The sequence below is a fragment of the Blautia sp. HCN-1074 genome (assembly GCF_037890165.1).
In the GTDB taxonomy this organism is placed as follows: Bacteria; Bacillota; Clostridia; order Lachnospirales; family Lachnospiraceae; genus Blautia_A.
This window is the reverse complement of the sequence record NZ_JBBKBP010000032.1, coordinates 1-49,294: the sequence shown is the minus strand read 5'-3', so window position 1 is coordinate 49,294 and position 49,294 is coordinate 1. Positions and strand designations below refer to the sequence as shown.

46 protein-coding genes and 1 pseudogene are annotated in these 49,294 nt (G+C 41.3%); 38 read left to right on the top strand and 9 right to left on the bottom strand.

The features are described from left to right. The 23 genes from WKT11_RS18375 to WKT11_RS18265 all read left to right on the top strand — a co-directional run. A partial coding sequence (locus WKT11_RS18375; protein WP_340285486.1) for a sensor histidine kinase occupies window positions 1-1,058 on the top strand: 1,058 nt, incomplete at its 5' end. A 1,012-nt stretch (window positions 1,059-2,070) separates the two neighbouring features. Next, entirely contained in the window at window positions 2,071-2,736 is a 666-nt protein-coding gene (locus WKT11_RS18370; RefSeq protein ID WP_025580146.1) for an energy-coupled thiamine transporter ThiT, read from the top strand. Between the two features lie 264 nt (window positions 2,737-3,000). Further along, entirely contained in the window at window positions 3,001-3,462 is a 462-nt protein-coding gene (locus WKT11_RS18365) for an NUDIX hydrolase (RefSeq protein WP_117846376.1), read from the top strand. Beyond that, on the top strand, window positions 3,456-4,208 hold the full coding sequence (locus WKT11_RS18360; protein WP_445291956.1) for an RNA-guided endonuclease InsQ/TnpB family protein: 753 nt from the start codon (window positions 3,456-3,458) through the stop codon (window positions 4,206-4,208). Before WKT11_RS18365 ends, WKT11_RS18360 begins: the two co-directional genes overlap by 7 nt. A gap of 540 nt (window positions 4,209-4,748) precedes the next feature. Continuing rightward, window positions 4,749-5,681 carry a calcium/sodium antiporter gene (locus WKT11_RS18355; protein WP_117844307.1) on the top strand — a complete coding sequence of 311 codons (933 nt, stop codon included), beginning with the start codon at window positions 4,749-4,751 and terminating at the stop codon, window positions 5,679-5,681. Between the two features lie 131 nt (window positions 5,682-5,812). Then, entirely contained in the window at window positions 5,813-6,433 is a 621-nt protein-coding gene (locus tag WKT11_RS18350) for a DUF3786 domain-containing protein (RefSeq protein ID WP_117844308.1), read from the top strand. A 162-nt stretch (window positions 6,434-6,595) separates the two neighbouring features. Next, the gene (locus WKT11_RS18345) at window positions 6,596-7,204 is read left to right on the top strand and encodes a hypothetical protein (protein ID WP_117674932.1); all 609 of its coding nucleotides are present in this window, start codon (window positions 6,596-6,598) and stop codon (window positions 7,202-7,204) included. A 460-nt stretch (window positions 7,205-7,664) separates the two neighbouring features. Beyond that, complete coding sequence (locus WKT11_RS18340; protein WP_117674931.1) at window positions 7,665-8,288, top strand: DUF6088 family protein; 624 nt, start codon at window positions 7,665-7,667, stop codon at window positions 8,286-8,288. Next, entirely contained in the window at window positions 8,275-9,201 is a 927-nt protein-coding gene (locus WKT11_RS18335; RefSeq protein ID WP_117674930.1) for a nucleotidyl transferase AbiEii/AbiGii toxin family protein, read from the top strand. The genes WKT11_RS18340 and WKT11_RS18335 overlap by 14 nt, the downstream gene beginning before the upstream one ends. Before the next feature lie 409 nt (window positions 9,202-9,610). Beyond that, window positions 9,611-9,907, top strand: a complete 297-nt coding sequence (locus tag WKT11_RS18330; RefSeq protein WP_117674929.1) for a hypothetical protein — start codon at window positions 9,611-9,613, stop codon at window positions 9,905-9,907. 21 nt (window positions 9,908-9,928) lie between these two features. After that, window positions 9,929-10,438, top strand: coding sequence for an RNA polymerase sigma factor (locus tag WKT11_RS18325; RefSeq protein ID WP_117674928.1), 510 nt, complete (start codon window positions 9,929-9,931; stop codon window positions 10,436-10,438). A gap of 1 nt (window position 10,439) precedes the next feature. Next, window positions 10,440-11,093: a zf-HC2 domain-containing protein gene (locus WKT11_RS18320; RefSeq protein WP_117674927.1), complete on the top strand. Its 654-nt coding sequence runs from the start codon at window positions 10,440-10,442 to the stop codon at window positions 11,091-11,093. 188 nt (window positions 11,094-11,281) lie between these two features. Beyond that, on the top strand, window positions 11,282-12,136 hold the full coding sequence (locus WKT11_RS18315) for a YitT family protein (RefSeq protein ID WP_117674926.1): 855 nt from the start codon (window positions 11,282-11,284) through the stop codon (window positions 12,134-12,136). A 90-nt stretch (window positions 12,137-12,226) separates the two neighbouring features. Further along, window positions 12,227-13,540, top strand: a complete 1,314-nt coding sequence (locus WKT11_RS18310) for a Na+/H+ antiporter NhaC family protein (protein WP_117674925.1) — start codon at window positions 12,227-12,229, stop codon at window positions 13,538-13,540. A gap of 153 nt (window positions 13,541-13,693) precedes the next feature. Continuing rightward, on the top strand, window positions 13,694-14,335 hold the full coding sequence (locus tag WKT11_RS18305; protein WP_118136117.1) for a MerR family transcriptional regulator: 642 nt from the start codon (window positions 13,694-13,696) through the stop codon (window positions 14,333-14,335). Continuing rightward, complete coding sequence (locus tag WKT11_RS18300; RefSeq protein WP_008705112.1) at window positions 14,316-14,627, top strand: YbjQ family protein; 312 nt, start codon at window positions 14,316-14,318, stop codon at window positions 14,625-14,627. The genes WKT11_RS18305 and WKT11_RS18300 overlap by 20 nt, the downstream gene beginning before the upstream one ends. 369 nt (window positions 14,628-14,996) lie before the next feature. After that, entirely contained in the window at window positions 14,997-15,239 is a 243-nt protein-coding gene (locus WKT11_RS18295; protein ID WP_117674923.1) for a MerR family transcriptional regulator, read from the top strand. Between the two features lie 58 nt (window positions 15,240-15,297). After that, window positions 15,298-15,624 (top strand): LPS biosynthesis protein, encoded by a 327-nt coding sequence (locus WKT11_RS18290; protein ID WP_117674922.1) that lies wholly within the window; start codon window positions 15,298-15,300, stop codon window positions 15,622-15,624. A 315-nt stretch (window positions 15,625-15,939) separates the two neighbouring features. Then, the gene (locus WKT11_RS18285; RefSeq protein ID WP_117674921.1) at window positions 15,940-17,343 is read left to right on the top strand and encodes a family 43 glycosylhydrolase; all 1,404 of its coding nucleotides are present in this window, start codon (window positions 15,940-15,942) and stop codon (window positions 17,341-17,343) included. Between the two features lie 74 nt (window positions 17,344-17,417). Next, window positions 17,418-18,767, top strand: coding sequence for an MFS transporter (locus tag WKT11_RS18280; RefSeq protein ID WP_117674920.1), 1,350 nt, complete (start codon window positions 17,418-17,420; stop codon window positions 18,765-18,767). 188 nt (window positions 18,768-18,955) lie between these two features. After that, on the top strand, window positions 18,956-19,876 hold the full coding sequence (locus tag WKT11_RS18275) for a helix-turn-helix domain-containing protein (RefSeq protein ID WP_117674919.1): 921 nt from the start codon (window positions 18,956-18,958) through the stop codon (window positions 19,874-19,876). A 110-nt stretch (window positions 19,877-19,986) separates the two neighbouring features. Next, a complete protein-coding gene (locus WKT11_RS18270; RefSeq protein ID WP_117674918.1) occupies window positions 19,987-22,065 on the top strand; it encodes a beta-glucosidase in 2,079 nt (692 codons plus the stop codon). Window positions 22,066-22,084: 19 nt separating this feature from the next. After that, the gene (locus WKT11_RS18265) at window positions 22,085-22,507 is read left to right on the top strand and encodes an SseB family protein (protein WP_117674917.1); all 423 of its coding nucleotides are present in this window, start codon (window positions 22,085-22,087) and stop codon (window positions 22,505-22,507) included. 108 nt (window positions 22,508-22,615) lie between these two features. On the opposite strand, the gene WKT11_RS18260 is transcribed toward WKT11_RS18265, so the two are convergent. Further along, entirely contained in the window at window positions 22,616-23,983 is a 1,368-nt protein-coding gene (locus WKT11_RS18260; RefSeq protein ID WP_340285465.1) for an MATE family efflux transporter, read from the bottom strand. 208 nt (window positions 23,984-24,191) lie between these two features. Between WKT11_RS18260 and WKT11_RS18255 the strand changes: the two genes are divergently transcribed. Beyond that, on the top strand, window positions 24,192-24,650 hold the full coding sequence (locus tag WKT11_RS18255) for a ferritin-like domain-containing protein (protein ID WP_019163044.1): 459 nt from the start codon (window positions 24,192-24,194) through the stop codon (window positions 24,648-24,650). Between the two features lie 13 nt (window positions 24,651-24,663). Here the strand turns inward: WKT11_RS18255 and WKT11_RS18250 are convergent, their stop codons facing one another. Next, window positions 24,664-25,908, bottom strand: a complete 1,245-nt coding sequence (locus WKT11_RS18250) for an AraC family transcriptional regulator (protein WP_118516482.1) — start codon at window positions 25,906-25,908, stop codon at window positions 24,664-24,666. 231 nt (window positions 25,909-26,139) lie between these two features. On the opposite strand from WKT11_RS18250, the gene WKT11_RS18245 reads away from it, so the two are divergent. From WKT11_RS18245 to WKT11_RS18230, 4 genes are all read left to right on the top strand, one after another. Continuing rightward, window positions 26,140-27,306, top strand: coding sequence for a glycoside hydrolase family 5 protein (locus WKT11_RS18245; protein WP_118247486.1), 1,167 nt, complete (start codon window positions 26,140-26,142; stop codon window positions 27,304-27,306). An 80-nt stretch (window positions 27,307-27,386) separates the two neighbouring features. Beyond that, the gene (locus WKT11_RS18240) at window positions 27,387-28,772 is read left to right on the top strand and encodes an MFS transporter (protein ID WP_118411092.1); all 1,386 of its coding nucleotides are present in this window, start codon (window positions 27,387-27,389) and stop codon (window positions 28,770-28,772) included. A 299-nt stretch (window positions 28,773-29,071) separates the two neighbouring features. Then, the gene (locus tag WKT11_RS18235; protein ID WP_118247483.1) at window positions 29,072-30,721 is read left to right on the top strand and encodes a glycoside hydrolase family 32 protein; all 1,650 of its coding nucleotides are present in this window, start codon (window positions 29,072-29,074) and stop codon (window positions 30,719-30,721) included. A gap of 96 nt (window positions 30,722-30,817) precedes the next feature. Then, a complete protein-coding gene (locus tag WKT11_RS18230) occupies window positions 30,818-32,185 on the top strand; it encodes an MATE family efflux transporter (protein ID WP_182439589.1) in 1,368 nt (455 codons plus the stop codon). Between the two features lie 237 nt (window positions 32,186-32,422). Here the strand turns inward: WKT11_RS18230 and WKT11_RS18225 are convergent, their stop codons facing one another. Continuing rightward, window positions 32,423-34,453: a right-handed parallel beta-helix repeat-containing protein gene (locus WKT11_RS18225; protein ID WP_118247482.1), complete on the bottom strand. Its 2,031-nt coding sequence runs from the start codon at window positions 34,451-34,453 to the stop codon at window positions 32,423-32,425. 418 nt (window positions 34,454-34,871) lie between these two features. On the opposite strand from WKT11_RS18225, the gene ureA reads away from it, so the two are divergent. The 8 genes from ureA (at window position 34,872) to WKT11_RS18185 (ending at window position 40,918) form a co-directional block, all read left to right on the top strand. Next, window positions 34,872-35,174 (top strand): urease subunit gamma, encoded by a 303-nt coding sequence (gene ureA, locus WKT11_RS18220; RefSeq protein WP_008705098.1) that lies wholly within the window; start codon window positions 34,872-34,874, stop codon window positions 35,172-35,174. Window positions 35,175-35,188: 14 nt separating this feature from the next. Beyond that, the gene (ureB, locus tag WKT11_RS18215) at window positions 35,189-35,548 is read left to right on the top strand and encodes an urease subunit beta (RefSeq protein ID WP_019163039.1); all 360 of its coding nucleotides are present in this window, start codon (window positions 35,189-35,191) and stop codon (window positions 35,546-35,548) included. Between the two features lie 12 nt (window positions 35,549-35,560). Beyond that, window positions 35,561-37,282, top strand: a complete 1,722-nt coding sequence (ureB, locus tag WKT11_RS18210) for an urease subunit beta (protein ID WP_117674910.1) — start codon at window positions 35,561-35,563, stop codon at window positions 37,280-37,282. A 258-nt stretch (window positions 37,283-37,540) separates the two neighbouring features. Continuing rightward, window positions 37,541-38,047: an AmiS/UreI family transporter gene (locus WKT11_RS18205; RefSeq protein WP_008705095.1), complete on the top strand. Its 507-nt coding sequence runs from the start codon at window positions 37,541-37,543 to the stop codon at window positions 38,045-38,047. Between the two features lie 49 nt (window positions 38,048-38,096). Next, window positions 38,097-38,573 carry an urease accessory protein UreE gene (locus WKT11_RS18200; protein WP_118247479.1) on the top strand — a complete coding sequence of 159 codons (477 nt, stop codon included), beginning with the start codon at window positions 38,097-38,099 and terminating at the stop codon, window positions 38,571-38,573. An 18-nt stretch (window positions 38,574-38,591) separates the two neighbouring features. After that, entirely contained in the window at window positions 38,592-39,284 is a 693-nt protein-coding gene (locus WKT11_RS18195) for an urease accessory protein UreF (RefSeq protein WP_008705090.1), read from the top strand. A gap of 152 nt (window positions 39,285-39,436) precedes the next feature. Next, entirely contained in the window at window positions 39,437-40,045 is a 609-nt protein-coding gene (gene ureG / locus WKT11_RS18190) for an urease accessory protein UreG (protein ID WP_008705089.1), read from the top strand. Window positions 40,046-40,057: 12 nt separating this feature from the next. Beyond that, window positions 40,058-40,918: an urease accessory protein UreD gene (locus WKT11_RS18185; protein WP_243009869.1), complete on the top strand. Its 861-nt coding sequence runs from the start codon at window positions 40,058-40,060 to the stop codon at window positions 40,916-40,918. A gap of 79 nt (window positions 40,919-40,997) precedes the next feature. Here the strand turns inward: WKT11_RS18185 and WKT11_RS18180 are convergent, their stop codons facing one another. The 6 genes and pseudogenes from WKT11_RS18180 to tnpA form a co-directional block, all read right to left on the bottom strand. Further along, entirely contained in the window at window positions 40,998-43,643 is a 2,646-nt protein-coding gene (locus tag WKT11_RS18180; RefSeq protein WP_117844350.1) for an ABC transporter permease, read from the bottom strand. A gap of 15 nt (window positions 43,644-43,658) precedes the next feature. Further along, complete coding sequence (locus WKT11_RS18175; protein ID WP_006858253.1) at window positions 43,659-44,330, bottom strand: ABC transporter ATP-binding protein; 672 nt, start codon at window positions 44,328-44,330, stop codon at window positions 43,659-43,661. Window positions 44,331-44,465: 135 nt separating this feature from the next. Further along, entirely contained in the window at window positions 44,466-45,275 is an 810-nt protein-coding gene (locus WKT11_RS18170) for a sensor histidine kinase (protein ID WP_243023313.1), read from the bottom strand. Between the two features lie 82 nt (window positions 45,276-45,357). After that, window positions 45,358-46,035 carry a response regulator transcription factor gene (locus tag WKT11_RS18165; RefSeq protein WP_117674903.1) on the bottom strand — a complete coding sequence of 226 codons (678 nt, stop codon included), beginning with the start codon at window positions 46,033-46,035 and terminating at the stop codon, window positions 45,358-45,360. A 205-nt stretch (window positions 46,036-46,240) separates the two neighbouring features. Beyond that, window positions 46,241-46,600: an arsenate reductase family protein gene (locus tag WKT11_RS18160; protein ID WP_173745025.1), complete on the bottom strand. Its 360-nt coding sequence runs from the start codon at window positions 46,598-46,600 to the stop codon at window positions 46,241-46,243. Between the two features lie 332 nt (window positions 46,601-46,932). Beyond that, window positions 46,933-47,337: pseudogene (tnpA, locus tag WKT11_RS18155) on the bottom strand (IS200/IS605 family transposase). An 84-nt stretch (window positions 47,338-47,421) separates the two neighbouring features. On the opposite strand from tnpA, the gene WKT11_RS18150 reads away from it, so the two are divergent. Continuing rightward, window positions 47,422-48,561 carry an RNA-guided endonuclease TnpB family protein gene (locus WKT11_RS18150; protein ID WP_117674901.1) on the top strand — a complete coding sequence of 380 codons (1,140 nt, stop codon included), beginning with the start codon at window positions 47,422-47,424 and terminating at the stop codon, window positions 48,559-48,561. A gap of 253 nt (window positions 48,562-48,814) precedes the next feature. Further along, complete coding sequence (locus WKT11_RS18145; protein ID WP_173697194.1) at window positions 48,815-49,249, top strand: hypothetical protein; 435 nt, start codon at window positions 48,815-48,817, stop codon at window positions 49,247-49,249. The last annotated feature ends 45 nt before the right edge of the window (window positions 49,250-49,294 follow it).

Genomic DNA, 49,294 nt, shown 5'->3' with positions numbered 1-49,294 from the left:
TAGAGCTGAGAGCTGAGAATGCAATTAAAAACGTTTTTACTTTGAATTCAGACGAATATTTGAATTACGAATCTGAAAATGATACGGGCTCTTTATATTATGCCTCACTTGTATATATGGGGGCAGATTCAGAAAACAGGGATGACATATATCAGATTCTGACACCCAAAGAGAAGAAACTTATTGACTGGTATGAAACACACCCGTCTGATGAAATGCAAAGGGCAAAAATTAACGAAGCAACTTATTATATGAAAGCCAGAACAGAGTATTACGAAGACAGCAATGAGAGATTACTTGCTTATGTGGATGTTACCGGCGAACCAGAACTCGTAAAAGAAATCAGTTTTGGTGTTTTGCTGGATGCTTTTGTCATTGCCGCTCTCGGTGCTGCCATTGGATATTTTCTCGGGAAAAAACTCGAACAAAATGACAAAGCTCAGAAGACCTTTTTTGAAAATACATCTCACGAATTAAAAACCCCGCTTATGGCAATTTGCGGATATGCGGAGGAGATCGAAATGGGAGTCATTACCGATTATTCTCAAGCGGGCAGAATGATAGTGTCTCAGACGGAGCGTATGAGTAAACTTATTGAGGATATCCTGTATTTATCAAAAATGGAAAGCGGTACGGAACCATTAAAGTGTGAACCAATAGAAATGGCATCACTGGTTCAAGATATTTTGATGCCGCTTGAAGGAATTGTGAACAGGCGAAACCTTTCAGTATCGTTAGAATTGGACGAAGGATATGTCAACGGAGACCCGGAGAAGCTGGAACACGCTGTTGCTAACCTGATAACTAATTCCGTAAAATATGCGTGTAGTCAAATCGAAATATCGTGGAAAAATCAAGTCCTTTCCATCTGGAACGATGGAGGAGAACTTAGCACAGAGGATTTTTCCCATATGTTTGAACGTTTTCATACGGGACAAAACGGAAACAGCGGAATAGGGCTTGCCCTCTCAAAAGAAATCGTTGAAATGCACGGATGGAAACTTAGTGCGAAAAATGACAGGCATGGCATATGTTTATCAATGGTATGCCACAGTTAATTTAGGAACAATCAGGTTTACAGCTTCCAGTTTGTTGAGATGTTGCAAAATTTGGAATCAGGAGAGAATAAGAATGATTAACAATTTAATGTACATAGAATTAAAAATGGGATATTCTGATGATGATCCGGCATGGATTGGATATGTCAAAACTTCAAAAAGTAGAATAAAAATTTTTTGACATTTCTGCACATGCGTGCTAATATGATTATAGAAAAAGAGTGCTACCGATAGACGGTTAGTCCGATATATGTTTTGACAAAAATTGCCGCTTAGTTTACCAGACCAGGGCGGCTATTTTTGTGGTTTAGTATTATCCTTGCCAAAGGTATATCCAAGACCAAAGCAGGTTAAGCCGAAGCTCACTACTGCTATAAAATCAACAATACTCATGGCTTAGCCCTCCTTTCCAGTGGATTCCCTTTCGGGTTTCTATGTAATCAGAGGGGTGCTGAGTGCCGGTGGCACTCGTTAAGCACCGACCGTAACGGAGTGTAGACCACAGTCCCTCTGTTGAAGGACTAACCGCCTACCGTTATGGTAGCACCCATGTTTCGATTATAACAGTCAGGACAGGAAGCCGCAACCGGAAAGTTGCCAGTGCATAAAAATGGAGATGTGATACCATTTTGATACTAAAAAGTAAAGAGAATAAAAATATAACTTGGAAAATCTGCAATACAGGACAATATGGACACGAAAATCACAGAAAATAAAGAGATTTTAAGAACCTCACAAACGTGAAGGTGGACGTACTGTTGGATCAGGACGTGTTGCTACAGTTATCGAATAATTTTAGAATAACATCTTAATATAAATATAGAGTACCGCAAGGTACATTGTGTCCAAACGTAAGATACCCCGGAACCGTAAGGTTTTCGGGGTTTTTCTGTTGAGCTGAGAGTGAAATTATTTGCGGATTTTTAATAAGAAAGCAGGAACAATTGACGAAGAATGATAAAATCCTTATAATAAATTATACAAAAATTAATAACAAGAGGGAGGTCATTTCATGTTTGGTTTTATGGTAACTGCTGATGGTGGACTTACAACTGCCGGATATGTGATTACAGTTATTGCCGGAATCATTTTGTTTTTCCTGGCGATTTATTTTGCAGGGAAGAATTCAGACAAGAAAAAGCTTACCACAAGACAACTGGTATTCTGTGCCGTAGCTATTGCACTTGCTTTTATTACGTCTTATCTGAAAATCTTCAAACTGCCGTGGGGAGGAAGCGTCACTCTTTGCAGTATGCTTTTTATTGTTCTGATTGCAAACTGGTATGGGGTTGGAACAGGTATTATGGCTGGGTTTGCTTACGGAATCCTGCAGTTTATCCAGGAGCCTTATATACTTTCATTTTTTCAGGTATGCTGTGATTACATACTTGCATTTGCAGCACTTGGCCTGGCAGGATTATTTGCAAAACAGAGTCATGGACTTCTGAAAGGATACATAATAGCTGTAATTGCCAGAGGAGCTTTTCACTCTCTGGGCGGTTATCTTTATTGGATGAGCTATATGCCGGACAATTTCCCGAAATCTCTGACAGCCGTATATCCGATCTTATACAATTACAGCTATCTGCTGGCAGAGGGCATTATCACGGTGATCATCATTTCAGTGCCTGCAGTGTCAAAAGCACTGACCCAGGTAAAGCGTGCCGCACTGCAGTAGTTTGTTTTGTCTGGCAACAGGGATGTGTCGTTGCCCGGTACTCAGAACATTTGGTATAGTAATTTTGTTTAACAAGATATAACAAGGATTCTCCCACCTCTATAGGGTGGTGAGATGAATTGCAAACAAGAAAATGAACGGCAGTGGCGGGCGGAGAGAAATCGGTATCCCCCACTGACATGAGGCAAATCACAGTCAGCATGTTGCTGACATGTCAGACTCTGTGAAATTACCGACTGTGAGTTGAAACAAGGAAGTGTAAGAATGACAATAACGACTTTATGCTATATAGAAAATAATGGCAAATATCTGATGCTTCACAGGGTAAAAAAGCATAATGACATCAATGAGGGAAAGTGGATTGGAGTTGGCGGGCATGCAGAGGGCCAGGAATCCCCGGAGGAATGTCTTTTGCGTGAGGTGGAAGAAGAAACAGGATTAACGCTGACGTCATATAAACTTCGAGGTCTGGTTACATTTATAAGCGATAAATGTGAACCGGAGCTTATGTGTGTGTTTACGGCCAACGAATATATCGGTGAATTAACAGAATGCAATGAAGGAGAACTTTACTGGATAGATAAAGCTGTTGTGCCGACACTTCCCACATGGGAAGGTGACAGAGTTTTTCTGGATTTGCTTCTTTCAGGAGATGAGCGATTTTTTTCTTTAAAATTGCAGTATGAAGGGGAGAAACTCGTAGATAAACAAGTAAATTTATATTAACTCAGATAGAGAAGACGATCGGCTGCAGTCGTTTTCTCTATAACCGGATGCTTGCGGATAAGATCCGTCATTATCAGGAAGAAAAAAAGATGCTGAAAAATACGCCGGCCGGATATAAAAAAGAATATCCATGGCTGAAAGAGGTAGATTCTCTTTATTTTGCCAGCCTGCTGTTCGACTGTGAAAACCAAACAGCGGAGAAAAGACAGGCGGAAAAATTCCTGGGGATGGATTTTGCCATGCATGGGATGTGTGTATTTTCTACCGGTGAAAGAGCCGGATATCCCATGTTCTACCGGAATGCAGAGAAAAAGCTTGCCCGGGAACAGAGAAAACTTTCCAGATGTGAAAAGGGCAGCCGTAACTATCAGAAACAGAAGAAAAAGGTTGCTTTATATCATGAAAAGATAAAGAACCAGAGGAAGGATTTCCAGCATAAGCTCAGCCACAGCCTTGCAGAAGACTATGACGCAGTATGTGTGGAGGATCTGAACCTGAAGGGGATAGCCGGAGGTCTGCATTTCGGAAAAGGGATACAGGATAACGGATACGGTCAGTTCCTTTCCATGCTTGGATATAAGCTGGAAGAACGTGGAAAATATTTGATAAAAGTAGATAGATATTTTGCATCCAGTAAGATATGCAGCGCATGCGGACATAAGAAGAAAGAGCTGGCATTATCAGAACGGATATACCTATGCGAATGTGGCGGTCAATATTCTGAAAGAAGGAAAAAGAATATATAAAAAATGTGCATAATAGCACAGAAAAGATCCGTAACCGGATAAAAAAAGAACCGCGGGACACGCGGGGATAGCCTGTTTTAGCTTTGCCCTGAAGGGCAATTGAGCAGGAAGCTCCCACTTCAAAATCTGTAAGATTTAAGTGGCGAGAGCATGTCACATACTGCAGATTTCTGATGCAGATTCTGACACAGAGAGGAGGCTACATTACTGTTCACTCTGTTCGTAGTAACGAGGCTTCTTTTTATATTGTGGATTATGGAGAATCTAATGGAGAATCTTATGATAAAAATAATTGATTTTTAAGAGACAGTCTGTTAGAATATACCCGTGAAAAGGGAGTAGCTTGCCGAGTGGATTCGGTTCACTTCTTCGTCAGGACAGTTATTGAAACATATAACTCGGAAAGTGATGAAATTGCGAGACTTTTACTGTGAATGCAGTAGGAGTCTCTTTTTTTATACCTACTGCAAAATAAATGTATTCCCGGAATCTTTTTATATTTGATTTTGTGAGTACGTAATAAAAGAAAGAGAGGTAGAAATGATGTTTTTACAGGTTATTATTTTGCTGGCAGGTTTTTTGTTTCTGGTGAAAGGTGCAGACTGGTTTGTGGAGGGTGCAGCCAGTATTGCGAAAAAGCTGGGAATTCCACAGTTGATCATTGGATTAACCATTGTAGCAATGGGAACCAGCATGCCGGAGGCAGCAGTCAGTATTACTGCTGCAATAAATAAGAATGCAGGTATTACCATTGGAAATGTAGTCGGAAGTAATATCCTGAATATTTTCATCATCCTGGGAATCACAGCAGTAATTACGAATGTAGCGATTCAAAAATCCACGCTTCTTTACGAAATTCCGTTTATGACAGTGATAACAATTATTTTGCTGATCTTTGGTATCACAGGTTCAGAGGTGACTTTTATTGAAGGTGTGATTTTCTGGATACTGTTTCTGATATATCTGGGATATCTGTTTGTGATGGCAAAGAAAGGGAACAATCAGGAAGAAGCAGAAGCAAAGGATAATCCGGTATGGAAATGTATGCTCCTGATGGTAATCGGTGGAATTCTGGTCGTAAAGGGCAGTGATTTTGCAGTCAGCGGAGCAACGGAGATTGCCCGTTATTTTGGCATGAGTGAGCGATTTATCGGGCTGACAATTGTTGCACTGGGAACATCTCTTCCGGAACTTGTCACATCAGTAACAGCAGCCAGAAGAGGAAATGCAGGAATTGCCATTGGAAATATAGTCGGAAGCAATATTTTTAATATTTTGTTTGTTATCGGTACAACGGCACTCATCTGTACTGTGCCGTTTGAGAGTAAATTTATTATTGATACTGTAATTGCAGTTCTGTGTGGAGCAATACTCTGGATTGGTACATTCAGACATAAAGAATTAAGAAAACCCTGTGGTGTGGTTATGCTGTTGTGTTATGTCGCATACTTCCTGTATTTATGTCTGGTATAACGAATAATTGCTTTTTGCAACCCCCGCAGGGGATTTATCTGACGCAGGACTTCACGCTATGATGGACTGGATTGTTTGCAGTAATTTATGGAATTGCTATAGTTAGAATAAGAAATGGAATAAAGTATATTATGGATAATTATGAAAAACAGGTATATATAGGAAGAGAGTTGTTTTTAAAATATGATCAGGATAAGCTGATAAAAAAATATGGTTTAAAACATGATGAAGAATACCTGTATTTGAAATATATCGGAACAGAATATCGGATCAATCGCAGAAACGGTGCTATTGAATATGCCACAGGCGAAGAATGGACGGACTGCAGAGAATATACAGTTGTTATGACAATCTATGATTTTCTCTGCTGTTCCGGGCAGGAGATACTGCCTCCTCTTACCGGGCAGTGGCAGCCTGTGGGCAGGTTTGTAACTGCCGGGAGCAGTCCGTCAACAGATCCTTTTGTGGAAAAGTATGCAAGAGCATTTTCAGGCAAAGTGGAAGAGGTAAAGCAGGCCTGTACCTGTCTGGGCGGAAAGCAGAGGGAGCGTCTGGCAGGGGCAGATCTGACATTTGAAATGCCTGTTCTTCCGCATTTCTCTGTGTTGCTTCAGTTCTGGGATGGAGATGAAGAATTCCCGCCAAAGATCTTATTGTTGTGGGATAAAGTATCGTTATCATATCTTCATTTTGAGACGACATATTATCTTCAGGGGGATCTTCTGAAGGCTATACTGCAGACAATCGGCTGAATACACTGCAGCCGATCCTTCGGAGGGGATATATGGAATCGGATAAATATGTCCCTCAGGACATTTTAAATACTACGGATTTCTGAGATGTAAAATTATAAGAAGCAGTGTAATAAGGAGGCAGCTTTACAATACGAATTTCTGAAAAACTTTCCAAAACGAATGAAAAATGTAGGCCTGTACGGTGTTCTTATCCAAAACAGTATTCAGAAGACATCCTGGAAACAGTTTGGCTTTCTGAAATTTGATGAACAGATGAATCTTATTTTTGCAGTAATGCTTTATATTATGGAGCAGTCTCTGCGGGAAGAGAACTGTACCATGGATGATATCGAAGCCCAGAGGGAATATCCGATTACATGGAAAGAGGTTTCCAGAAACTCAGGCGGAGAGGGATTTCTGTCTGCATTTGTAATCCTGTCCAGCCTTCTGTATTATATGAGACGGGATGATACGGACATTTTTGCAGATAAAAATGAGGGAAAGGTTCTGATCATGGACAATCCGTTTGCGCAGACCAATGCCTCCCATCTGCTGATCCCACTGATGGATATGGCAAAAAAGAGCAACACACAGCTTATCTGCCTTACCGGTCTGGGCGGAGAGTCCATCTATAATCGTTTTGACAATATATATGTGCTGAATCTGATCGCTGCAAGTCTGAGAGGCGGCACCCAGTACCTGAAAGCCGAATACAAAAGAGGAAAAGAACCAGATGAACTTGTCACTGCGAGAATTGAAGTGGGGGATCAGATGGAGCTGTTGTTTTAAGAAAAATTACAGCAATCATTCTGTGTATCATATTATTATCGTTGCAGGTTGTGATTGCGAGTACTGAAGATATAAGAAAGAATATTACGGTATCACATGAGTCGGTTTGTGTGATGCCGTATTTAACCGAATCAAGTAAGTCCCCTGTTTCAATTGCGAAAAGCAATAAGCAGTGGGTGGGGACTTGCTTGTATCAGGAGGAGTGCAAGCTCCTTCTGATAAACTGCGGAGCAGTTATTCGGTTATGAGCAAGTAGCGAAGCGGATTGCGAATATCCGCTTGACTTTGTTTAGAGCGTGTTTGAAAAAGAATGAAAGATTCTTTTATGTTTTATTCCGCTCTGGATATACTAACAATAGCTATTAAAATAACATTGACAGAGCTTAAGAATAAGAATAAAATATAATTAACAAAAATAACCTAATTGATTACAAATGTTTAGACAAAAGGAGAGATGGTTATGCTATATGAATTTTTGAAAAACAATTATAAGGAAGCAGAGCCTATATTCTTTTCTGATATAGTGATTAAGGGGATTACAAAATCTGCAGTAAACCAACAGTTAAAAAAGTTATGCAATGAAGGAAAACTGCAAAAATATGAGAACGGCATTTATTATTTGCCTAAGAAATCACGATTAAAAACAAATGTAGGCGTAAATGCAGATACGGTTGCCAGGTACAAATATGTTTCCAGAGGCGGGAAAGTAGATGGTTTTTATTCAGGTAATACATTTGCCAATCAGTTGGGAATTTCAACGCAGGTTCCCAATAAAGTTGAGATTGTCAGCAACAATATGGCTGCAAAAGTAAGAGAAGTTCCAATTGGAAAGAGAACATTCATTATAAGAAAACCAGTAGTTCCGGTAAATGAAGAAAATGTTTATGTGCTGCAGTTACTTGATTTATTAAAGAATCTGGATGTGTATCTGGATGAAAGCTATGATGTGGCTCATGATAAAGTATCTCAATTTGTGCGGATACATGGCATCACAAAAAAAGACGTGGATAGTTATATAAGAGAGTTTCCGATTGCGATATTTAAATATTATTATGAATTGAGGTTGGACGATGTATTTGCATAAAGATGATAAGGAATTGTTGAGGGATATTATTGTAACGGTATCAGAGCGAACGGGCATAGATGAAAGTATCGTGGAAAAAGATTACTATGTGACAATGATATTAAAAGAACTGGTACAGAGAAATCCTGATGTGGTGTTTAAGGGTGGAACATCCCTTTCCAAGGCTTATCATGTTATAGACCGTTTTTCAGAGGATATTGATATTACATTTGAAGAGCATTTGGGAGAAGCCAGAAGAAAGAAAATCAAATATCAGTTACTACAACCAATTAGCGAAGATTTAGATTTAGCAATTGATAATTGGAAGTTTATTGAAAGTGATAAGGACTATAATCACTATGATTTCTTATATGATTCAGTTTGCTCAGAAGATAAAAGAGGCCTGCGACCATATGTGAAGCTGGAGACAGCGTTGATGTCATATTCTTATCCAACAGAAGAAAGGGAAATTACAAGTATAATATTTGATTGTCTTGCAACAGAAGAATCAGAGATTTTGAGAGACTATGAGTTAAAACCATTTAAAATGAAGACACAGGCACTATCCAGAACAATTATAGATAAAATTTTTGCTGTATGTGATTATTATATGGTAGGAAGAGCAACGAGAAATTCCAGACATTTATATGACATCTTTAAGCTGAAAAATTATATTTCAATAGATGATGATTTCAAAAGGCTCTTTGCAGATATTAGAAAGCACAGATCAGGCATGGATATTAAAATAACCCCGTCTGCCAGGGAGGATGTTGATTTGCTGGCTGTAGCAGAAGAACTTATACGAGAAGATTTTTATGCTGATGATTATGCTGATTCAACTATGAAATTGATTTCTGACAATATTTCCTATGAAACGGTAAAGCTGAACTATATCGATTTGGTCAGAAATATATTACGAAATCCACTGATATAAAAACCATACTTGCTATAGATCAGGTGCTTGGAATATCATAAGAACTACATGAGTATAAACCTTTAATTTATGGAATTGCTATAAGTGCTTCGCAACTTAAAATGCGAATCGTTAGTTTGGGGAGATAAGAAATTTATCTCCCTGTTTTTCTAATGTACGTTCGGAATCTTTTTGTAATTGATTGTACACATCTATAACTTCTATACCTATATCGGGTAATTTATCAGAAATAGGTTACAAGCAAGTCCCCATCCACTGCGTATTGTTTTCTGCAACCTTCACAGGAGACTTACTTGCTTCGATTAAAAAATCAAAATATAAATTTTCCTGTAACGTTTCTTCTGTCTGTGACTTAGTTATATAGAAAGACATCAGATAAAATAATGATACAGCAGACAGGAGGATTATTATGAAACGATATTTAGGAATATTCATTCTGACAGTTGTGGTTGGTTTATCAGGTTGTGCATCCGATACAGACAGTGATACCCAGGTGAGCAGCCGTGCATATTCAATGCAGATGCAACAAAATCAGAACCGTGTTCAGACATTCAATGGAAGAAGACAGATCAGGTCGTCAGATGGATCTATGTGGACACCGCCGGCAGGGTCATATCAGGATAAAGATGGTTATATTCTGGATAAGGATGGCACCACGATCGGTCAGACAGGACCATTAAAAATCCCGAAAGATGCAGTAGGATAATAAAAAATATAAGGGGCAGGAATGGAGAAATCAGAAATCGAAACAATCTATAGGAAGTATTTCCATGATGTCTTTCTCTATATCCGGGCACTTTCCGAAAATGAAAGTCTGGCAGAGGAAATCACCCAGGAAACATTCCTGAAGGCAATGAATAATATTGAGAAATTTGACGGCCGGAAGGATATCCGCGCATGGTTATTTGTAATTGCGAAGAATACATATTTCCGCTATTGCAGACGAAACAAAATCTACGTGGGTGAAGAATTTTCAGAAATAATGCAGGATTCCATGCAGGATACATCCCCGGCAGTACTGGATCAGATCGTGCAGGATGAGACAGTTCGGAATCTCAAACGATATGCAGAACTGATACCGGAACCCTACAGGGAAGTATTTCATCTGCGGATATATGGTGAACTCTCCTTTGAGCAGATCGGAAAATGCTATCAGAAAAGTGCCGGGTGGGCAAGAGTAACCTACCACCGTGCACGCCAGATGATAAGAGCACAGATAAGTCAGGAGGAAAAGTAACATGGAAAAAATAAACTGCAACGTGATACAGGATATTCTGCCATTGTACATTGAAGATGCAGTAAGCGAAGATACAAAAGAACTTGTAGAAGAACATCTGCAAAACTGTGAAATCTGCCAGCGGGTATACCATGAGACAAAGGCAGACCTTGAAAATGATATGAAAATCTATGCGCAGACAAAAGAAAACAGCAATGAAGCAAATGACCTGAAGAATTTCAGAAAATTTTTAAAGAAAAAAAAGACAAAAACAATCCTGCTTTCCATAGCAGCAACCATAGTTTGCTTTTTGGCAGTGTTTACCTTTATGAATAAACATGTCACATATATCAACTACAAAGATGCCGGGATTACTATTGTTGAGGATAATAAAGATGAAGTAACATATAGAATGAATATAAAAGGAAATTATCGCTGGAAAACATCTTTGGACAGAGAAACAGGTGTAATGACTATCCATTTTGAACAGAGCTTGTGGGAAAAATATGTAAGCTGTATTTTTTATCCATATGATCAATTTCATGAGATTCTGAAGAAAGATGAGATAAAAGAAGTATATGTAGATAAGGATGGAACTACAACAACAATCTGGGAAGCACCGGAGGAAGAACAGAAGGCCTATTTATCTGAGAAACATACAGAACCGTTAGGATAAAATATTAGAACATTTTTCAAATATGTTCGAATATATGAAAGCGAATTTTATAGCAGTCCTATAGGTTATAAGGATTTACAAAGGGGGTGTCATGGAAGACAGCCTCTTTTTGTAATTGCCAATGGACATTCTCTTTCTATATGTTACAATAGAACAAGAATATGGAAAGAAAGACAGGAAATCTAACTATGAAAAAACAACTAAATTATGCAGATATCATAAAGGAAGCACTGATCCTGACAGGTGCGGTAGCGATCATTGCGGCAGCAGTTTATTTCTTTCTGGTGCCGAGCCATGCCTCTGTAAGCAGTATCTCCGGTCTTGGTATCGTGCTATCAAACTTTGTACCCTTACCACTGTCTGTGATCACCATGATTTTGAATGTGGTACTTCTGATCATTGGTTTCTTTACCTGCGGACGCGAATTTGGCGTAAAAACAGTTTACACCAGCATCGTTTTGCCCTTATTTCTCGGATTATTTGAGAAATTATTTCCGGATTTTGGCTCTATGACCAACAGTCAGGAACTGGATGTGCTGTGCTATATCCTGGTAGTCAGTGTAGGATTGAGCATTCTTTTTAACAGAAATGCATCCTCCGGCGGACTGGATATTGTGGCAAAGATCATGAACAAATATCTCCACATGGAACTGGGAAAAGCAATGTCTCTTTCCGGTATGTGTGTGGCTCTTTCCGCAGCGCTGGTATATGATAAAAAGACAGTGGTGCTGAGTATACTGGGAACATACTTTAATGGTATGGTTCTGGATCACTTTATCTTTGACCATAATATCAAGAGGCGTGTCTGCGTTATCACTCAGAAAGAGGAAGAACTGCGCAAGTTCATTATTGAAGATCTGCACAGCGGAGCAACAATCTATGAAGCAACAGGTGCCTATAATATGAAGAAACGCAATGAGATCATTACGATCGTAGACAAAACAGAATATCAGAAGCTGATGGCTTACATCAATCGTGAAGATCCAAAAGCCTTTGTGACAGTTTACAATGTATCGGATATGCGCTATCAGCCAAAGCTGTGATAAATACTATGGCAGGAAAACTGAGTGTATGATAAAATAGCAGAGTGATTATATAACCATAAAGAGATTATGGTAGAAAGAGGATAAAAGATGAAAAAAGGAAAAGGAATTGCCCTGCTTCCCATTGGTGTATTTCTTGTATTATACCTTGGACTGGGCATTTTGTTTGAGTATGTGATGGAAATCCCCATGGGATTTTATAATGTGCCTATTGTAGTAGCATTTCTGGCTGCGATCCTGGTTGCCTGTCTGCAGAACAGAGCACTGGATTTTGATAAGAAACTGGAGATCATGGCACAGGGAGTAGGGGATAAAAATATCATCACCATGCTTTTGATCTTCCTTGCAGCAGGTTCCTTTGTAGGGGTTGTGGGAAGAAGCAGTGCTGAGAGTGTTGCATATTGTATGCTGAGTCTGATACCTGCCAGATTTTCAGTTTCTGTGCTGTTTGTAGTTGCCTGTTTTGTGTCTGTGGCTATGGGAACCTCTGTGGGAACCATTACCCTTCTGACACCCATCGCAGCTGCAGTTTCCACAGCATCAGGATTTGATCTGGCATTTTGCGTGGCTTCTGTTATGGGCGGAGCCATGTTTGGAGACAATCTTTCTTTTATTTCAGATACGACGATTGCTGCATGTAATGGTCAGGGATGTGAGATGAAAGACAAATTCAGGGAGAACTTCTGGATCGCTCTTCCGGCAGCCGGCGCCACACTGATTTTAATCCTGATCCTGTCATTTCAGACAGAAATTCAGGGTCGTGTGCTCCAGCCCTATCATCTGACACAGGTAATACCGTATGTGCTGGTGTTGATCGGAGGAATTGTTGGAATCAATGTATTTGTGGTATTGCTGACAGGAATTGTATCCGGAGCATTTATCATGCTGATCGGAGGACATATCACACCTGTAGAGATCCTGAAAAATATGGGATCCGGTGTATCCGGAATGTTTGAGACCTGTATGGTGGCAATTCTGGTAGCAGCCATGTGTGCGCTGATCCGTGAATATGGTGGATTCGATGCGCTTCTTGGCTGGATACATAAAATTTTCCGCGGAAAGAAAGGCGGACAGCTTGGAATGGGACTTCTGGTAGGAACTATGGATATTGCTACTGCCAATAATACAGTGGCGATCGTCATGGCTAACCCTATCGCAAAGGAAATGGCAGAGGAGTATGGAATTACACCGAGAAAGACAGCTTCCCTACTGGACACTTTTTCCTGTGTTTTCCAGGGAGTGATTCCCTATGGTGCACAGATGCTGGTTGCAATCTCAGCAGTGAATGAACTGGGTGGTGAGATTTCTGCATTTCAGATCATGCCGAAATTATTTTATCCTATGTTATTGCTGCTCAGTTCTCTGATCACAATTATGAGGGGTTCAGACCGTACAGGAGCTTAAAAGATTCCCCCTGCCGGAAGCTATATTTTTTTCAATTTCTTTCAAAAAATACTTGACCTTCCTCCTTGTGGAAGCAGTATAAAGAAAGCACAGACAGGGCAGTAGAGTAGCGGATAGGCTGTATCTGCTGTCAGGAAAGCAAGAGGTAACAGAATGAAGATCAAACAGGTGGAAGAGCTGGTAGGCATCACCAGAAAGAATATCCGTTTTTATGAAGAGCAGGGTCTCCTGAATGTGGAGCGTGCAGAGAACGGATACCGGGAATATCATACGGCAGACATTGCCAGACTTCAGGAAATCAAATTATTCCGGAAGATGGATATTTCCATAGAAGAGATGAGAGCTCTTTTTGAAAAGAGGAAAAGCCTGCAGTTCTGTCTGGAACAGCACCTGAGAGAACTGGAACGCCGCAGGGAGGGCCTTGTGAAAATGCAGGAAATGTGTGAGCGCCTGATTACAGAGCATCAGTCCCTGGATACCTTAAATGCCGAGAACTGTCTGGAAGAAATCGAGCAGATGGAGAAAGAGGGTGCAAGGTTTATGGATATAAAGAAAACTGATATCCGTAAGAAAAGAAGGACAGGAGCGATCATTGGAGCAGTAGTCATGATCTTGCTTATGGGATTTGTGATAGGGCTTATGCTGTGGGCAAATACACAAGATCCCATACCGACCGGACTGCTGATATTCCTGATCGCCATACCGGTTGTGATCATCGGTGGAATCCTGGCAGCACTTGCAGGACGCATGAAAGAGATTGAAGGAGGAGAAGAGGATGAAGCTTCTAAGTATTGAATATATTCCGGGTGTAGAGTTTGAGGCACTGGGAATTGTAAAGGGAACAGTTGTACAGACAAAAAATGTAGGAAAAGATTTCATGGCAGGGATGAAGACTCTGGTAGGCGGAGAAATCACAGGATATACGGAAATGCTCAATGAGGCAAGACAGATTGCCACCAAGCGTATGGTAGATGAAGCCAAAGAGATGAATGCGGATGCTGTGATCGGTGTAAAATACGGCTCCTCCCAGGTAATGTCAGGGGCAGCAGAAGTTATTGCGTATGGTACTGCTGTTAAATACAAATAATAATCAGATAGATTTATGTGTTGCAGGAATGTCATTTTACACATTTAAGGCGTAAAGCAAACAGTAACAAGGAGCATAATCTGGCGCAGGTGGATGAGAGAATCCACTTGCGCTATTTTATTTTACAAGGTATATTTATCTTATAGCAATCCTCTAAAATAATGCATCTTAATCCAGCCCATCAGAGTGTGAAATCCTGCGTCAGATATCTTTGCCGTGCGTCAGCACGCCTGCAGATATCTTCCTTGTCTTTCGCACTCTGTTGAACTGTCTTAAATGCATTATTTACGAGGATTGCTATAGAAATATTTGTCTGTGTCTACAGCAGAGATGACGATTTATATGTAAAAAATAAAAAGGGGATAGAACATGTATTATACAGTTGGAGAAACAGCCTGCCGCCTGGGTGTTGCGGCATCTACACTTCGCTATTATGATAAAGAAGGACTTCTTCCCTTTGTGGAACGTTCCAGTGGGGGAATCCGTATGTTTAAAGAAAGCGATTTCGAATGGCTTTCCATCATTGAGTGTCTGAAAAAGGCAGATATTCCGGAAAAATTTCGAAATGTACGGGATAAGGCTAAAGGTGTTCAGTATATAGAAGAACAATAATAACCGTTGTGATAATGAAAGTAATCAATATTGTGTAGTCTGGAAGGAGCGTTACGGAATGAAGATAGAAGGAAATCAGAAAGAGCTAGATGCAATGGCAGAATTCCACAAGGGAAATAGAACAGAAGGTCTGAGGCTTCAGGAAGAATTTGCAGCGGAATTTCGTGAAGAATATAAGGATAAAGACCATTGTTCCTGTCAGAAAGCCTGCCGCTATCATGGAAATTGCAAAGAATGTGTGGCAATTCACAGAGCTCACCAGGAACATGTCCCTAATTGCATGCGTCCGCTGATCAATAAGAAATTGAAACTGCTGTCGGAACTGACAGAGCATACACTTGCAAATGAAATAGAAGCGCCACATGAGATTCTGAGAAAAAAATAAAAAATGACTTTTAGAGATAATCCAGTAAAGGGTTGTCTCTTTTTTTATTTTGATCAAAAGGGAAAATTTTTGTTTAAATTGCTATAAATATCAAAATGAAAATAGAAACTTAAAAATGTGTAATATATACAAAAATATAGTTGAAAAATTGTATATAAATTACAATATGCACATAAAACTGTCCTTTTTTGACAGTGAAAAAGGATAAAAATGACAGAACAGATTTAAGATTTCAGGATAGAATGAGATTGTAAAAAAGAACTGAGAACTGAAATCTCATAAAACGTATAAAAACTATCAGGAGGAGATAAGAGTATGAAAACACAGTGCCATAATCCGTATCTTCCGCTTTATGAGCACATCCCGGATGGCGAACCACATGTATTTGAAGACAGATTATATGTGTTTGGAAGTCATGATCTTGAGAATGGAAATGAATTCTGTGAACTTGATTATGTGGCATGGTCAGCACCAACTGATGATTTATCAGACTGGCGATATGAGGGTGTGATCTATCGCAAAGATCAGGATCCGTATAATACAGATTTTCTTCCTATGTATGCTCCGGATGTGGTAAGAGGACGAGACGGAAGATATTATCTGTACTATTGTGTGAAATTTCAGGATGCCATTCATGTGGCAGTGAGTGATGATCCGGCGGGAAAATATGAGTTTTACGGAAGAGTCCATTATAAGGATGGAAGAGTGATGTCCGATAACCAGACGTATGATCCATCTGTCATCTGCTCAGGAGAGGGAAATTTCCTATACTTTGGATTTGCACCATGCATGATCAATATTCCAAGGTATAAAGATCAGGATCTGCAAGGTGGCAGTGTTCTTCAATTAGAAGATGACATGCTGACTGTAAAAGAGGGACCAGTGGTAATTCTTCCAAGTCTGAAATATGGAAAAGGAACATCTTTTGAAGGAAACGAATACTTCGAGGGACCTTCCATTCGTAAGATAAATGGAAAATACTATCTGATTTATTCATCTGTCAATACGCATCAGCTTTGCTATGCAGTCAGCGATAAACCAATGGAAGGATTCACTTTTGGTGGAGTGATCATAAGCAATGGTGATGTGGGATACTGTGGACGAAAAGAAGAAGAAAAACTGATGTCAGTAGGCAATAATCATGGCGGTCTCGTAGAAGTCAATGGACAGTGGTACATTTTTTATCACAGACATACTTATTTAAATCAATATAATCGCCAGGGTTGCGCAGAGCGTATTTTCTTTGATAAAAATGGAAAAATTCCTCAGGTTACGATTACGACCAGCGGAATGAATCCTGAACCTTTATCGGGAAATGCATCTTATCCGGCAGTCTATTGCTGTAATCTGACAAATGGACATATGGGGGCGTTATCTTCATTGGGAAGAACCAATAAAGAAATTGATTTTCCATATATGACCTGCGAAGCCGGAGAGCGTTTTATCACAAATATAAAAGACAGAAACAGGATCGGATATAAATACATCAATCTGAAAGAAACAAAGAAAATTGAAGTGATATATCAGACGGATACAGATGGAGAACTGGAGATATATACGGAACTTGGAAAAGAATCGAAAGGTATCATAAAACTGGCTCCATCTACATGGTGGAAGGCAGCAGAAACAAATGTTTCATTTGAACATGACAGGGTTTTATATTTGGTATACAGAGGACAAGGTTCACTTTCTCTTATAACATTGAATCTTAAGAATTAATAAAATCTGTGAATGGATGAAATGTAGAAAAAATAGAGAACAATAAAAAACAAAATCAGACAAGGAGGAAGAAAATGAAAAACAAACGACCTACATGGAAAGAAATCATCGCATTTGCTGTAGGAGATGGCGGATGCAACCTGGTATGGACAACGATTGGTTCTTACCTGACACTGTATTATACAGACAGTGTAGGACTTGCAGCAGCGACAATCGGAACAATGATGCTTCTTACCCGACTGCTGGACGGAATTTCAGACCTTATTATGGGAAGTATTATTGACCGCACACACACAAGATGGGGAAAAGCAAGACCGTGGATCTTATGGACAGCATTTCCTATGGGCATTGGACTTGTGCTCATGTTCAGCATACCGAAAGGGCTGAGTGATGGAGGTAAATTAACGTATGCAGTTATTACATACATATTGATGGCAGTAGTTGTTTACACAGCATGTAATCTGGCATATAATACGTTACTTTCACTTGAGGCACCAAATCCCAAAGATCGTGTAACCATGAGTTCCATTCGTTTCTTTGTAACGATGTCAGTGGTACTTTTCATTAATTATAACTGCAACAATTTCGTTGCAAAATTTGGCTGGACAGGAATGGCTGTTATCTTTGGAGCCATCGCAATTATTTTGCTTTTGATTACATTTGCAGGTACACAGGAGCGTACAAATCTGGAGAAAAATACCGCTTCAGAAGCAAAAGAAAAAGTAAGTGTCGGGGAATCCTTCAAGTTACTTTTTAAGAATAAATATTTCTGGCTTCTAACGGTTGTATTTGTTGTAAATTATACAATTCTTGGCGTAAATAACGGACTTCGTATTTATTATGCGAGAGACGTACTTGGAAATGCCGGACTTATGGGAACTCTTACTTTATGCTTTATTCTCCCAAAACTGATCGGAAACCTGGTTTATCCATATATCAACAGAATGCTTGGAAAATGGAAAAGCATGATGGTTGGATACTGCATTGAACTTGCAGGTGTACTGATTATGGCATTCACCGAGACATCATTTACAACAGCAGTAGTAGGCCTGGTGTGCCTTGGAATCGGTGGTATTCCTCATAACGCAGGATTGTTTGCGATGGTAGCAGATGTTATTGACTACGGTGAGTGGAAAACAGGTGTACGTCTGGATGGAATGACAAACTCAGTTACGTCCTTCGGTATGAAAGTAGGTGCAGGTATTGGTTCCGCAATCGTAGGATGGGGACTTGCATGGGCTGCATATGACGGAAAACTGGCTGCTCAGACAGTAGCTACTGTTTCTGGAATCAAGACGGTATTTACCATGATTCCGGCAATCCTGATTGTAGTAGGAATTGTGGCATTATTCTTCTGTAACCTTGATAAAATCTATCCGCAGATTGCAAAAGGACTGGAAGAAAGAAGAGCAAAAGAAAATTAAATAAGAAGTCAAAAAACTCCCATAACCGGGAGTTTTTTGCTGTTCTTTTGCGTTACTGTGTATAGAGTGAGCAGTAACTCTCTTTTACTGTACAAAGTCGGAGAATGTCAGCTATAATAAGGATAATAATTAAGATAAAAAGATGGTTCAGAATAAAAGGATGAAGGTAAGTGGGGTAAAATAAAGACATGGCATTTTCAATTTATGAGTCGATCAGCAATAATCAGACCATTCCGGTAAATGTATTTGTTGTTTCTATTCAGGGCAGTACATTCCATTGGCATAATGAATATGAACTGGTCGGGGTTTTAAAAGGAAGTATTGTTCTCAAAGCAGGATCAGAAGAAATAAATTTAAAGTGTGGGGATATTTTTCTGATCAATCCGAATGTGATCCATTCAATCAGAGAATGTGAGAATGAACCAAATTTGTGTATGTTTGTGCAGATGAGCCGGGAATTATTTGCACTGGAAGAACAGGAAAACATAGAAACCAGATTCTATCTGGATAGCACAAATGATGAAATACCGGAGTGTGGTTTTGCATATTTCTTTAAGAAAATGGCAGAACTTGTATATGAATCTATGAGTGAAAATAAACATAAACAGCTTAGAGTCCGGGCACAGGTATGTACATTGATCGCGGATTTATTTGATTATGTTGTATATGATGTGCGGTTTGGTGACCTGGCAACACGAAATGATCAGGAACTTACAGTAGCTATTATAGAATTTCTGGAACAGCATCTGGAGGAAGAAAATATTACAGAACTAACCTGCAAAAAGTTTGGCCTTAGCCGCAAATCTCTGGACCGAAATCTGAAGATGACGTTGGGCTCGACGGGAAAAGAAATGATTGAAAATCTCCGGGTGGAAAAGGCAAAGAATTTACTGAAAAATACAAATAAAAACATGAATTATATTCTGGATGCCTGCGGATTTGGTTCAGAAAAAACATTTTATCGGGTGTTCAGAGAGGAAACAGGAGTGACACCTAATGTATTTCGGCAAAAAGGGCAGGTCGATCACTATGATCAGGCGCTTAAAGGCTATCTAGATTATGAAACTACAGAGGTGAAGAAACTTTTAAAGGCAATCCTTGGGAAATAATGAAGATATTACTGTTTATTCTGCTCCCGACAACGTGCTATACGTTGGTGGTGAACAACAAAAAGTATAAACATGGAAAGATAAGCAGGAAAGGATGATTGTGAATAAATATGATATCTGATTGGAAGGATTATCGTTTATCTTACACAAAAAAGGCAGAAGAACTTTTAAGAGGGCTGACTCTGGAAGAAAAAATTTCCCTGATGAGTGGTTCTCAGACCAGAGAAGAGGTAAGAGGAGCGATTCAGAAAAAAATAAAAATGCATTATAATGAAATCCCTTATCGTGCAGGTGGAATAAAAGAAAAAGGAATTCCGCCTATGTATTTTGCAGATGGAACAAGAGGAGTTGTCTGTGGCAGAGAAAAATCGACCTGTTTTCCGGTAGCTGCTATGAGAGGCGCAACTTTTAATACGAAACTGGAAGAACAGGTTGGAGAGGCAATCGCTGAAGAAGCGATAGAAGCAGGAGCAAATCTTTTTGGAGGTGTATGTGTAAATCTGCCGTATCATCCAGGCTGGGGAAGAGCGCAGGAAGTATACGGGGAGGATACCTTCCTTCTTGGTGAAATGGGGGCTGCACTGATAAAAGGAGTACAGAAAAAAGGTGTGATTGTCTGTGTGAAACATTTTGCTTTTAACTCCATGGAAAATTCGAGATTTAAGGTATCTGTAAAGTGTAGTAAAAGAACTGAACAGGAAGTTTTTCTGCCACATTTCAGACGTTGTGTGGAAGCTGGTGCGGGAGCTTTTATGAGTGCTTATAACAGTTACCAGGGAGAGCTATGTGGTCAGCAAGATTACCTGTTAAATCATGTTTTGAAAGATAAGTGGGACTTTGACGGGTTTGTTCTCAGTGATTTTGTATGGGGAATCAAGGACACTGTAGCATCTGTTAATGGTGGTCTGGATATGGAAATGCCAATTACTCATTATTATGGACAAAATTTGCTGAAAGCGGTAAAAGCCGGGAAAGTAAGTGAAGATACGATTAACCGGTCTTCCCTTAGAATCCTGCGCACATTGCTAGCACATCAGTCTGAAATTGACAGGAATCATGGGAAAACAGATTATAAAAAACACCAGGAACTTGCCTTACAGTGTGCGCGGGAAGGAATCACACTTTTAAGAAACAAGGATCATGTTTTACCAATTGACTGTACAGATAAACGAAAGAAAATAGTAGTCCTTGGATATCTGGCAGATTGTGAAAATATAGGTGACAGAGGTTCCAGCCAGGTATACGCGCCGTATATTATTACTTTGTTGCAGGGACTTACACAATATGGTGCAAATGCGGAAATCGTCTATTACGGAGGAGAAAGTCTGAATCATTGTAAAAGGCTGGCAAAGGAGGCGGACGCAGTTCTGATCGTGGCCGGAAATGACTATATGGATGAAGGAGAATGCATTGCAAAAGAAGCAGATGATGTTTCAACAGACAGAGCCGGAGGTGACCGAACAGAGACTATCGGGCTGAAACAAAAGGAACTTTCTATCATAGAGAGTATCAGTGAACTGCGTCAGGATGCGATCGTAATACTGGTAGGTGGAAGTACAATTATGGTCGATTCATGGAAAGAAAAGACAGGTGCGATTTTACTGCTGTATTATCCGGGAATGGAGGGCGGAACAGCTCTTGCAGAGACGATTTTCGGAAAAAATAATCCGAGTGGAAAGTTGCCATTTACAATACCTGAAAAGGAATCAGACTTGCCGGAAATGAACTGGGATACAGATGAAATATGGTATGATTATTACCATGGATATACGTTGTTAAATAAAATGCACAGGACACCGACTTATCCATTTGGCTGTGGTCTGTCATATACAGAATTTGAGCTTCAAAACGGACGGGGATGGGCTGATTCAGAGAATTTTTATGGAGAGATTACGGTTACTAATATTGGAAAAAGAGAAGGGGCAGAAGTGATACAGATGTATATAGGAACTCTGAACTCTGTAGTAGAAAGACCGGAATATACATTACAGGCATTTCAGAAAATATTCCTGAAACCAGGAGAAACACAGAAAGTTACACTGTCATGTAAAATAAGTGCTCTGGATTATTATGATGAAGAAACGAATAAATTTGTTCATGAAAATACAGATTATGTGATATACTTGGGAAATAGCAGTGACAGGAATACATTAAAGAAATATAAAGCTATTTATCGTTGCTATAAATAAACATGAAAGGTGTACCATTATGGATAAAAATACAAATCAAGACAAAGGCCTTCAGGGAAATGAGAAAATAGAGCAGGCGATTGAGGCTTTGCAGCAGGAGGCAACACAGGAATTACTGGCTCATGCTTTGACGGTAATACGCAGACGAATGAAAGAAGACGGTCAGTTTATTCTTGCGGTAGAACCACCAACAGGAGATAATCAGCTTAGAATTGGTACAGTAAAAACTGGTGATAATAAAGTATGGTGGGCAGCTTTTACCAGCTTTGAAGAAGAACTGAAAGGTGGCGGAAGTGTACAGTCTACATTCCTGACAGATATCAGCCAGTTTTTCAATTCTGCATTACAAGTAAATGAGATTGAAGGAATCATCCTCAATCCATGGAATCGCACAATCATGTTGGATAAAAACCTGATTAATATTATTTTGGGGAACGTATGAGAATTGCATTAATTTCTGGAAGTGCTATAGGAAAAAGAAATCCTCGATTTTGTCATGTGAAAATGATGAGAAAATCGAGGATTTTTTGCTTAAGATCAACAATAAGTACTATTTAGACGTTTCCATTCTTTTCAGTTCAGGCAGTATCGTAATCAGCATAGTGATAAAGCATAAGGAGCCACCGATCACATTAGATACCGGTTCAGCCATAAACACGCCATCTGTGCCCATGTGTAATCCATAGGGCAGGAAATAGGTCAGTGGAACCACAATAAATACTTTACGAAGCAGGGAGAAAAAAATCGCCTGCTTTTTTTTATTTAATGATTTAAATACTGTCTGACCAATATACTGCAGATCCATAAAAATAAAGGCTGCAAAGTAAAGTTTCAGTGCAGGAACTGCGTCCTTCAATAGCAGTTTGTCAGAGCTGAAGATTCCAATGAGAAATTCAGGCGCAATAAGAATAAGGCTCCACACAATTCCCGTATAAACCAGAACCATAATGATCAGAACTACACTTGCCTTTTTTACCCTGTCAGGTCGTCTGGCTCCGTAATTATAGCTGAGGACAGGAGAGGTTCCCTCATTGATCGCATGGATAGGCGTCTCCACCATCTGGCGAACACTGGATATAATAGTCATGACAGAAATATAAATATCACCGCCTGTCACTGAGAGAACATTATTGCAGCAGATACTTACCAGACTGTTGGTTAGCTGCATGATAAATCCGGCAGACCCCAGGCTGATGATATCCCTGGCATGTCTGGTGCACTCAGAAATCTCATTTATATGAAGCCATCTTACCTTTAATTCTGATTTCCCATGAAGAAAATAAAATACAAGCAAGGCGGAGAGAATCTGAGAGATCACAGTAGCAATGGCTGCACCCTTAATCCCCATATCCAGAACAAAAATAAAAACCGGATCAAGAATAATATTTGCCACTGCACCGACTGCCACTGACAGCATACCGATAATGGCATAGCCCTGTGCATTAATAAATGGGTTCATTCCTGTTGCAATCATGGAAGGAAGAGTACCCAGAAGGTAGATCATCAGATATGGATACGCATAAACCAGAGCATCATCCGAAGCACCAAACAGAGTTAGTAAGGGTCTGGCAAAAAGAAATCCGACCAGCATCAGCACAGCAGCACTTCCGCATAACATTGTGAATGCGGTATTCATGATCATATCAGCAGTTCTGGAATCTCCTTTCCCACGGTTGATGGAGAAAATCGGGGAACCTCCCGAGCCAAAGAGATTGCTGAAAGCTGTGATGATCATGATGATCGGAAAGCATAAGCCCACAGCACCCAGTGCTGTTGTACCCACATCCTGGATTCTGGCAATATAGATACGGTCTACAATATTGTATAAAAGATTCAATATCTGAGCCACCAGCATGGGAATGGCGGCATTCAGAATATTACCGGTTACAGTTCCTTTTTCAAAATCGATACGTTTCATTGCAAATTCCCTCACATAATCTATAGCAGTCTGCTATAAAAATTTCAGATATAAGTATATCACAAAGTAAATAAAAAGCTATCCTGATGTTATAGTATTTCGGTTATGAGCAAGTAGCGAAGCGGATTGCGAATAAAAAAGCATTTTTCATCCATACTATTTTCATGTAACAAAATACAGTATTTCTTAAAAAAGGAGACAACAGACTATGATTTTAAAAGAAAAGGAACGTTCAGTAATCGAAGATCTTCAGACACAAGAGAAAAGCTGTGTGGAAAAGTATGGAAAATACGCAGAACAGGCCAGGGACCCGGAGCTTAAAAATCTTTTCCGGAATATCCAGCAGGAAGAACAGAAGCATTATGAGTCTTTGTCAATGATTCTTTCAGGTAGTGTGCCTGAATGTAACTGTAATGACAGATCAGGCAAAGACTATCAGCCAAAAGCAGTCTATACAGCCATGAGTTCACCGGAAGATAAACAACACGATGCGTTTCTTGCAACAGACTGTATTGGTACAGAGAAGCTGGTGTCAGGAACATACAATGATGATGTATTTGCCTTTGGCGATAGTGGTGTACGCAAGCTGTTGGCTGATATACAGATTGAGGAGCAGAATCATGCGGAGATGCTGTATAAGTATAAAACAGTGAATGGAATGGCATAACAGCGAAAAGCATTCATTTATTAAAGTTCTGCCCGTATTTTTCCCGATACTGCCGCAGAGTCATTCCTGTATATTTTTTAAACACTTTTCCCAGATGACTCTGAGAGGAAAATCCCAGATAAGTGGCGATTTCAATATAAGAATAGGGGGAATAAGCCAGAAGATTCCTGGTAAGCTTTACCTTTTCCTGTAAAATGAAGTCCGTAAGAGTAATGTTTTCACATTGCCTGAATAGTTCAGAAAGATAATTCGCATTCAGATGCAGATACTCTGCAATATTCTGGATGCGGATTTTTTCGTGTAAATGTTTAAAAATGTAATCTTTGGACTGTTCCACCCAGATATTTTTGGAGGCAATATCAGAAGAAACTTTTTTTTGCTGACGGATTTCGGCAACTGCTTTGATATACTCCATCTGAAACTGGCGGGCCAGATTCACGGTTACTACAGGATCCGTCATTTCTTCTATTTTCTGTATAAAAATATCGCTCATAGAGAAAGCTATTTCCGGCAGCAGACCGCCGCGGATCGCAGCGCGGCTGGCAAGAGTCATGAGAACAATTGACAGATTCTTGCTATTTCTCAATGCGTCTTTGGAAAGAGTTCCAAGTTTTCCTATATAATCTTCGCTGATACTTTTGCGGTACATTTCCATATCTCCGTTCTCAATACTTAAGGATTCGCGGATTTCCTGGTCATAGGGATTATGCGGCTCGTCCATTTCCTGGCGCTCGAAAACAAGTGCAGAATAATTACACATAATATCATAGTCTTCTGCCTTTTTCACGCAATTAGAAGAAATGAGATCATCCCGGATAAGAGGAGATTCACTGAACAGATTATGGGCCAGAAGCACATTGGAGCAGAAATAATAAAAATTGTAGCAGAAGACAGGAGTAAGATCTTTCTGTGCCAGGAAAGGCAGGTTTATATGTAAATTCGTCTGTATAAAGGACGAAAACACTACAGGTCCAATGAGCAGATATTTCTTTCCTGCAGCAATGTATGCGTAAAAAATCTGCTGGTCAGCAGTTCCGGCAGAGAAGATAAGAGGATTGTTGGCAAGATTGAAAGTATCTTCTGCATTTAAAATAGAATCCGTAAAAACAGAAAATGGCAGATATTCATCGCTTATATCTTTACGTGCACAGACAACTTCCGGCTTTGTCTGTGAAGATAAAGTGTCTGTCCAGTTTTTTATAATTGTATGTAATTCATAGGAAATATGCTGCATGAGATAATCTATATTAAAATTCATGGCGGATTCCTCCTGTTATTAACGAAAGCGATATAAAAGGGAACATATATAAGTATTTATATCATAACATATTTGCCGTGAAAAGTGATAAAAAACTGAGAATTATAATATAAAATTCGCATTTTCACAGATAAAATAATGATTGAAAAATAAAGAGCGCGCGAAAGTAAATTGATATCGGAAAGACGTTTCCGGATATGTAAAATTTATACCAATATCAGGGAGGAAAACATGAAAGTAAAAGGAGTCAATCTTGGAAACTGGCTGGTACTTGAAAAATGGATGAGTCCGTCTTTGTTTGAGGGCACAACAGCAGAAGATGAATACTATCTGCCCACACAGCTCTCCAAAGAAGTCTACGAAGCAAGAATCAAGATCCATCGTTCTGAGTACATTACAGAAAGAGACTTCACAAGAATTAAATCCATGGGAATGGATGCAGTAAGAATCCCGGTTCCATATTTCATTTTCGGTGACAGAGAACCATTCATTGGATGTATTGAAGAATTGGACAAAGCATTTAACTGGGCTGAGAAATACGGTCTGCAGATTCTGATCGATCTTCATACAGCACCGGACAGCCAGAATGGATTTGACAATGGTGGAATCAGCGGTGTATGCAAGTGGTCACAGGAGCCGGACGAAGTGGAATTCGAACTTACAGTACTGGAAAGACTGGCAGAGAGATACGGAACAAGAAAAGGATTGTGGGGAATTGAAATCCTGAACGAGCCAATACTGGAAGATATGTGGGAATCCATGAAGGTTACAGAGCGCTATCCTGCAGTTGATCCTGAGAAAGCCAAAGGAACAAAACCAAATACAATGGAATTCATCCGTGGTTTTTATCTGGAAGCATACGAAAGAATTCGCAGACATATGCCGGAAGACAAATATGTGGTATTCCATGATGCATTCTGTTTAAAAGCATGGAAAGATTTTATGCGTGAAGATAAGTACAAGAACGTAGTTCTGGATACTCACCAGTATCTGATGGTTGCAGAAATGAAGGGCTGTGAGCAGACTGTAGAAGAGTATGTGAAATATGTAAAAGAGCTGAAAAAAGACATCGCAGAAATGCAGGAATACTTCCCGGTAATCTGCGGCGAGTGGTGCCTGTTTAACTCTCTTGCAGTTGGATGCGATACAAAGGGCGGACAGACAGTTCTCAACGGTGTAGAAGGCATGGCACAGGAAACAGTAAGTGCTGAGAAAAAGAAGAAAATCTACAACGCAGTTGCTGAGGCACAGCTTGACGCATGGAACGCAGGAAGCGGATATTTCTACTGGAGTTACAAGCTTCTTACAGATACAGTAAACACACCTGGCTGGGTAGGCTGGGACAGCTGGGATTTCGGCAGATGTGTGGACTTCGGATGGTTTCCGATTGAGAAATAAGAACAGATTTATTGAAAAGTAAAGAGCACCTGTTGTGATGAGAATGAAAAAATTACAACAGCATACAGGGAGAAAAGATTATGAAGAACGTAAACATGAATCCGGATGCTAAGCTGTCTTTCCTTGAGAGATTTGCTTATGGTATCGGCGACTATGCAGGAAACCTGGTGTACTCTGCAATCAGTGCATTCCTGCTGGTATATTACACAAACGTAATTGGTGCAAGTGCAGCGGCAGCAGCATCTATCATTGCAATTTCCAAATTCCTGGATGGAATTTCTGACCTTGCAATGGGTTACATCGTAGACCATACACACAGTAAATGGGGAAAAGCCCGCCCATGGATCGCAAGATTATGTATTCCGCTGGCAGTATGTACAGTTTTAATGTTCAGCGTACCGTCTGCATTTGCAGGAAAAGTGCAGATCGCATATATGTTCCTTACATATAACCTTGTTTCCACAATCTTCTATACAGGTATTAACGTTCCATATGCAACTATGCAGGGACTGATGACAATGAACCAGTATGAAAGAGGACTTCTCGGAAACTTCCGTAACCTTCTGGCTACAGCCGGAACTATGACAATCAACACAGTTGTTCTGAAAATGACAGGCTTCTTCGGTGGCGGAGATGCTTACACTCAGAAGGGCTGGACAATGACTTTTGTAGTACTGATGATCGTATTTATCGTACTGAATATGTTCATGTTCTTTGTATGCCAGGAACGTGTACATGAAGAAAGCGCAGAAGGCGGCCAAAATCAGGTTTCCTTTATAAAAGGTCTGGAAGGTCTTTTCAAAAATAAATACTGGCTGTTAATGGTAGTAAGTCTGTTCGCTATGTACTTTATGATGTCCTGCTTCTTTGGTTCAGCAGTATACTTCACAATGTACAATATGGGAAATGACGGATACTATGCAATGGTATCCAACCTTCTGTCAATTGCACAGATCGTAACTCTGTTCATCACACCATTCCTGATGAAGAAGATCAGTAAACGTTACCTGTTTATGGGGGGAATGGCAGTTGCAACTGTAGGTTTCGTACTGTCAGGACTGACAACTTCCTACTCTCTGATCTGCCTTTCTTCCGTTATCAAAGGTATTGGATTCGGATGCGGCGGAGCAACTATGTTTGGATGCCTTCAGGATGCGATCACATATGGTGAATGGTATAATGGATACGGCACAGCAGGTATGGGAAATGCAGCTTCTTCCTTCTGTATGAAAGTTGGTTCCGGTGTGGGAACAGCAGCACTTGGCTGGATCCTTGCAGCAGGTGGATTTGACGCACAGCTTAAGGTTCAGAGCGCGTCTGCACTGTCCTCTATTTCAATCGCATTCGCATGGGTACCGGTGATCACATGTGTAATCTGTGTAATCTGCATGGCATTCTTCAATGTAGATAAATACTATGCAAAAGTAGTGGAAGATCTGTCTCAGGGTAAACACAGAGGCGAATAATAGTAGCAGGATAACAAATAAATTGCATCATTTCTATAGCAATCCTCTCAAATGTATTGTTTATGAGGATTGCTGTAAATAAACATAAGCTAACAGTAAAAAGGATGTCGGATTTGCTCCCGGCATCCTTTTTATATGTGGTCATACAGGATAAAATAGTATAAAAAAATGTCAAAATATTTTATTGAAACTCCCCGTGATTTTGTTATGATATAGTAAGATTATGTCGGCAGAAGGTCAGTACGATACTTTGATATATAGTGAATCAGAGACAAAATTCAGAAAGGGGATTTTTACATATGTATACAGGAAACTATGAATGTCTGGAATTATTTGTAAAACCAGAAGCCGGAAAAAAAGGTAGTGTGAGCCTGAAGAAGATAAAAGAAAACAAAACAGAAATAAAAGAACTGCAGCATATCTATGGGAACTGGATCAAGTTCCAGACAGATAAAGATACAGAATACGAGATTACTGCACAGGACTGCACCATTACCTTTGCTTATTTAAGCGAATGTGAAAATATCCTGAAGAATGGAATTTGCGTACTGAATACCACAGACAATTTTAAAGCAATGAATAAAGAAGAATTTTTTAAATTCATTGACACTCCGTACAGAGAGCAGTTTCATTTTTCGCCGGTTGTGAACTGGAACAATGATCCGAACGGACTTTGCTGGTTTAAGGGTTATTATCACCTTTTCTACCAGCTGAATCCTTTTAAACAGGAGTGGAATAATATGTACTGGGGACATGCAGCAAGCAGGGATCTGGTGCATTGGATACATCTTCCGGTTGTGTTAGAGCCTCAGGAAGAAATCCTGGATAATCTTGCGATTAAAGGTGGTGCTTTCTCCGGAAGTGCACTTCCGATGGGAGATGAGGTGTACTTCTATCTCACAAGACATATCGGACCTCAGGATGACGGATGGGATACTATTCAGTATCAGACAATGACAAAGAGTAGTGATATGATTCATTTTGAGCCGGAAAAAGAGATTATCAGGGAGAAACCGGAAGGTACTAACTATGATTTCCGCGACCCGAAAGTAATTAAGATCGGTGAGAAGTATTATATTGTATTAGGTGCATGCGTAGATGAAAAAGGAACATTTCTTCTGTATGAATCTGAAGATGCAGAGAACTGGAAATACAGATGTCCTCTGATTACAGAGAAAACAAAGATTAGAACCATTGAGTGTCCGGACTTTTTCCCACTGGATGATAAATATGTAGCTATGGGAGCATGGATGAGTCATTATGATGAATATGGAAGATTCCAGCAGTGCAGATATTACGTGGGAGACTGGAGTGGTGATGCAATGGATGTCCATACGCAGCAGTGGGTGGATTTTGGAAGCAACTGCTATGCAGCGCAGAGCTTTCAGCATGAAGATCGCAGGATCCTGATCGGTTGGATCAGTGATTTCTATGGAGAGCATATTGCTACAGAGCCGGGAGCTTATGGAAGCATGACGCTGCCAAGAGAACTCCATGTGAAGAATGAACATGTATATACAAAACCTGTAGAGGAAGTTTATACTCTTCTGGGTGATACAGTATATGAAGACACAGGCAGTGAAATCAAAGTCGGCTCCATTGCAGATAACAGATATTATGCATCTGTATCATTTGGAGAAACAGGAGATTTCAACATTCTTCTTGGTCAGGATGGGGATAAATCCATCAGTCTGACTGCAGAAGGGGGAAAAGTATTCTTTAAAATGGCCGGTGTGAAGAGTGATAAGGTACAGTTTGTTTCTTCTGTGGAGAAATGCAGAAATGCAGAAATTTTTGTAGACGGAAGAACAATTGAGGTATATTTAAATGATGGAGAAGATGTTGGAACCAGACTGTTCTACAATAGTAACAGACAGGGGATGTTCTGCCTGAACAGTGAAAAAGATGCGCAGGTGAAAATTTGTGAAATGAAATCCATCTGGAAATAAATCAGAAATTTCAGAAATCGGAATCTCAGATTTTTTCGAATATCTGTTTAACTTATGAAAACGTTATAGAAATATAGAGGATGGGAGTAAATAGAAATGACCACATCTATGATAAAGGGTAATCCACTGAAACTGATGTTACAGTTTGCGTTTCCTTTATTATTAGGAAACCTGCTGCAACAGACCTATAATATTATTGACGCTGCGATTGTAGGCCAGATCCTTGGGGCAAAAGCACTGGCAAGTGTAGGAGCCAGCAGCAGTATACAGTTTCTGGTACTTGGATTCTGTATGGGAAGCTGTACAGGTTTTGGCGTTCCTGTAGCTAAATATTTTGGCGCGGAAAAGATAGAGAAAATGCGGGATTATATCTTTAATGGAGCTGGGTTATGTGCAGGAATTGCAGTGATTCTTACAGTATTATGCAGCGTTTTATGTCCTCAGATATTACATATTCTATCAGTACCGGAGGACATTTATGACAATGCATATAGTTATCTGCTGATCATTTTCCTGGGGATTCCCTTTACGATTTTATATAACTATCTGTCCAGTATTTTGAGGTCAGTGGGAGACAGCAGGACACCGTTTATATTTCTGGCGTTATCTGCTGTTCTGAACATTTTTCTGGATTTATTCTGTATTGTAGTGCTGAAACTTGGATGTGCCGGAGCTGCCATTGCAACAATTTCCGCACAGGCGATCAGTGGAATCTTGTGCCTTATTTTTATCATCTGCAAGATGAAACTCCTGTGGCTTAAGAAAGAAAACAGGGCAATAAAGGGGGATGCAGTAAAGGAACTTCTGGCAATGGGAATGCCTACGGGACTTCAGTTCTCCATCACAGCTATCGGAAGTATGGTTATGCAGTCTGCTAATAACGGGCTTGGAAGTACTTATGTATCCGCATTTACGGCAGCAATGAAGATCAAGCAGTTTACCATGTGTCCATTTGATGCTATCGCAACATCTGCATCTGTATTCTGCAGTCAGAATCTTGGAGCAGGACAGTCTGACAGGATTAAGAAAGGATTGCGCTGTGGTATTACAGTGGGAGTAGGATATGGTATTGCGGCGGGAATTTTACTGATTTTTGCAGGGCGTACACTTTCTATGCTGTTTGTTGGAAAGAGTGCGGTGGCAGTTTTGGATGCCTCTGCCAAATACCTCAGATGTATGGGATTTTTCTACTGGAGTCTTGGTATTCTCAATGTTGCCCGTATGGTAACCCAGGGACTTGGATATTCAGGCAGAGCCGTTTTCTCCGGCGTAACAGAAATGATTGCCAGAACAGTTGTCTGTCTTGGATTTGTAGGAACTTTTGGCTTTACAGCCATCTGTTTCGCAGACCAGACCGCCTGGGTCACAGCAACCTGTTATATTCTTCCAACATGCCTGTGGTGCATCCGAAAGTCTACAAAAATGCTTGCATCTATAGCAGTCCGAGTAAATAATGCATCTTAAGCGAATTAAGTAAGTCCCCTGCGGGGGGGGGCATATCCGCTTGACTCCAGCCCATCAGAGTGTGAAATTCTGCTGAACTGTCTTAAATACATTATTTATTAGGACTGCTATAATAAAAGTATAACAAAATAAGAAAACAGCTATGCAAGAGCAGTAGATAAAAATATCTGTACTCTTCATAGCTGTTTTTATGTATGGTTTATATATGGTAAAGCTATTGACTATATGGATATCAGGTTAAAAGAGCTTTTGCTCAGAGGCTTTTTTATCTGTAAATGGTCCTGCAACAGTTTTCACATCTCTGTGATTTCCAAAGAAATCCTGATTAAAGATAATCGGGCTTCCGTCAGGATTTTCGTATTTCTGCTCCGGTTCGAATGCCATACCAAGTGTTTCAGTTGAGATGATACCGTCGGTTTCTTCTTTGATGATATCATACAGATTGGTCTTCAGATACCAGCCATCTTCTTTCTTTTCGACAGAGATATCTACAGTGTGTTCTGCATCTGTGACTGCATCTGTTTCTTTTTCCCATGCACGTGCTCCGTTGAAATAGAGATTGCCGGATGCCCATACAGGAAGGTGATCATAATAGCAGTTACCTGTTGTTTCAGAACCCATTCCGCAGTAACCTTCAAACTGTCTGTTCCACTCTTCAAAGGTTGGATACCCGTTAAATCTGAAGGTTCCGGTGAGTACATTGCAGTCATCCCACATATTTCCGTTGCCGCCCATAAGATCAGCCAGCTCCTGCATACAAGGACGGATCGGTTTCTGAACGAAGATGTTGTTGTAGAATCTGTCATCTCCATGAAGGATGGTCATAAATCCTGCAACCTGAGTTCCGTGTTTGGTGTGATATGGAGTATATCTCGGAGATGGAATATCAGGTGCACCGTTGTCTGTACCGATACCAACAGAAACGAAGCCGCCGCAGATCAGGTTATGTACAAGGGCAACGCCTTGGGTTGCAATTTTCAGTGCACGGTCAGACAGCAGGATATTGTGGTCGATCAATGTCGGACCATGGGAAACCTCAACGAAGATATCTTCTCCTACGCTTGTGACGGCGTCATCGCCTGCTTCGAAATCATTTGGAAGAGCATTGTCATGGAAGAGATTTCCTGTAACGCGGGTTCCCTGTGCCTGCCAGTCAAGCCACAGACCACGGGTGCAGTTATGTATATGGTTGCGGCGGAAAATAACATCGATAGCGGCATGCATTTTGATACCGCCGATCTCTGCTCCTGCCAGATTCTGCTTGTTGTTAATGTGGTGGATATGGTTGTCTTCAATAACAGAGAATACGCCTCCAAGATGTCCTACAATACCTGTCTGGCCGCAGTCATGAATCTCACATCTGCGTACAATATGGGAACCAATATGCTCCTTATCCCATCCTTCATAGGAAGCCTGACAGATGCAGTCGCGCTCTGTCTGAGTTCCGTCTTTGTATTTCCATTTTAACCATTTGTTATCATTTTCCGGCTGCAGATATTTACCAAGAGAAATACCGCTGCATTTGGATTCATAGATTTCACAGTCTTCGATGATCCATCCTTTGGACCAGTGAGGACCGACCATTCCCTCCTGATAAGCAGTAGGAGGGGCCCACTGAGTAGCAGCCTGACTGATACGGAAACCGGAGAGAGTGATATATCCGATTCCTTCACTTCCCGGATAGAAGCAGTTTCTTCTTACACTGATCTCAACATTTTCTTTATTAGGATCTTTTTCATGGAAGTTTGCATAAATAATTGTCTGATTATTGGCTTCATCCTGTTCCGCGTACCATGTATATACAGAGAAATCAGGATCCCATGAGATAGTACTTTTCTGTGGATTTTTAACTTTATCCAGAGTGGTTACCTCATACATGGATTTCTCATTCAGATATACATCTCCTGTATGAGCAATAAATGTAGCGATAAACCAATCTCCGGATACCAGGGTAGTAAATGGGTTATAATCACCGAAGATTCCGTTCGGAATGATTGCTTTCCATACAGTGCCTTCTATATTTTCCCAGTCTTTGACAGCTTCACTTCCTGTAATGTGTGCCTGTCCTTTTATTGCAGAACGGTAGGTGATACGCTTGTCTGGCGTTCCTGCGTGAATCGGATTAACTGCTTCACGGTATAATCCCGGTGCAACGATGACTTCATCTCCCGGAAGTGCCTTTGCAGCGGCCTCCTGAACAGTTTTGAATGGATTTTCTTTTGTTCCGTTTCCGGTCTGGATCACGGATGCATCAACGTAAATAATCATTATAAAAACCTCCCGGCCTTCTGGCTTGAATCCTTCTATTTGCGGGCGAAATGCCCATAAAATATGTAATTCAAATGTAGCATGTAAATATGTAGCGAAACAATGGAATCCTGTGTCATTTTATATGAATTTTGTTACAATTATTACTGTTCACTTCATTTTCAGTTTACTTACAGAATCTGATATTGGTTGCTTCTTAATGGGATACGCTTTATTCCTATTATTAATAATGTTCGAAAAAAATTCACAAAAAACATCTTGACCATCAAAGAAACACAAGTTATAATCCCCTATATAAAAATTTTCGTGCAAAGAGCAGACAATGGGGTCTGAGAAAGAATCCCATTGCCTGCTCTTTTTTGCGTACTACGAAGATTTTTTCATATTATAATCCGCACAATTCGAGAGGAGGAATATCATGAGGCTGAATCCCAAAGAACAGGAAAAATTAATGCTTCATATGGCAGGAAATCTTGCAAAAGAGAGAAAGGAAAGAGGTCTGAAACTGAATTACGTGGAGGCACTTGCGTATATCAGTTCTGAACTCCTGGAGCTTGCAAGAGATGGTAAAACAGTGGTAGAGCTGATGCAGCTTGGAACCAAGATCCTTACAAAGGATGACGTAATGGACGGTGTTGCTGATATGATCGGTGAAGTCCAGGTAGAAGCAACATTCCCAGATGGAACCAAGCTTGTGACAGTACATAATCCAATTCAGTAAGGAGGAAAATGAGCATGAAAATCGGTGAAATTATGGCCGCAGATCGTGAGATCACACTTAATGAAGGCAAGAAAACAGTGACAGTAACAGTGGCAAATAAAGGCGACAGACCGGTTCAGGTCGGTTCTCATTTTCACTTCTTTGAAGTAAATAAATGCCTTTCTTTTGACAGGGAAAAAGCCTATGGATATCATCTGGACATTCCTTCGGGAACATCTGTAAGATTTGAGCCGGGTGAAGAAAAGGAGGTTCAGCTTACAGAAATGGGCGGCAGACAGAGAGTATTCGGACTGAATGACCTTACCCGCGCACAGGCAACTGACGATACAAAAGCAGCATCCATGGAAACTGCGAAATTAAAAGGATTTCTGTAAGGAGGGACAACAATGAGTACAAAAATTTCCGGAAGCAAATATGCGGCAATGTATGGCCCGACTACAGGAGATAAGGTACGTCTGGCAGATACAAGCCTTGTGATTGAGGTAGAGAAAGATTATACAACCTATGGAGACGAAGTAAAGTTCGGCGGCGGCAAGACAATCCGTGACGGTATGGGACAGTCTGTAAAAACTTGTAGCAAAGATGGTGATCTTGATCTCGTGATTACCAATGCACTGATCGTAGATTCCACTGGAATCATCAAAGCAGATATCGGTATCAAAGACGGCAAGATTGCAGGAATCGGTAAAGCCGGAAACCCTGACATTATGGATGGCGTCACACCTGGAATGACAGTCGGCGCATCTACAGAAGCGCTTGCAGGAGAAGGAATGATCGTAACTGCAGGTGGAATTGATACCCATATTCATTTCATCAGCCCACAGCAGATCGATTGTGCATTATACAGTGGTGTAACTACTATGATCGGAGGTGGTACAGGCCCGGCAGACGGTACAAACGCAACTACCTGTACACCAGGACCATGGAATTTGAGAATGATGTTAAAGGCAGCCGAGGAATACCCGATGAACTTAGGCTTCCTTGGAAAAGGTAACTGCTCAGACGAAGCTCCTCTTATTGAGCAGGTTAAGGCCGGAGCTATGGGACTTAAGATCCATGAGGACTGGGGCGCAACACCTGCAGTTATCAATCACTGTCTGAATGTGGCAGATGAATATGATGTACAGGTTGCCATCCATACAGACACATTAAATGAAGGTGGATGTGTGGAAGATACACTTGCAGCCATCGGCGGCAGAACCATCCACACTTATCATACAGAGGGTGCAGGCGGCGGACATGCACCGGATATTATCCGCGCAGCAGCAGCTCCGAATGTACTGCCATCCTCCACAAACCCGACAATGCCATATACAGTAAACACTCTGGATGAGCATCTGGATATGCTGATGGTATGCCATCACCTTGACAAGAGAATTCCGGAAGATGTTGCATTTGCAGATTCCCGAATCCGTCCTGAGACAATCGCAGCAGAGGATGTTCTTCATGATATGGGTATCTTCAGTATGATGAGCTCTGACTCTCAGGCTATGGGACGTGTAGGTGAGGTTATCACACGTACCTGGCAGACAGCAAGCAAGATGAAAGATGAGAGAGGCGCACTTCCGGAAGATGCAGGACATGACAATGACAACTTCCGTGTAAAACGTTATATCTCCAAATATACCATCAACCCGGCGATCACACACGGTATTTCCCAGTATGTGGGCTCTGTGGAAGAAGGTAAATTTGCAGACCTTGTTCTCTGGAATCCGGTATTTTTTGGAACAAAACCGGATATCATCATCAAAGGCGGTATGATCATTGCATCCAAGATGGGTGATGCAAATGCATCCATTCCGACTACACAGCCGGTTCTCTATCAGCCAATGTTTGCAGCTCATGGAAAAGCTAAGAATGAAGCCTGCCTGACCTTTGTATCCCAGGCTGCCATGGATGAGAATGTAAAAGAGAAATACGGTCTTGAGAAAACTGTAGTACCTGTAAAGGGATGCAGAAATATCAGCAAAAAAGATATGGTATTTAACGACAGAACACCGGAACTGACCGTGGATCCGGAGACATATAAGGTTACTGTTGACGGCGAAGAAATCACTTCCAAACCGGCAGAGAAACTTCCGCTGACACAGCTTTACAGTCTGTTTTAAACAATTTTGAACCATTATATTCTGGTTATCTGATCATAAAAATGATATTCGCAGGACTGTTATTTATGGAGTTTTGTGAGAACTTTTATAAGAACTTACCAAACGATATAACGGCAGTCCTGTCAGTATAAAATTCTGATTTTTATATGAAAATAAGCAGGATTTATTCATCTTGTTATGCGTGTTGAATAAAAGTATTTCCACTTACGAAATATAAACAGAAAAATATACTGAAGAAGCAGGAGAGGAGAGAATATTATGTTAGGAGTTTGTCTTTTATTCGTAGGAATCGTATTGATTAACAACGGTATGTGTTCTTTATATAATGTAGACGGAAAATCAACCGCCATCATGAACATCTTTACAGGTGGTCTTTCTTTATTTATTAACTTTGTCAATCTGGTGCAGGGCAATTATTATGCAGCAGGAACAGGACTGCTGTTCTGCTTTACCTATCTTTTCGTAGCCCTGAGTAAATTCCTGAAAGCAAGCCCTATCCCATTTGCATGGTTTTCTACTTTTGTAGCCATCAATGCGGTGATCTTCGGTACAATCGAGGGATTTACAGGAAGCACTGCACTGGGAATCACACCGGATCTGCGTTGGGCAGCAATCTGGTATCTGTGGGCAATTCTCTGGGGAACTGCTTTCGTAGAAGACATCTGCGGAAAGAAACTGGGAAAATTCGTTCCATATCTTCAGGTATTTGAAGGAATCGTAACTGCATGGGTTCCTGGAGTTATGATGTTACTTCAGATTTGGTAAAAAATAAATCTGATAAGAAATTTTTATCGGATTCAGGAGGTCGAAAATAATGCTGTGTGAACAGGTTTTGGGAAAGCTTCATGATTTTGATACTACAGGAAAAACAATAGAATATGTAGATATTGAATGGCACGAAGCATTTAAGAAAATACATAAAAAAATAACAGACAAAGGAACAGAAGTGGGAATCCGCATGGACGATTCCATTCTCGCCAGAGGTCTGTATCAGGATGATGTGATCTACGCAGATAATGAGAAGATTGTAGTGGTAAATACACCGCCATGCGAAGTTATCCGTGTTTCTCTGACTCCCGGACATGAGAAAATGTCTGCAAAGGTCTGCTATGAAATCGGAAACAGACACGCACCGCTTTTCTGGGGAGAGAATGATACGTTTATCACGATCTATAACGAGCCAATGCTTGTTATGCTTCAGAAAATCCATGGAGTTCAGGCGGAGAAAGAAGTGCTGAAGCTGGACTTTGACAAGAGAATTTCTGCAAGTATTCATAATCATCATCATTAATAACAACGGAGGTTCTTCATGTCAGAAAAACAGTTCTATCTTCTACAGGTAAATGATGCGCTGTTCCCTATCGGAGGATATTCTCACTCCCAGGGACTTGAGACTTATATTCAGCGTGGAATTGTCCACAATGTAGACACAGCCAGAGAGTATATTACTCACAAAATCAAATGGAATCTTGCGTATACAGAACTTCTGGCAGCCAGACTTGCATACGAAGCTGCAGAGAAAAAAGACCTGCAGGAACTTCTGTACCTGGAAGAACTTCTGGAAGCATCCAGAATTCCTATGGAACAGAGAGAAGCTGCCAGAAAAATGGGTTCCCGTTTTGCCAAGACCATTGAAAAGCTTGGACTTTCCATCAGCGAAACAGGGATTTTCAGAGAATATCTGGATGCAAGAAAGGGAAAAGCAGTAAATCATTGCTGTATTTACGGAGTTTTCTGTGCAGAAATGCAGATTCCTCTGGAAGAGGCGCTGACACATTATCTATATGCCCAGACATCTGCAATCGTCACCAACTGCGTAAAAACAATTCCCCTCAGCCAGACATCCGGGCAGCAGCTTCTGAGCGGATGCTATGGGGAATTTGATGAGATATTAAAGGATGTCATGAACAGAAGCGAGGAGGACTTATGTCTCTCTGCGCCTGGATTTGATATCAGAGGAATCCAGCATGAGAAGTTGTATTCCAGGCTATATATGTCTTAGTTTGAATTTGGTATTAGGTTATTCCAGGTTCAAGCGTGGATAGAAACAGAATCATGTGTATAATATGAAATCTTCAAAAATAATATGTGGAAAGTCAGTAAACAGATTATAAGAAGCTATCAACAAGTAAAGTAGAAAAGAGGAAATCGGTTATGTCATACGTAAAAATCGGAGTTGCCGGACCTGTGGGTTCCGGAAAAACAGCACTTATTGAAGCACTGTCAAGAAAGATGGCAAAGGATTACAGCATTGGTGTCATCACAAATGATATCTACACAAAAGAAGACGCCCAGTTCCTTGCAAAGAACAGCGTTCTTCCTGTAGAGAGGATCATTGGTGTAGAGACAGGTGGATGCCCTCACACAGCCATACGTGAAGACGCTTCCATGAATCTGGAAGCAGTAGATGAGATGATGGAACGCTTCCCTGATATTGAACTTCTTTTCATCGAAAGCGGCGGAGATAACCTGTCTGCAACATTCAGTCCGGAGCTGGTAGATGCAACAATCTTTGTCATTGATGTAGCAGAAGGAGATAAGATTCCGCGTAAAGGCGGTCCTGGAATCACACGTTCTGATCTTCTTGTAATTAATAAGATAGACCTGGCTCCATATGTAGGTGCAAGTCTCGAAGTAATGGAAAGAGACTCCAAAAAAATGCGTGGTGACAGACCATTCCAGTTTACAAATATCCGAGGAGATGAGAATGTAGATAAAGTAGTAGAGTGGATCAAGAAGAACGTACTCTTAGAAGGAATGTAAAGGAAAATGCCTATGGATAACAAATTCGGAAAAATATCCCGCATCAGCGCCTGCGCAGCCTTAAAAGACGGAAGGACTATTCTGGAAGATCTGTCTTTTACAGCACCATACAAGATCATGATGCCTTTCGAAAAAGAAAACGGTGGGATCCAGATCATGCCGCTCTGTGCTTCCGCCGGAATTATGGCAGGTGATTCCCAGGAATTTTCCTATCATGTAAAGGAAGGCGCAGACCTGGAAGTTCTGTCCCAGTCCTTTGAGAAAATCCACAAAATGGACGAAGGCTCAGCCGCCCGAACTATTGAAGTACAGGTAGACAAAAACGCTACATTATACTACTATCCCCAGCCGGTTATTCCTTTTGCACAGTCAGCCTTTGACAGCAAGATGACTATCCATCTGGAAGACGAAACCTCTCGTTTATTCCTGCTGGAGATCATCTCCTGTGGTCGAAACGCTCATGACGAACGTTTTCAGTACCGCAGATTCTCCTCAAAAGTCCTGCTGTACAGAGGGGACAAACTCATCTATCGCGACAACACCCGCTACGAACCGGACAAAATGCCCATGGAAGGAATCGGAATGTACGAGGGTTACACACATATGGCAAACCTGTTTCTTTCTAAGATCTGCAGCAGAGATGGTGAAAGTTGCAGTCAGGAATCCGGAACTGTAAAGTCAGCAGATTCAGCAATCAATCTGGAACTTCAGGAAAAAATCTGGCAGATTCTTGACGAAGATTCGGAAATAGATGGAGGCGTTACCCGTCTCACAACCGGAGATCTGGCGTTGAGAATCTTCGGTCATCGTGCTCAAAAACTGCAACAGGTAGCGGAAAAAATCAAGAAGTTATACGAAACAGAACAAATATAAAAAATGGCGGGAAATCCCGCCATTTTTTGTGCTGATGTATAGAATTATGTCGCTGAGGCGACCCGCCGCAGGCGGAGAATCATTGAGCATCCCTTAATTGCTCTACAACGCTGCATTTCGCTGCGTTGTCATACATCATGCAAGGAATCAGCCACCCCAGCAGAAGAAATACCGGAATTGTCAGCAGGACAGGCAGAATGGTGAATTGATACTCAAAGAACCAGAACATACTGCCCAGCATTTTTCCTGCAAGAGGTCCCACCGCCAGCGACAGAATAAAGGCCGCCGATACGGAGGACATTGCGTAAAACAATCCCTCGTAGATCAGCATGGTTTTGAGCTGCCGGTTCGTCATTCCTACAGCCTGAAGCACAGCAAATTCACGGCGGCGGGAAAGAATACTGGTCATCATGGCGTTGAAGAAATTTAAGAGTCCCACCAGCCCGATGATAGCACAGAGGATACCACCTACCAGAAGGAACATCTGCCGGAACTGAGCAAACTCAGAGCGAGCCGTGGCCTTGCTTTCATACATCAAGGGTGAAAACTCACCGGCAGTGAGCTTCGATAGATATTGCTCTGCTTCGGCCTCGTCTACGTCGTCTGCTGTGTCGAACAGGTAGAGCATCGGAATGGCCGCACCGCCGCTGTCCCTCTGTGCGGTATCCACAGACAAAACTGTCTCATATCCAATACCACCATAACGATAACTCATGGAATACGGAAGCTCTACCAAGGCGCAGACCGTGTACTCTACATCTCTGGCTCCATACAGTTTTTCCTGAAAGTACTCCTCCGGTGTATCTTCGGTGCGGAGTTCCCCGGTGCGGCTGTCGATATATTTCACATCGTCCGCATAGGTGGCGGTGATCGTGTCTCCCACCTTGGGGTAGTATTCAGGATTGGGCAGATTACCGTAGTCATCTAAGGAAACCGCAATGGCAATAGCGTTATTGTTTGGCTCCAGCATAGGAGAAATATCTCCGTCGAACACTTGCAGCTTGTCAAACAGGCTGTTATCCAGAGCCTCGATTCTGGTATCTCCCATCACCATATCGCCCCGGTGCTCCATGCGGCTCATATGGCTGTCCAACTGCTCAGCACTTTCGTACCTTGCATAGTCCTGCCGCAGAGCATCCTCCGTCATCCAAAGATATACGGGTTTTCGCACAGCATATCCCGTGCCGGAAAGACTGGACTTTGTGTTTGCTGCGATCTCTTCGATCTGTTCCGGCGTGATGAATTCATCTGCCGGGTTGTAACGGAAATAGTCGGGCGTGCTGACGATAAAATCGGCGCAGGTCATGAAGGATACATACTTCTCCATGCTGAAGCCGCCCACAAAGGCACACAGTGCATTGAACAGCGTCACCGACAGTGCCAGAGACACCACCACCAGCACCGTCTTTTTTTTGTTTCGTCCCAGATTGGCAAAGGCCATCTGATGGAGCTTCGCTCCCCGGGTGCTGCGCTGTTTTTTCTTGGTCTGCATCGCATCTGTATATTTGGTAGCCTCCACCGGAGAAACCCTGGCTGCCATTTTCCCGGGCTTGGAGCAGGACAAAAGCACCGTCAGCAGGGCAAACAGCACGGAGCCAACAAAGATCACAGGCGAAGTGCTGATGGTGGTGATGCCTGCATCCAACTGGGTGGAGCGCAAGACAACAGGCACCAGAACAGCGCCAATGCCATAGCCCAACAGCAGCCCCGCCGGAATGCCGATCAGACAAAGCAGAAGTGCCTGCTGGCGAATGATGCGTTTGAGCTGCCGGGGCGTTGTGCCAATGGTTTTCAGAAGCCCGTAAAACCGGATATCCCCCGCAACAGAGATCTGGAAAATGTTATAGATGATAAGATACCCGGTGAAAATCACCAGCAGCAAAAAAGCTGCTATGGCGATCACAAGTTCCGGATCGAGATGCGACTCCAGCTGGGATGAGGTATATCCCCAGTTGACGCCGATCCGGACGCTGTTGGGATCGGTATAGCTGTCCCATGTGTAGCCGAGATCGGTATCCACCTGCTCCATCTGCCCTTGAATGTTTGTACTGGAAGCCATCATGACATTCAAATCGGTGCGGAAAGGCTGTAAACCTGTTTTCACTGCCTGCGCTTCGATGTCATCTGCGTAATCACGGCTGATGTTGATGTAATGAACAGGCATTAGTTCATCATAGTCCCAATAGCCCACCAGCGTAAAGGTATCTGTTACAGTAAAGGCGGTTTGATCCTTGTCCGTAATGGAATAGGAAACCGTGACCTCGGCGCCCAGCTCCGGCGTTACGCCAAGCAGCTGCAACGCTGCCGTATCCATGGCTACCTCTTTGCCGCTTTCGGGCATCCGTCCGGTAGTAGGGGTTGCATAGCTCCATTTAGTGCAGTTGGCATCCATGTAGCTGATCTCTGCAGGGGTTTTGGAAAAGACACCCTCCGCAGTGATACCGATTACCTTCCGTACCCCCGCAGCCTTCACCTTTGGGTGGGCAGCGATACGTTCCGCCTGCTCGGGGGAAACATCCTTAAAGGTACCGTGTGCATAGCCACCTACCTGCCGAAACTGGTAGGTTTCATAACTGGCGTTCAACGACAAGACAATGGTGAACATGGACGTAAATAGCAGCGTTGTCAGCGCAATGGCAAAAATAGCGATCAGATTGCGGCGACGGTTCGCATAAAGAGATTTTAAGCTGAGCTTTCGAATACATTTTCTGTTTTTGACATTCATCGTAGCCACCTCCCGTTAGTTCTGGGAGACGATCCGACCATCTTCGATACGGATAATGCGGTCTGCCATCTGCGCAATTTCTTCGTTGTGAGTGATCATTACGATTGTCTGGGCGAACTTTTGACTGGTGACTTTCAAAAGGCTCAATACATCCTGGCTGGTTTTGGAATCCAGATTGCCGGTGGGTTCATCTGCCAGAATGATAGCGGGTGCTGCCGCCAGCGCACGGGCAATGGCTACTCGCTGCTGCTGACCGCCGGAGAGCTGATTGGGCAGGGCATCCAGACGATCATCCAGCCCAAGTGTCTGTACAATTTGCTGTACGAAATCCTTATTGACCTTGCCACCGTCCAGCTCAATGGGTAGAACAATATTTTCATACACATTCAGCACCGGAACAAGATTATATGCTTGGAACACAAAGCCGATTTTCCTGCGGCGGAAGATGGTCAGCGCTTCCTCCTTCAGGGAGAAAATATCCTGTCCGTCCACCATGACCGTGCCACTTGTAGGGCGATCCAGCCCGCCCAGCATGTGCAGCAGCGTGGATTTGCCGGAGCCGGATGTGCCGACAATTGCAACAAATTCGCCCTTCTTTACACTTAAATCAACTCCATCCAACGCATGAACTGCGTTATTGCCGGAGCCATAAATCTTTTTCAGGTTTTTTGCCTGTAAAACTTCCATAAATGAGTACCTCCATGAAAAAATCTGTATGTATGAAAGGAAATCATCCTTTGATACATACAGATTATCGCATAGGAATCTTTCCACATTCTTTCCGGCGGAAAATGAAATCTAACAGTTTTGATAGAATTGTTGTTATTTCGGCAGAAATATGGAAAACGTACTTCCTTTTCCCGGAACGGAAGCAATCTTGATATAACCTCCCTCGCCGGATATGATCTGTCGGGCAAGGTATAAGCCGATGCCGACCCCTTCCTGCTCCTGAACCGCCTTTGAGCGGTAAAAGCGAGCAAATATCTTCGCTTGCTCAGTTTCCGGTATGCCTGAACCGGTATCCGATATATCGATCCTTGCAAACATTTCGTAACTTACGGCAGAAATCCTGATTGTGCCATGCTCTGTATATTTGATGGCGTTGTCTACGATATTCGCCAGCGCTTCCGCTGTCCATTTGAAGTCGAATACAGCAAAAGCATCTGTATCCTGCATTTGCAAAGACAATCCTTTTTCAGAAGCCTTGGCAGTATATTGTTCTACCACACTTTCAAGCAGCGGCTGCAGCGCTGCTTGCTGAGGGGAGAGTGAAATGATCCCGTTTTCCAGTCTGGAAAGCTTTACGAGAGAATCAATCAGAAATCGCAGCTTTTCCGATTGTTTGTACAGCGCCTCCACATTTGCCTTCGCCGATGCAGGCATAGTTTCCTCCATCAGAAGCTCGCTGTATAACAGCAGGTTTGCAATCGGCGTTTTTGTCTGGTGGGAGATGTCCGCAATCAAGGTTTTGATTTTGTCTTTTTCCTGCGCTATGTTTTGAGAAGATGCTTCTGCGGCGGAAAGATAGTGCGCAAACTTCGTTTCCAATGCAGATAGCCGGCTTTCATCAAAATTGGTTTCAGAAAAGGAGCCGGTCATGGCAGCGTCCAGCATCCTTTCGATTTCTTCCATCGTTTTTCTGATCTTCCTCCGCTCCCATAATACAGCAGCTATCGCCGCCAGAAAACATAGCAGTATGATCACAATGCCGGTTTTATTCATCTTTTGTCACCCAGCTATAACCGATTCCGTAGATGGTTTTAATGTATTTCTGTGCGCCAAGCTTATCCCTCAGACGCTTGATCGTAACAGACAAAGCATTTTCATCCACATATTCTGCGCCATCTGTCCAGATCCGGTCGACAAGGTCTCCACGGGTCATGGTTCGACCACGGTTTTCAACAAGCAGACGCAGTAATTTTTGTTCTGTTTTACTCAATTCCACTTTTGAATCTCCCACATAAAAGGTCATAGACTCAAAGTCAAAGTGAAATAGATCCATATGGAACGGCGCATTTTTATGGTTTGACGCTTGCTTTCGCAGTTGGGTATTCACCCTTGCCCGCAAAACCGAAAGAGAAAAGGGCTTGGTAATGTAATCATCAGCGCCCCTCTCCAGTCCGTCTACGATGTCCAGATCGGTATCATTGGCAGTCAGCAGAATAACAGGAATATAGGGTGTGTTTTCCTTGACCTCCCGGAGCAGCTCGAGCCCGCTGCCATCCGGCAGATTGATATCCAGCAGGATCAGGGATACACTCCCGCAAAGCAATTGTTCTCTTGCCGCTTTTAGATCATGGCAGGATATAATCTGACGGTCATCTGCTTTCAGCGCTTTGCATAAGCCTTGATTCAAACCGATATCATCTTCAATAATCAATAATTGTTCCATGTATCTCACTCCTTCGTTATTCAAATGCCACCATCGTTTCCTTGGGCAATTTTTTTCGTTTCGTTTTGGATTTCTGTTTCAGCCGGACAGCATGAATAGCACCTTCGGCAACCAGAAGTTCCCAGTCATATCTGGAGTTTTTGATTGTTCTGTTTTATGTGGCAAAGATTGATAAGAAAGCTATAAAAAAGAGGTTATGCGCACATCACATGTGCATAGCCTCGCTCCATTCTTTCTCCCTGAATCCGGTAAGTACAAAGTCATCTCCGATTACCAGAGGCCGTTTCACCAGCATTCCATCTGTAGCAAGGAGTTTCAGCTGCTCATCTTCAGACATATCTTTTAACTTATCTTTTAATCCCATTTCCTTATAGATCATTCCGCCTGTATTAAAGAATTTCTTCAGTGGAAGACCACTTTTTGCGTACCATTTCTTCAGTTCTTCGTAAGTAGGATTTTCTTCTTTAATAGCCCGTTCTTCATAACTGATATTGTGTTCATCCAGCCATTTCAGAGCTTTCATGCAGGTACTGCATTTGCGGTAAACTAAAACGTTCATAGACATTCTCCTCGTATAGATTTATCGTAACTATTTACAGGTAATTACTTCCTCTATTATTGTTCCAGATAGATATATCATAAATTGGAAAGGGCGATTTTGCAAGAGAATGTTATGGAAGAATTGTAAGGCTTAGATTTTCATAAATAAATCCTTTCGTTTGTCATAGGCGGAAACCCACTGCCTTTAGGAAGGCCACTGAAAAAGTCCTTTTTGCGTATAAATTAGCACAAAATAAAGTACATCAATCAACTTTGAGACACTGTATATAGTATGAAAAAACAGTTTTTCAGCGGCGTCCTTTAGGCGGTGGGAGGAGCCTTGTAAATCGTTATCTATTATCCCTGACTCTCAATATATTTTTGTATAGTTGCTGATGACACTTCTCCAATGCTACAAGCAAAATAACCATCTGACCAAAATATTTTTTTCTTCCAATACTGTTTTGATAAGACCTAATTATACTTTTGCCATAAGTAGTATGTTGTTTCCTGCTTTACAATTTTAACAATGTCGCATACTCTATCCGTTGTATCATAACTTAACAAAAAATGTATATGGTCTTTGTCTGTTTCCATAGCAATTATTTCGTAGCCACGAGTATTAGCTATATCGAGAATCTTTTGTTTCACATCATCAGCAATAGAGCCTTTTAGTAGTTGTTTGCGGTATTTGGTTACAAGAACTATATGTACTTTCAGACTGTATTTTCGTCTGTTATGACGATTATATCTATAATCCATAAATCACCTCTGACAGTTATTGACATTCACTAATTATTAGTATACACTATCATTAGTGAAGCATCAATAAGAGGAGTACATTTTATGGAACAGATAACTATAACTGCAAAAGTTCAGATAGCTGCAACTGATACAGATAAAGTTTTGCTTAATAAAACAATGTCTGTTTATTGTGATGCCTGTAATTATGTTTCAGATTATGTATTCCGCACACATGACCTAAAGCAGTTCTCACTCAATAAAATTTTGTACTCTGCTCTAAGAGAAAAGTTTAGTCTTAAATCACAAATGGCGCAGTCTGTTTTTAAGACGGTTATCGCAAGATATAAGTCCATTCTTGAAAATCAGAATGAATGGATAAAACCATCTTTTAAAAAACCTCAGTACGACCTGGTTTGGAACAGAGATTATTCTTTAACTCAAAACTGCTTTTCCGTCAATACGCTTAATGGTCGTGTGAAACTTCCTTATTTTGCTGAGGGTATGTCTAAGTATTTTAACCATTCTATTTACAGGTTTGGTACTGCCAAACTTGTAAATAAACGTGGTAAATACTATCTGCATATACCAGTTACTTATGAGGTTGAAGAAAGTAATATTTCTGATATTTGTAATGTTGTAGGTATTGACAGAGGTATTAACTTTGTTGTTGCAACTTATGACAGCAAACATAAGTCCGGATTTGTTAGTGGTAAAGCTATTAAACAGAAACGGGCTAATTATTCCAGGCTTCGTAAAGAACTTCAAATGCGACATACACCATCCTCAAGACGAAGACTAAAAGCTATCGGTCAGCGAGAAAACCGTTGGATGCAGGATATTAACCATCAGGTATCGAAGGCACTCGCCACCGGTAATCCAAAGCATACTCTCTTTGTATTAGAAGATTTGACTGGTATTCGCAATGCTACAGAACGTGTCAAAACAAAAGACCGCTATGTTTCTGTATCATGGTCCTTTTATGACCTTGAGCAGAAGCTGATTTACAAAGCGAAGCAGAATCAATCTTCTGTAATAAAGGTGGATCCTCGTTATACCAGTCAATGCTGTCCTGCTTGTGGACATACTGAAAAGTCTAATCGTAATAAGAAAATACATTTGTTTACTTGCAAAAACTGCGGTTATACGTCTAATGATGACCGTATTGGAGCTATGAATCTGTATCGTATGGGAATAAACTATCTTGCTGATAGCCAAGTACCTGATACAGTTGTAACAGAGTAAACTCTGCTACAAAGGGTGCTGTCAACCACCCAATGATGTAACGCCACTTTAGGCAGCAATGCCTATTTGGGGTAAAAGGTCGGAGGCGTAAGCCGTTACTACGACTGGGCAGTTACAAGCCCAATACCTTTAGGTGATGGGTAGTTGACCTCAGTTAAGTACTATTACGCAGACTACAGATTATTCAAAGTTGGAAAAATGTTATTCCATATGGATCTGTGCGGAGGATGTGCCAAAGAAACTGCAGAATACATTGACGGAATACTCTTTTTCGAAGAAGGATATTATAGGGGTAGCAGATGAACCTGAGGAGGATTATGATCTCTTAACAGTAATTATAATCCGACTGGGAAAAGAAACAGAAGAAAAAGGAATATTTGATTATCTGAAAGGGCTTTTTACTGGTGATATAAAGAGAATACAAAGATATTCACATATAGAATGGTCAGAACCATTTCAGGAGGAGGCGAGCAAAATGACAGGATTTGGAGATATGATTTATGAAAGAGGAATACAGCAAGGAATGCAACAGGGAATGCAACAAGGAATACAGCAAGGCCGTCATGAGGGAATGATTCTGGGGGCTCTCATGAGTGGAAAAACTCCAGAAGAAGTTTCGAAGATGTTGAACTTGCCTCTGGAAGAAATAAAAAAAGTTCAGGAACAGCAGATGACTGTGAACAAGTAGTGAAAGTAAATTACAGATATAAAATTAATTGGGAACTGGGAGCAT

Excerpts from the sequence above, each read along its gene's own strand:
- WKT11_RS18370 (WP_025580146.1), top strand. The coding sequence starts at position 2,071 with ATGTTTGGTTTTATGGTAACTGCTGATGGTGGACTTACAACTGCCGGA.
- WKT11_RS18365 (WP_117846376.1), top strand. The coding sequence starts at position 3,001 with ATGACAATAACGACTTTATGCTATATAGAAAATAATGGCAAATATCTG.
- WKT11_RS18355 (WP_117844307.1), top strand. The coding sequence starts at position 4,749 with ATGATGTTTTTACAGGTTATTATTTTGCTGGCAGGTTTTTTGTTTCTG.
- WKT11_RS18350 (WP_117844308.1), top strand. The coding sequence starts at position 5,813 with ATGGATAATTATGAAAAACAGGTATATATAGGAAGAGAGTTGTTTTTA.
- WKT11_RS18345 (WP_117674932.1), top strand. The coding sequence starts at position 6,596 with ATGAAAAATGTAGGCCTGTACGGTGTTCTTATCCAAAACAGTATTCAG.
- WKT11_RS18340 (WP_117674931.1), top strand. The coding sequence starts at position 7,665 with ATGCTATATGAATTTTTGAAAAACAATTATAAGGAAGCAGAGCCTATA.
- WKT11_RS18335 (WP_117674930.1), top strand. The coding sequence starts at position 8,275 with ATGTATTTGCATAAAGATGATAAGGAATTGTTGAGGGATATTATTGTA.
- WKT11_RS18330 (WP_117674929.1), top strand. The coding sequence starts at position 9,611 with ATGAAACGATATTTAGGAATATTCATTCTGACAGTTGTGGTTGGTTTA.
- WKT11_RS18325 (WP_117674928.1), top strand. The coding sequence starts at position 9,929 with ATGGAGAAATCAGAAATCGAAACAATCTATAGGAAGTATTTCCATGAT.
- WKT11_RS18320 (WP_117674927.1), top strand. The coding sequence starts at position 10,440 with ATGGAAAAAATAAACTGCAACGTGATACAGGATATTCTGCCATTGTAC.
- WKT11_RS18315 (WP_117674926.1), top strand. The coding sequence starts at position 11,282 with ATGAAAAAACAACTAAATTATGCAGATATCATAAAGGAAGCACTGATC.
- WKT11_RS18310 (WP_117674925.1), top strand. The coding sequence starts at position 12,227 with ATGAAAAAAGGAAAAGGAATTGCCCTGCTTCCCATTGGTGTATTTCTT.
- WKT11_RS18305 (WP_118136117.1), top strand. The coding sequence starts at position 13,694 with ATGAAGATCAAACAGGTGGAAGAGCTGGTAGGCATCACCAGAAAGAAT.
- WKT11_RS18300 (WP_008705112.1), top strand. The coding sequence starts at position 14,316 with ATGAAGCTTCTAAGTATTGAATATATTCCGGGTGTAGAGTTTGAGGCA.
- WKT11_RS18295 (WP_117674923.1), top strand. The coding sequence starts at position 14,997 with ATGTATTATACAGTTGGAGAAACAGCCTGCCGCCTGGGTGTTGCGGCA.
- WKT11_RS18290 (WP_117674922.1), top strand. The coding sequence starts at position 15,298 with ATGAAGATAGAAGGAAATCAGAAAGAGCTAGATGCAATGGCAGAATTC.
- WKT11_RS18285 (WP_117674921.1), top strand. The coding sequence starts at position 15,940 with ATGAAAACACAGTGCCATAATCCGTATCTTCCGCTTTATGAGCACATC.
- WKT11_RS18280 (WP_117674920.1), top strand. The coding sequence starts at position 17,418 with ATGAAAAACAAACGACCTACATGGAAAGAAATCATCGCATTTGCTGTA.
- WKT11_RS18275 (WP_117674919.1), top strand. The coding sequence starts at position 18,956 with ATGGCATTTTCAATTTATGAGTCGATCAGCAATAATCAGACCATTCCG.
- WKT11_RS18270 (WP_117674918.1), top strand. The coding sequence starts at position 19,987 with ATGATATCTGATTGGAAGGATTATCGTTTATCTTACACAAAAAAGGCA.
- WKT11_RS18265 (WP_117674917.1), top strand. The coding sequence starts at position 22,085 with ATGGATAAAAATACAAATCAAGACAAAGGCCTTCAGGGAAATGAGAAA.
- WKT11_RS18260 (WP_340285465.1), bottom strand. The coding sequence starts at position 23,983 with ATGAAACGTATCGATTTTGAAAAAGGAACTGTAACCGGTAATATTCTG.
- WKT11_RS18255 (WP_019163044.1), top strand. The coding sequence starts at position 24,192 with ATGATTTTAAAAGAAAAGGAACGTTCAGTAATCGAAGATCTTCAGACA.
- WKT11_RS18250 (WP_118516482.1), bottom strand. The coding sequence starts at position 25,908 with ATGAATTTTAATATAGATTATCTCATGCAGCATATTTCCTATGAATTA.
- WKT11_RS18245 (WP_118247486.1), top strand. The coding sequence starts at position 26,140 with ATGAAAGTAAAAGGAGTCAATCTTGGAAACTGGCTGGTACTTGAAAAA.
- WKT11_RS18240 (WP_118411092.1), top strand. The coding sequence starts at position 27,387 with ATGAAGAACGTAAACATGAATCCGGATGCTAAGCTGTCTTTCCTTGAG.
- WKT11_RS18235 (WP_118247483.1), top strand. The coding sequence starts at position 29,072 with ATGTATACAGGAAACTATGAATGTCTGGAATTATTTGTAAAACCAGAA.
- WKT11_RS18230 (WP_182439589.1), top strand. The coding sequence starts at position 30,818 with ATGACCACATCTATGATAAAGGGTAATCCACTGAAACTGATGTTACAG.
- WKT11_RS18225 (WP_118247482.1), bottom strand. The coding sequence starts at position 34,453 with ATGATTATTTACGTTGATGCATCCGTGATCCAGACCGGAAACGGAACA.
- ureA (WP_008705098.1), top strand. The coding sequence starts at position 34,872 with ATGAGGCTGAATCCCAAAGAACAGGAAAAATTAATGCTTCATATGGCA.
- ureB (WP_019163039.1), top strand. The coding sequence starts at position 35,189 with ATGAAAATCGGTGAAATTATGGCCGCAGATCGTGAGATCACACTTAAT.
- ureB (WP_117674910.1), top strand. The coding sequence starts at position 35,561 with ATGAGTACAAAAATTTCCGGAAGCAAATATGCGGCAATGTATGGCCCG.
- WKT11_RS18205 (WP_008705095.1), top strand. The coding sequence starts at position 37,541 with ATGTTAGGAGTTTGTCTTTTATTCGTAGGAATCGTATTGATTAACAAC.
- WKT11_RS18200 (WP_118247479.1), top strand. The coding sequence starts at position 38,097 with ATGCTGTGTGAACAGGTTTTGGGAAAGCTTCATGATTTTGATACTACA.
- WKT11_RS18195 (WP_008705090.1), top strand. The coding sequence starts at position 38,592 with ATGTCAGAAAAACAGTTCTATCTTCTACAGGTAAATGATGCGCTGTTC.
- ureG (WP_008705089.1), top strand. The coding sequence starts at position 39,437 with ATGTCATACGTAAAAATCGGAGTTGCCGGACCTGTGGGTTCCGGAAAA.
- WKT11_RS18185 (WP_243009869.1), top strand. The coding sequence starts at position 40,058 with ATGGATAACAAATTCGGAAAAATATCCCGCATCAGCGCCTGCGCAGCC.
- WKT11_RS18180 (WP_117844350.1), bottom strand. The coding sequence starts at position 43,643 with ATGAATGTCAAAAACAGAAAATGTATTCGAAAGCTCAGCTTAAAATCT.
- WKT11_RS18175 (WP_006858253.1), bottom strand. The coding sequence starts at position 44,330 with ATGGAAGTTTTACAGGCAAAAAACCTGAAAAAGATTTATGGCTCCGGC.
- WKT11_RS18170 (WP_243023313.1), bottom strand. The coding sequence starts at position 45,275 with ATGGAAGAAATCGAAAGGATGCTGGACGCTGCCATGACCGGCTCCTTT.
- WKT11_RS18165 (WP_117674903.1), bottom strand. The coding sequence starts at position 46,035 with ATGGAACAATTATTGATTATTGAAGATGATATCGGTTTGAATCAAGGC.
- WKT11_RS18160 (WP_173745025.1), bottom strand. The coding sequence starts at position 46,600 with ATGTCTATGAACGTTTTAGTTTACCGCAAATGCAGTACCTGCATGAAA.
- WKT11_RS18150 (WP_117674901.1), top strand. The coding sequence starts at position 47,422 with ATGGAACAGATAACTATAACTGCAAAAGTTCAGATAGCTGCAACTGAT.